General features: G+C 66.8%; 26 protein-coding genes and 1 pseudogene (1 of these 27 only partly in view). 18 read left to right on the top strand and 9 right to left on the bottom strand.

The window, feature by feature from the left end; genetic code table 11:
* From IQ458_RS02670 to IQ458_RS02660, 3 genes and pseudogenes are all read right to left on the bottom strand, one after another.
* The coding region (locus IQ458_RS02670; RefSeq protein WP_203321823.1) for a pseudouridine synthase at positions 1–1,538 on the bottom strand (1,538 nt) is incomplete at its 3' end.
* Positions 1,539–1,555: 17 nt separating this feature from the next.
* Positions 1,556–2,404: pseudogene (gene scpB, locus IQ458_RS02665) on the bottom strand (SMC-Scp complex subunit ScpB); the annotation flags it as partial.
* A gap of 46 nt (positions 2,405–2,450) precedes the next feature.
* On the bottom strand, positions 2,451–3,356 hold the full coding sequence (locus tag IQ458_RS02660; RefSeq protein ID WP_183641932.1) for a segregation and condensation protein A: 906 nt from the start codon (positions 3,354–3,356) through the stop codon (positions 2,451–2,453).
* Between the two features lie 385 nt (positions 3,357–3,741).
* On the opposite strand from IQ458_RS02660, the gene IQ458_RS02655 reads away from it, so the two are divergent.
* The 3 genes from IQ458_RS02655 to IQ458_RS02645 all read left to right on the top strand — a co-directional run bounded on the left by IQ458_RS02655 (position 3,742) and on the right by IQ458_RS02645 (position 6,710).
* The gene (locus tag IQ458_RS02655) at positions 3,742–4,041 is read left to right on the top strand and encodes a YciI family protein (protein WP_141453122.1); all 300 of its coding nucleotides are present in this window, start codon (positions 3,742–3,744) and stop codon (positions 4,039–4,041) included.
* Positions 4,038–4,313, top strand: coding sequence for a BolA family protein (locus IQ458_RS02650; RefSeq protein WP_203321822.1), 276 nt, complete (start codon positions 4,038–4,040; stop codon positions 4,311–4,313). Before IQ458_RS02655 ends, IQ458_RS02650 begins: the two co-directional genes overlap by 4 nt.
* A gap of 111 nt (positions 4,314–4,424) precedes the next feature.
* Positions 4,425–6,710 carry a glycoside hydrolase family 3 N-terminal domain-containing protein gene (locus IQ458_RS02645; protein WP_203321821.1) on the top strand — a complete coding sequence of 762 codons (2,286 nt, stop codon included), beginning with the start codon at positions 4,425–4,427 and terminating at the stop codon, positions 6,708–6,710.
* Positions 6,711–6,788: 78 nt separating this feature from the next.
* Here IQ458_RS02645 and IQ458_RS02640 read toward each other — a convergent pair whose 3' ends face one another.
* Positions 6,789–8,333 (bottom strand): sulfatase family protein, encoded by a 1,545-nt coding sequence (locus IQ458_RS02640; protein ID WP_203321820.1) that lies wholly within the window; start codon positions 8,331–8,333, stop codon positions 6,789–6,791.
* Between the two features lie 305 nt (positions 8,334–8,638).
* On the opposite strand from IQ458_RS02640, the gene IQ458_RS02635 reads away from it, so the two are divergent.
* From IQ458_RS02635 to IQ458_RS02595, 9 genes are all read left to right on the top strand, one after another.
* Positions 8,639–9,670 carry a LacI family DNA-binding transcriptional regulator gene (locus IQ458_RS02635; protein WP_203321819.1) on the top strand — a complete coding sequence of 344 codons (1,032 nt, stop codon included), beginning with the start codon at positions 8,639–8,641 and terminating at the stop codon, positions 9,668–9,670.
* An 88-nt stretch (positions 9,671–9,758) separates the two neighbouring features.
* A complete protein-coding gene (locus IQ458_RS02630; protein ID WP_203321818.1) occupies positions 9,759–12,737 on the top strand; it encodes a TonB-dependent receptor in 2,979 nt (992 codons plus the stop codon).
* A gap of 294 nt (positions 12,738–13,031) precedes the next feature.
* Entirely contained in the window at positions 13,032–16,097 is a 3,066-nt protein-coding gene (locus IQ458_RS02625) for a TonB-dependent receptor domain-containing protein (RefSeq protein ID WP_203321817.1), read from the top strand.
* A gap of 135 nt (positions 16,098–16,232) precedes the next feature.
* Positions 16,233–17,756 (top strand): tryptophan halogenase family protein, encoded by a 1,524-nt coding sequence (locus IQ458_RS02620; RefSeq protein ID WP_203321816.1) that lies wholly within the window; start codon positions 16,233–16,235, stop codon positions 17,754–17,756.
* 91 nt (positions 17,757–17,847) lie between these two features.
* Positions 17,848–19,473: a glucoamylase family protein gene (locus tag IQ458_RS02615; RefSeq protein ID WP_183641901.1), complete on the top strand. Its 1,626-nt coding sequence runs from the start codon at positions 17,848–17,850 to the stop codon at positions 19,471–19,473.
* A 13-nt stretch (positions 19,474–19,486) separates the two neighbouring features.
* Positions 19,487–20,830 (top strand): sugar ABC transporter substrate-binding protein, encoded by a 1,344-nt coding sequence (locus tag IQ458_RS02610; protein ID WP_203321815.1) that lies wholly within the window; start codon positions 19,487–19,489, stop codon positions 20,828–20,830.
* Positions 20,827–21,711, top strand: coding sequence for a carbohydrate ABC transporter permease (locus IQ458_RS02605; protein WP_203321814.1), 885 nt, complete (start codon positions 20,827–20,829; stop codon positions 21,709–21,711). Before IQ458_RS02610 ends, IQ458_RS02605 begins: the two co-directional genes overlap by 4 nt.
* Positions 21,708–22,559, top strand: coding sequence for a carbohydrate ABC transporter permease (locus IQ458_RS02600; protein WP_183641890.1), 852 nt, complete (start codon positions 21,708–21,710; stop codon positions 22,557–22,559). Before IQ458_RS02605 ends, IQ458_RS02600 begins: the two co-directional genes overlap by 4 nt.
* 560 nt (positions 22,560–23,119) lie before the next feature.
* The gene (locus tag IQ458_RS02595; protein WP_203321813.1) at positions 23,120–23,821 is read left to right on the top strand and encodes a hypothetical protein; all 702 of its coding nucleotides are present in this window, start codon (positions 23,120–23,122) and stop codon (positions 23,819–23,821) included.
* A gap of 125 nt (positions 23,822–23,946) precedes the next feature.
* Here the strand turns inward: IQ458_RS02595 and IQ458_RS02590 are convergent, their stop codons facing one another.
* The 4 genes from IQ458_RS02590 to IQ458_RS02575 all read right to left on the bottom strand — a co-directional run bounded on the left by IQ458_RS02590 (position 23,947) and on the right by IQ458_RS02575 (position 29,247).
* A complete protein-coding gene (locus IQ458_RS02590; RefSeq protein ID WP_192197705.1) occupies positions 23,947–24,603 on the bottom strand; it encodes a bifunctional 4-hydroxy-2-oxoglutarate aldolase/2-dehydro-3-deoxy-phosphogluconate aldolase in 657 nt (218 codons plus the stop codon).
* A gap of 45 nt (positions 24,604–24,648) precedes the next feature.
* Complete coding sequence (edd, locus tag IQ458_RS02585; RefSeq protein WP_203321812.1) at positions 24,649–26,559, bottom strand: phosphogluconate dehydratase; 1,911 nt, start codon at positions 26,557–26,559, stop codon at positions 24,649–24,651.
* Positions 26,560–26,816: 257 nt separating this feature from the next.
* Entirely contained in the window at positions 26,817–27,827 is a 1,011-nt protein-coding gene (gene glk / locus IQ458_RS02580) for a glucokinase (RefSeq protein WP_203321811.1), read from the bottom strand.
* Between the two features lie 58 nt (positions 27,828–27,885).
* Positions 27,886–29,247 (bottom strand): GH1 family beta-glucosidase, encoded by a 1,362-nt coding sequence (locus IQ458_RS02575; protein WP_203321810.1) that lies wholly within the window; start codon positions 29,245–29,247, stop codon positions 27,886–27,888.
* Between the two features lie 210 nt (positions 29,248–29,457).
* Between IQ458_RS02575 and IQ458_RS02570 the strand changes: the two genes are divergently transcribed.
* Both IQ458_RS02570 and IQ458_RS02565 read left to right on the top strand, forming a co-directional pair.
* Entirely contained in the window at positions 29,458–30,540 is a 1,083-nt protein-coding gene (locus IQ458_RS02570; protein ID WP_203321809.1) for an ABC transporter ATP-binding protein, read from the top strand.
* Positions 30,541–30,702: 162 nt separating this feature from the next.
* Positions 30,703–33,576: a ThuA domain-containing protein gene (locus IQ458_RS02565; RefSeq protein WP_203321808.1), complete on the top strand. Its 2,874-nt coding sequence runs from the start codon at positions 30,703–30,705 to the stop codon at positions 33,574–33,576.
* A 286-nt stretch (positions 33,577–33,862) separates the two neighbouring features.
* On the opposite strand, the gene IQ458_RS02560 is transcribed toward IQ458_RS02565, so the two are convergent.
* A complete protein-coding gene (locus IQ458_RS02560; protein ID WP_203321807.1) occupies positions 33,863–35,065 on the bottom strand; it encodes an amino acid aminotransferase in 1,203 nt (400 codons plus the stop codon).
* A gap of 220 nt (positions 35,066–35,285) precedes the next feature.
* Between IQ458_RS02560 and IQ458_RS02555 the strand changes: the two genes are divergently transcribed.
* From IQ458_RS02555 to ligA, 4 genes are all read left to right on the top strand, one after another.
* Positions 35,286–38,189: a DUF748 domain-containing protein gene (locus IQ458_RS02555; protein WP_203321806.1), complete on the top strand. Its 2,904-nt coding sequence runs from the start codon at positions 35,286–35,288 to the stop codon at positions 38,187–38,189.
* A 175-nt stretch (positions 38,190–38,364) separates the two neighbouring features.
* On the top strand, positions 38,365–41,868 hold the full coding sequence (gene smc / locus IQ458_RS02550; RefSeq protein ID WP_203321805.1) for a chromosome segregation protein SMC: 3,504 nt from the start codon (positions 38,365–38,367) through the stop codon (positions 41,866–41,868).
* A 32-nt stretch (positions 41,869–41,900) separates the two neighbouring features.
* A complete protein-coding gene (gene zipA, locus IQ458_RS02545; protein WP_183641858.1) occupies positions 41,901–42,635 on the top strand; it encodes a cell division protein ZipA in 735 nt (244 codons plus the stop codon).
* Between the two features lie 220 nt (positions 42,636–42,855).
* Positions 42,856–42,920: the 5' portion of an NAD-dependent DNA ligase LigA gene (gene ligA, locus IQ458_RS02540; RefSeq protein ID WP_183641855.1), read on the top strand. The gene runs 2,281 nt beyond the window's last position; only the first 65 of its 2,346 coding nucleotides appear in the window; the start codon lies at positions 42,856–42,858; its stop codon lies beyond the right edge, outside the window.

Genomic DNA, 42,920 nt, shown 5'->3' with positions numbered 1-42,920 from the left:
GGACGGCCACCCGGACGCGGGCCGGCGTTCTGAGGACGGTTGCCGCCGCCGCCGGGACGACCACCCTGCGGGCGCGGACCACGCGGCTGCCCGTACGGGCTGAAGCCACCGGGCGTGGCGTGATCGGAGGGGAAGCTCGGTGCGTTGCCGGGGTGGCCGTACGGACGTGCCGCACGCTGCGGCTTGCCGGCACCACCGCCCGCACCGCCGCCGCCGCCGGGACCACGCGGACCGCGCGGGCCACGCGATTCACCGCCGAAGCCGCCGTATTCATTGCCGAAGCCGGCACCGCCCTGCGGACGGTTGCCGCCACGCTTGCCGGCACCGCCGCCGCCCGGACCCTTGCGGCCGGGACCGGCGTTGCGGTGCCCGGTCGGACCGGTATCGACGCCTTCCGGCACGTACCAGCTGCGGAACGCGGCCGGATTGCCATCCGGCAACGGCTTGGGACCCTTCATCTTGCGCTGCTTGAACGGCTTCTGCGCCTGCTTGGCGGCGGCTTCGCCGCTGACCGTCAGGCCGCCGTGCGGCTTCTTGCCGCGACCACGGCCGCGATCCTCGCGCACGTGATCGAAGCGACGCAGCTCGCGGCCTTCGTCGGCGGTGTTGTGGCCGTTGACGTAACCCTGGCTGCGGCCTTCGCGCGAGACGTGCACGGTGGACTTGGCGGCGCGGCGCTGGCCGATCACCGGTTGCAGCGTCAGCGCGGCGGGGGCGCCGTCTTCCAGGCCCAGTTCCTTGCGCAGTGCTTCGACCTGGGCGTCGGACAGTTCCTGCGACTGGCCGCGCAGCAGCGGCTGCGGCAGCGAGATGCGGCCGTAGCGGGTGCGCTTGAGCCGGCTGACCTGGCAGCCCTGCGATTCCCACAGGCGACGCACTTCGCGGTTGCGGCCTTCCTTGACCACCACGCGGAACCAGTCGTGCGAGTCGGTGCCGCCGATGCGTTCGATTTCATCGAACTTGGCCGGACCGTCTTCCAGCGCGACGCCGCGATGCAGGCGATCGACGATGTTGTCCGGCACGGTTTCCTGGCCTTCCGGGGCGCGCACGCGCACCACGTATTCGCGCTCGACCTCGTAGGACGGATGCATCATCGCGTTGGCGAGTTCACCGTCGGTCGTCAGCAGCAGCAGGCCGGTGGTATTGATGTCCAGGCGGCCGATGGCGATCCAGCGCGCGCCCTTGAGGACCGGCAGCGCCTCGAACACGGTCGGACGGCCTTCGGGATCCTCGCGGGTGGTCACTTCGCCTTCGGGCTTGTTGTACATCAGCACGCGCGCCGGTTCGGTCAGCGCGCTGGCGACGAACTGGCGACCGTCGAGTTCGATCTTGTCGCCGCTCTTGACGCTCATGCCGACCTGGGCGGTCTCGCCGTTGACCTTGACCAGGCCGTCGGCGATGCGTTGCTCCAGCGCGCGGCGCGAGCCCAGTCCGGCCTGCGCCAGCACCTTGTGCAGGCGCTCTTCCAGCTTGTTGGCGGGGGCTTCGGCGGCGGCGTCGCGCTTGAGCGACAGTTTGTTGCGGGGGGTATTGCTCATGATTTCTGCTCCGACGAGGCTTCCGCGTCGTCATCCTGGGTTTCCGGGGAAATATCGGCGTCGCCTTCGTTTTCGTTTGCGGCGGCCGGTTCGTGTGTCTCCGCGTCGTCGTCCTGCGCGGTTTCGATGTCTGTGCGTGCGCCTTCCGTGGCGTCTTCCTGCGGCTGCGCCGGGGCGTCTTCGCCCGGGGCATCCGCTGTTGTCGGGTTGTCTTCGTTCTCGTCACCGGCCCCGGTGTCGAGCGGGGCGGCATCCGCGTCGTCGGCGCCGTCTTCCGCATCGAGGGCGACGCCGGCCGGAACCGGCGCGCCATCCAGCGGCAGCTGCGGTTCCAGTTCGCCGATGTCCTTCAGTTCCGACAGCGGCGGCAGTTCGTCCAGCCGCTTGAGGCCGAAGTAATCCAGGAAGCCCTTGGTGGTGCCGAACAGCGCCGGCCGGCCGGGCACGTCGCGGTGGCCGACCACGCGGATCCACTCGCGCTCTTCCAGCGCCTGGATGATGTTGCTGCTGACCGCCACGCCGCGGACCTGTTCGATCTCGCCGCGGGTGATCGGCTGGCGGTAGGCGATCAGCGCGAGGGTTTCCAGGGTGGCGCGGGTGTACTTGGTCTTGCGCTCGGTCCACAGGCGGGCGACCCAGGCATGCACGTCGGCCTTGACCTGGAAGCGGAAGCCGGAGGCCACCTCGACCAGTTCCACGCCGCGTTCGGCGCAGCCGTCGCGCAGTTCCTCCAGCGCGCGTTCGACGCTGCCGGCCGGCGCCGGTTCCTCTTCCGGGAACAGGCCGTGCAACTGGGCCAGCGCCAGCGGCTGGTTGGCCGCCAGCAGGGCGGCCTCGACGATGCGGTTGATGAGCGATTGATCCATTCGAGCGCTTGCGTGGGTTCGGGCGGATGGAAAGGGGACGCGCCGGTCAGGCGTCGTTGGCGGCAGCGTCGCTGTCGTCGAACTCGCTGGAGAACTGCAGCGGTTCGTTGGTGTTGTTCAGCGCCAGCGACTTGACGTAAATCGGCGCCAGCGGGGCTTCCTGCACGATGTCCAGCAACTGCTCCTTGGCCAGCTCCAGCATGGCCAGGAAGGTCACCAGCACGCCCAGCTTGCCTTCCTCGGCGGTGAACATGGACTCGAAGCGGTGGAACCTGCCGTCGTCCAGCCGCGCCAGCACGTCGCCCATGCGCTGGCGCACGCTCAGGGCTTCGCGCTTGATGGCATGACCGGTGAACAGCTCGGCGCGCTTGAGCACGTCGTGCAGCGCCAGCAGCATTTCCTTCAGCTCCACCGGCGGCGGCAGCTTGACCGCGGCGCGGTCCGGCACGTGCGCCTGCACCGGGGTGGTGTCGCGATCCTGGCGGGGCAGGGTGTCCAGATCCTCGGCGGCCTGCTTGAAGCGTTCGTACTCCTGCAGCCGGCGCACCAGCTCGGCGCGCGGGTCGGTTTCGTCGCCCTCCTCGTTGACCGGCCGCGGCAGCAGCATGCGCGACTTGATCTCGGCCAGGATGGCGGCCATCACCAGGTATTCCGCCGCCAGCTCGAAGCGCAGCTCCTGCATGACGTTGATGTAGTCCACGTACTGGCGGGTGATTTCCGCCACCGGGATGTCCAGGATGTCCAGGTTCTGCCGGCGGATCAGGTACAGCAGCAGATCCAGCGGACCCTCGAAGGCATCCAGGATGACTTCCAGCGCGTCCGGCGGGATGTACAGATCCTGGGGAATCTGCAGCACCGGCTGCCCATGCACGACGGCCAGCGGCATTTCCTGCTGCTGCGGGTGCGTGGACTGGCTTGTCGGGGTCGCGTCTTGCGCGAGTTCGGAGCTCATCAAGAAACAGCCGTAGTGCGGGTCACAATGCCTTCGATTGCACGCGCCGCCGCAGGGACGCCATGGTCTTCATTGCCGACCAGGGGCTTGCGGGCGAACGCTTCCGTACAGCAAACATGTCATCACGCCGTAGAGGAGCTCGCCGCGAAAGAGGCGGCGGCCGACAGCGAGGAGGTCGTCGGCGCGGGCGGGTGGTGGCAGCGAATCGATCGTCGTTGGGCGGCTGGCCGGCCGGTCCGGCGCAGTGCCTGGGAAATCCCCTGACGGGCCGCTGCTTCCGGCCGTGCAGTGGAGGCAAGAGTAAGCGCTGCGCCCGGCGCTGTCCAGCACCACCGGGCGGGTGGCCCGTACAATCCGTTCATTCCCGACCCGAGCGAGTGAACCCATGTGGTATGCCATAGAAGGCCATGACACCGAAGGCGCGCTGCCCCGGCGCATGGCCGCCCGTCCCGCCCACCTGGCCCGGCTGACCGCGCTGCGCGACGAAGGCCGCCTGCTGCTGGCCGGCCCGTGCCCGGCCATCGACGCCGAGGATCCGGGCGAGGCCGGCTTCAGCGGCAGCATCGTCATCGCCGAGTTCGAGTCGCTGGCAGCGGCCCAGGCCTGGGCGCAGGCCGATCCTTATATGGAGGCCGGGGTGTACGCGCGGGTCGACGTGCGCCCGTTCCGCAAGGTGCTGCCGTGACCACCGAGCGGGTCGAGCGCATCCGCCAGGCGCTGGAACAGGCGTTCCAGCCCGAGCGGCTGGAAGTGGCGGACGACAGCCATCGCCACGTCGGCCATGCCGGCGCCCGCGACGGGCGGGGGCACTTCGATGTCACCATCGTCAGCGCCGCCTTCGCCGGACGCGCGCCGCTGGCCCGCCACCGGGCGATCTACGCCGCGCTGGGGGAGATGATGACCACCGACATCCACGCCCTGTCCATCCACGCCTCGGCCCCCGGCGAAGCCCGCTGAGCCTCGCGAAGCATCCATCGCCGGTTCCCCGATCCGGGGCCGGCGGGCGGTTTTGCAGGGTGCGCTGAAAACGTTTACATTCCGCCCCTTGTCCATGGGAGGTGGAAACACATGAACAGTCGTATCCGCGCCGGCCAGTCCGCTAGCGCCCGACCGCGCGCGCGCCGCCACGGGTGGCTGGCGGCGGCGATCGCCACGGCGCTGATCGCCCCGGCCGTCGGTGCCCGCACCCCGCAGGCCCCCGCCGGCGAGGCGGCCTTCGTCGAGGCCCTGCTGGCGAAGATGACCGTGGAGGAGAAGCTGGGCCAGCTCAACCAGCCGCCCGGACTGGGCAACGACACCGGCCCGCAGGCGATGGCCGGCGGCGAGGACCAGATCCGCAACGGCGAGATCGGCACCTTCCTGGGTACCCAGGGCGCCGAGCTGACCTGCCGCCTGCAGCGCATCGCGGTCGAGGAATCGCGCCTGGGCATCCCGCTGATGTTCGGCTACGACGTCATCCACGGTTACCGCACCATCTTCCCGGTGCCGCTGGGCGAATCGGCCAGCTTCGATCCGGTCGAAGTCGAGAATGCCGCGCGCGTGGCCGCCTGGGAGGCCGCCGGTTACGGCATCCACTGGACCTACGCACCGATGGTGGACGTGGCGCGGGATCCGCGCTGGGGCCGCATCGTCGAGGGCGCGGGCGAGGATCCCTACCTGGGCTCGGTGCTGGCGGCGGCGCGCGTGCGCGGCTTCCAGGGCAAGCAACTGGGCAATGGCGACACCCTGCTGGCGACCGCCAAGCATTTCGTCGCCTACGGCGCGGCCGAGGGTGGCCGCGACTACAACATCGCCGACATCTCCGAACGCACCCTGCGCGAGGTGTACCTGCCGCCGTTCAAGGCCGCGGTGGACGCGGGCGCGGAGTCGGTAATGGCTTCGTTCAACGAAGTCGGCGGCGTGCCGATGCATGCCAACGGCGATCTGATCAACGACGTCCTGCGCAAGGAATGGGGCTGGGATGGTCTGCTGGTCAGTGATTACACCGGCGTCGAGGAACTGATCAAGCACGGCGTGGCCGGCAATCGCACCGACGCGGGCGTGCTGGGCCTGCGCGCGGGCGTGGACATCGACATGGTCAGCCGCATCTACGTGAAGGATCTGCCGGCGGCGGTGAAGGCCGGCAAGCTGCCGATCGCCACCGTGGACGAGTCGGTGCGCCGGGTGCTGCGCGCCAAGTACCGGATGGGCCTGTTCGAGGATCCGTACCGCTACTGCGATGTCGAGCGCGAGAAGGCGCGCACCCTGACCGCCGACAGCCGCAAGGCCGCGCGCGCGATGGCGCGCAAGTCGATGGTACTGCTGGACAACACCGGCGGCGTGTTGCCGCTGGACAAGCAGAAGGTGAAGACGCTGGCGGTCATCGGCCCGCTGGCGGACCTGCGCCGGGCGATGCTGGGCAACTGGGCCGGCGCCGGCCGCGACGAGGACGCGATCACACCGCTGGCGGGCATCCGCGCGGCGGTGGGGTCGGGCACCCAAGTCGTGTACGTCGAAGGCACCACGCTGGAAGGCGGCGAGACTACTGGCATTGCCGAGGCGGTGAAGGCGGCCCAACAGGCCGACGCGGTGCTGCTGTTCCTGGGCGAGCACCCGGACATGAGCGCCGAAGCGCGCAACCGCACCTCGCTGGATCTGCCGGGTGCCCAGCAGGCGCTGGCCGATGCGGTGGCCAAGGTCGGCAAGCCGACCGCGGCGGTGCTGCTCAACGGTCGTCCGCTGTCGATCGGTCCGCTGCGCGAACGCGTGCCGGCGATCCTGGAAGCGTGGTTCCCGGGCGTGGAGGGCGGCAACGCCATCGCCGACGTGGTGTTCGGCGACTTCAATCCGGCCGGCAAGCTGCCGGTGACCTTCCCGCGCACCGTCGGCCAGGTGCCGATCTACTACGCGCACAAGAACACCGGCCGCCCGCCGAGCGAGACCGAGCGCTACACCTCCAAGTACATCGACGTGCCGTGGACCCCGCTGTACGCCTTCGGCCATGGCCTGAGCTATACGACGTTCCAGTACGGCGGCCTGGCGGTGAAGCATCCGCGCATCGCCACCGACGGCAGCCAGGAAGTCAGCGTGACCGTGACCAACACCGGCAAGCGCGCCGGTGCCGAGGTGGTGCAACTGTACGTGCGCGACGATGTCGCCTCGGTGACCCGTCCGGTCAAGCTGCTGCGCGGTTTCGAGCGCGTCGAGCTGGCGCCGGGACAGTCGAAGACGCTGACCTTCAAGCTGGGCTTCGAGGATCTGGCGATGTACGACGCGGCGATGAAGCGGGTGGTGGAACCCGGCAGTTTCACCGTGTTCGCCGGCGGCAATTCGGTGGATACGCTGGAAGCGAAGTTCGAGGTGACCGCGAAGTAAGGTCGCCGCTACACGGACCCGGAGTGCAGAGGCCCGCCACTGGCGGGCCTCTCTTTTTTACGGGGAAGAACCGGCGGGTCAGGCCGGGCACTTGCCCGGCGCCAGCGTGGGCGCGACGTAGCCGGGCGGGTCGATGTCCCCGATCTGTGCGCGCAGGGCGGTGATGCGTTGCTTCAATACAGCGATCCGATCGGCATGTTCGGAGTGATCGATCAGATTGACCTGTTCGTCCGGATCCTCGCGCAGATCGTAGAGCGCCCATTCCTCCGGCTGCTCCCAGAAGTGGATGAGCTTCCAGCGCCCAGTGCGCACGCCGCGATGCTTGCGCGCGCAGTGCACCGCCGGGTACTCGTACCACTCGTACAGGAAGTCCTGGCGCCATTCGGTATGGCGTTCTTCCAGCAGCGGCTTCCAACTGCGTCCGTGCATCCATGCCGGCGGTGCGACGCCCGCCAGATCGAGCAGGGTAGGGGCCACATCGATGTTCAGCACCATGTGCCGGTCGTCGGTCCGGCCGGGACGGATGCGACCGGGCCAGCGCATGAGCGTGGGCACCCGGATCGAAGGCTCCAGCATCAGCCGCTTGTCGTAGAAATCGTGCTCGCCCAGGAACATGCCGTTGTCGGAGGTGTGGACGACGATGGTGTTTTCCGCCAAGCCCTCGCGATCCAGGAAATCCAGCACCCGTCCGACGTTCTCGTCCACGCCCAGCAGCACGCGGTAGTAGTTGCGGATGAACGCCTGCAGCACCGCGCGCTCGCGCTCGTCCACGGGCAGATCGCGAGCCACCTGTGCCTTGCGGCGTTCGGCGTCGCGGAAGAAATCGCCCATGTCGCCGATTTCCTGCGTGGTCCGCGAGAATGCAATCGGCGAGCCAGCGGGCTGCGGCTTGCCGAAACCGACCGGCAGTGGAATCTCGACATCCTGGTAGGCGTCATCGAAGCGCGGATGCGGCTCCCATGGGCCATGCGGTGCCTTGAACTGGTAGCACAGGCAGAACGGTCGATCCTTCGGGCGCTGTTGCAGATAGGCCAGCGCCTGATCACCGATCACGTCGTCGGTGTGGCCGCGGAAGCGGACCGGCGCGCCATTGACGATGAACGAAGGATCGAAATAGCTGCCCTGTCCCTTCAGGATGGGCCAGTGATCGAATCCGGTCGGCATCGACTTGATATGCCACTTGCCGACCACCGCGGTGTGATAGCCGGCCTGCTGGAGCAGCATCGGATAGGTGATCTGATCGTGGCGCAATCCCATCTGTTCGTACCAGCCCGGTTCCTCGCCGTTGCTGGTGACGCCGTGCGCGTGCGCGTACAGGCCGGTGAGATAGCTGGCCCGGCTGGGCGCGCATACGGACGTGGTGACGAAGGACTGATCGAAGCGGATGCCCTCGTGGCCGATCCGATCCATGTGTGGTGTCTTGAGGATCGGATTGCCGTAGATGCCCAGCGCCTTCTGCGCCTGGTCGTCGGTCATGATGAAAAGGATGTTGGGCGCGTCGCGTCGTGGTTCGGCCGCCTTCAGTCCGCCGCCGGCACCGGACAATTGGCGCAGCAGGGCAGCGCCGACGAGGCCGCCGCCCAGCAACTTGATGGCCTGCCTTCGATCCAGGGGAGTGCTCATTCGGGCACCTGCGCGAGGGACGTGCGGGTCAGCCTAGTGGAAGCTGGAAACGATTACATGCGGCGTCGCGAAACGTCTGCGCGAACGACGGTGCTCGGCAATGTCCGTGCGACAAGGCTCAAGTCCCCAAATGTCCCGCACCTGTCCTTTTTGCTGCGTCGCAGCACGTGTGGGCGTAAAAAATGCTCGACTAAGTGGTTGAAATGACTGCGCTGTCATGAGTATCTAACCTGGGCTTTACATCTCGTTTTGAAAACGTTTACAGTCCACTTCAAGTGCAGTCATGACCGCGGAGGGGCGGTGCAATGGCGCGAACGGCCGTCACCATCAAAGATGTGGCACGCGAGGCGAAGGTATCCGTCGCCACGGTGTCGCGCGCGCTGAACGGACACGACAACGTGGCCGAGACGGTGCGTCGCCACGTCGTGGAAACCGCCGACCGCCTGCGTTACCAGCCGCATGCCGCCGCCCGCAGCCTCAGCAGCCGCCGTACCCAGACCATCGGCGTGGTCCTGCCGGACCTGTACGGCGAATTCTTCTCCGAATTGATCCGCGGCATCGACCAGGTCGCCCGCGCACGCCGCCAGCATCTGCTGGTGTCCAGCTACCACGGCCATCCGGAAGAGCAGGGCGAGGCGCTGCGCGCGATGCGTGGCCGCGTCGACGGGCTGCTGGTGCTGTCGCCGTACGCGGATCGACCCGGCTTCCTCACCGACAACCTGCCTTCGGCGCTGCCGGTGGTGCTGATCAACACCCAGCTCGACGGCGCGCCGTATCCGGTGCTGAGCATCGACAACTACGGCGGCGCCCGCGCGATGACCGAACATCTGTTGCAGGCCGGACATCGCCGCATCGCCTTCATCGGCGGGCCCGACGACAATTTCGACGCGCGCGAACGCCTGCGTGGCTATCGCGATGCGATCGCCGGCAAGGGCGAGGCGTGGGAACTGCCTGGCGACTTCAGTGAAGCGACCGGTTACGAAGCCGGCAAGCAGATCGTTTCTTCGAAACAGCGCCCGGATGCGGTGTTCGCCGCCAACGACATGATGGCGCTGGGATGCCTGTACGCATTGAACGAAGCGGGCGTGAACGTGCCCGATGAAATCGCATTGGCCGGCTTCGACGACATTCCGCTCGCGCGCTTCGTTCACCCGCCCTTGACGACGATGCGGGTCAGCATTGCCGAACTGGGCGGTCACGCGATGACCCGCCTGCTGGATGGCATCGATGCGGAGAACAGCATGTCGAATGAAGCGCAGACCCTGGTGCCGGACCTGATTGTCCGGGAATCGAGTGGAGGACGTACCCAGGACGGGAGGCCCCAGGCGCAGCCATAGCCCGGTTTTTTTTAAGCCGATTTTGTAATCGATTTCAGAAGCAATCGAGTCAACTAACTGCAAGTCCACTGCCTTGGGAGGGAGAGTCATGAGGCACCCGGAAACTCGCAACCGCCGTTTCGCCCGCAGGATCCTGTCCTGCGCGCTCGCCAGTGGTCTGGCGATGAGCGCACCGGTGGTGTTCGCGCAATCGACCAGCGCCACCTTGCGCGGGTCGGTCCAAGCCGAGTCCACGGTCACCGTGACCAACCTGGGCACCGGCCTTACCCGCTCGGTGAAAGCATCCAATGGCAACTACAACATTGCCGGCCTGCCGCCGGGCAGCTATCGCATCGACGTGGTTTCCGGCGGGCAGAGCACCAGCCGCAACCTGACTCTGGCGGTGGGCCAGACCGCCACTCTCAACCTGGCGACCGCCGCCGCGACTCCGCCAATCGCGGGCGAGGCGACGACGTTGGACACGGTGAGCGTGACCGCGCCGCCGGTGATCGTCGAAACCAAGACCTCGGAAATCGCGACCTACGTGAGCAGCAAGCAGATCGAGGCGCTGCCGCAGAATTCGCGCAATTTCCTCGCCTTCGCCGATACCGTTCCCGGCATGCAGTTCATCAGCAGCCCGAATGGTTCGGAAAGCCAATTGCGCAGTGGTGCGCAGGGCTCGAGCAACATCAATGTCTTCATCGATGGCGTCGGCCAGAAGAACTACGTCACCCCGGGCGGCATCACCAGCCAGGACGACAGCCGCGGCAATCCGTTTCCGCAGTCGGCGATTGGCGAGTACAAGGTCATCACGTCCAACTACAAGGCCGAGTACGACCAGATCAGCAGCGCCGCGGTCACTGCAGTCACCAAGTCGGGTACCAACGAGTTCTCCGGGAGCTTCTTCTGGGACCGTACCTCGGACAGCTGGCGCAAGCCAAACGTGGTGGAAGAAAAGCGCGGCTACAAATCGCCGGAGGTTACCGAACAGTACGGCGTGACCTTTGGTGGGCCGATCATCAAGGACATGCTGCACTTCTTCCTGTCCTACGAGGCCAAGGAGTTCATCGTCCCGCGCAACGTGACGCCGCCGGCCGTGTTCGATCCCAGCGTGCTGCCTCCGGAGCTTGCCTCGATATACGGCGGATACAGTGTTCCCTTTAACCAGGATCTGTACTTCGGCAAGCTGAGCTTCCAGCCCAGTGACGCGCACCTGTTCGAATTGACCTTGCGCTACCGCAAGGAAGACTCCATCAGCCCGGGCAGCGACATCAGCGCGCCCTCGTTCTCGACCAACTTCGTCAACGACGAGAAGCGTGGCGACCTGCGCTACCAGTTCAGCTCGACCAACTGGCTCAATGACGCCCACATCACCTTCGAGGAAGCCGCGTACAACCCCAGTCCGGTGACCGCGGGGCCGGGCTTCCGCTACACGATCGTGGATCCCAACAATCCGACCGGCAATCCGCGGCTGGGCGTACTCAACCTTGGAGGCGGAGCCACGTTCCAGGACAAGGGCCAAAAGGGTTTCGGATTCCAGGATGATCTGACCTATTTCGGCTTCGAAGGCCACACCCTGAAAATGGGCGTGAAGTACAAGGACGTCGAGCTCAACGCATTCCAGCAGAACCCGCCATATCCGCAGTACTACTTCGACGTCAACGAAAGCCTGACCCAGCCCTATCGCGTCGAGTTCACCGCTCCGTTCGCGGATCGCGCACCGTTCGTCGAATCCAAGAACAAGCAGTTCGGCATCTACATCCAGGACGACTGGGAGGTCAACGACAAGCTGACCCTCAATATCGGCCTGCGCTGGGATTATGAAAAGAATCCGAGCTATACCGACTACAGGATTTCCGATGATCTGCTAGCCGCCCTGCGGGGGTGGACTCGTATCCAGAACACGGACTACAACATCGAGGATTTCATTCCCAACGGCCGGCGCAAGGATTTCAAGGATGCGTGGCAGCCGCGGCTGGGATTCTCCTATGACCTGTTCGGCGATCAGCGGCATGTGATTTTCGGCGGCGCTGGGCGCGCCTATGATCGCAATCTGTTCGATCTGATGGCGCGCGAGTACTACGCGGGCGCGTTCATGTCGTACGCGGTCAGTTTCCCCACGCCGTTGCATCCCTGCACGCCCTCGGCAACCTGTATCCCGTTCGATCCGGCCATCTTGACGCCGGCCGGGATCGCGGCCTACGTCGCTGGCAATCCGGAGCAGGGCGGAGAGGTCAATCTTCTCAACAATGATCTGAAGACGCCGTACTCGGATCAGTTCAGCTTGGGCATGCGCAATCTGTTCCAACTGTGGGGCCACGAGTGGAACTCTTCCGTCACCCTGTCGCATATCGTCAGCAAGGACGGGATCTACTTCCGATTGGGCAATCGCTGGGAGGATGGTTCCTTCCATCAGGTCCCCGGTGCGACCTGGGGCGGGCAGCCATGGGATGAGCGTATTCCGGGCTATGGATCCCTGATCCTGGGTGACAACGGTATCGAGTACAAACTGAATTCCCTGCTGATTTCGCTCGACAAGCCCTATACCGCAGAGTCGGGGTGGGGTTTCAACCTGGCCTATACCTACAGCGACGCCAAGGAAAATCGCACCAACGCGTCCAACGGCGAGACCTTCTATGGCGACGGGCCACGCCTGACCAGTCGTTACTACATGTCCACCGGCGTGCCCAAGCATCGGTTGGTGCTGTCCGGCATTTACGATCTGGGCTGGGACACCATGCTCAGTGGCAAGCTGGTGCTGTCGACGCCGACACCGCGTGATGCGACCAACTGCAACGACGCTCCTTCGGACAGTTTCTGTTTCTACGATCCGTTCGAGCCGGAAGGGACGATCGGCTACAAGCAGTTCGATATGGCGCTGGAAAAGCGCTGGGACACCGGGACGGATCTGCGTTTCAAGATTCGCGCGGACCTGCTGAATGTCTTCAACTGGCGCAACTGGAACCAGTTCGAAGGCTGGCGCGGTGGCCCCAACGAGGCACGCAACCCGAAGTTCGGAAAACGCAACGGCGACGAGATCCTGTGGCCGACGCGCACGTTCAAGCTTTCGTTTGGACTCGACTGGTAGCCCGAACGCGAGGTCGGCATCTCCGGATGCCGACCTCCAAAAAAAATTTGCCCTGACATGTAAACGATTTCAAACGAGGCCCACCCACACGAATGCCCCGCAACTCCGAGATTTTCGAATGACAGCGCTGTCCGTCGCGCCGTGCGCACCACCGCATGGCGACGGAGGCGAACCGCGGTTCCGGCTTCGCGTCCGGGGCAGCGGTTGACGGCTAGACGAGTACGCATACGCAACACCTGACACTGTTCCAAAACAACACGCCGTGAAACACGTCCACACATCTGGAAACATGACATGACACATCGCAATCGAAGCGCTTCCCGACCCAATCGCACGCTCCTGGCGTGTGCGTTGGCGAGCTGCCTGGTGATGAGCACGCCCGTATTCGCCCAGTCGACCGGCGCCACGCTACGCGGCCAGGTGGCCGGTGCGGCGGCGAACACCGAAGTCGTCGCCACCAACGTTGCCACGGGCGCGGTTCGCCGTACCCAGACTACCGCAAGCGGCACCTATACCTTGGTTGGCCTGCCGCCAGGCACCTACACCGTGCAGGCCGGTGGCGCTTCCCAGACCGTGACCCTGGCGGTGGCCGCCAGCTCAACCCTGAACCTGGACTCCGGCGCGCCGGTGGCGGCGCCGTCCGGCGAAGCCACCAACCTGGACACGGTGACGGTGTCGGCACCGCTACTGCGCGACGTGCGTACCTCTGAAGTCGGCAACACCATTTCCCAACGCCAGATCGAAACGCTGCCGCAGGCGACCCGCAACTTCCTGGAGTTCGCCGACACCATCCCGGGCATGCAGTTCAAGATCAACAACCAGGGTGTGGCCGAACTGCGCAGCGGCGTGACCAACACCAGCTCGACCAACCTGTACATCGACGGCGTCAGCCAGAAGAGCTATGTCGAGCGCGGCGGCATCGCCGGTCAGCAGCAGAGCGCGGGCAACCCGTTCCCGCAGCTGGCAATCGGCGAATACAAGGTCATCACCTCCAACTACAAGGCCGAGTACGGCCAGATCAGCGGCGCGGCGATCACCGCTGCGACCCGTTCGGGTACCAATGAGTTCGAAGGCGAGTTGTTCTATCACTACACCGACGAAGGCATGCGTGAGAAGCTGCCCAATGAGTGGAACAAGAAGAAGGGTTCGTCGCAGATCAAGGAATGGGGCCTGGCGGTGGGCGGCCCGATCCTGAAGGACCGGATGCACTTCTTCTTCGCGTACGAGAACAAGGAGAACATCTACGCACAGACGGTCCAGCCGTCGGCCGAGTCCGGCAATGTCGGCGATCTTCTGCCTGCGGATCTGCGATCCCAATTCGGTGCCGCCTATGTTCCGCTGGACGAGGATCTGTACTTCGCGAAGCTGAGCTGGGATCTCAACGAACGCGACCGCCTGGAACTGAGCGCCCAGTACCGCGACGAAACCCAGGCCGGCAATATCGGTGGCCAGGACACGCCGGAGCACGGCCAGCAACGCATCAACAAGGACGAGCGTTCCAACCTGCGCTGGCAGCACAGCGGTGATCGCTTCTTCAACGAGTTGATCGTCACTACCGAGCGGACCGAGAACAACCCGAATCCGTTCGGCTTCGGCAATGGTCGCAAGATCGCCTGGCTGCAGGATACCGGCCAACCGGAGCCGGCAGAGCGCGCGTTGATAAACCTGGGGCCCGCCGACGGCTTCAGCGTCAAGAGTGCCATCCAGAAGGGCTGGTCGATCCAGGACGACCTGACCTTCAACAGCTTCCAGTGGCATGGTGATCACACCATCAAGATGGGCGTCAGCTTCAAGTCCATCGACCTGACGTCAAGTGATGGCCAGCCGTACAACCCGCAGTTCACCTACGCCTTCGATCCCGTCACCGGCGTGGTGTCGGACATCCCGTACCGGGTGGAATTCCTGGCGCCGTTCGACGAGCCGGGACAGTCGGCGCTGATCAAGACCGATGCCAAGCAGTACGGCTTCTACATCCAGGACGACTGGCAGGTGAATGAGCACCTGATGCTGAACTTGGGTATCCGCTGGGATTACGAGGACGTGCCGGCCTATACCGACCACGTGACTTCGCCGACGTACCTGGCGGCGTTGTACGGCCCCGATCCGGACAACCCTGGCGAGCCGTGGATCAATCGCTGGCTGAAGGGTGGCAAGGACGCGTTGAATCCGGCCGACTACATCAGCAATGGCCACAACCGCAAGGGCTTCAAGGACGCCTGGGCGCCGCGCTTCGGCTTCTCCTATGACATCTTCGGTGACGAGCGCCACGTGATCCACGGCGGCGCGGGCCGTTCCTACGACCGCAACCTGTTCAAGGATCTGGCGCTGGAGAAGACCAAGTCGGCGGTGTCGCTGGTGCGCTTCGAATTCCAGGACCCGCTTACTGGCCAGTGCGTGCGCGAGCCCGCCAGTACAGGGCGCTGCCTGCCGTGGGATCCCGCTTATCTGGGCGGCATCGACGTGCTCGGCGAGGCCATCGCCGGCCGCGGCGGCGCGGAAGTCTTCATGCTCAACAACAAGCTGAAGACCCCGTACTCCGACCAGTTCAGCCTGGGCATCACCAACCAGATCGGCGAGTGGCTGTCGGACGTGACCATCCAGCGCATCATGTCGCGCGATGCGTTCGGCTTCACCCTGGCCAACCGCCATCCGGATGGTTCGTTCTTCAGCAACGGCGGCGCGCCATGGGGCGGCACCGTGCCGGGCTATGGCGGCACGATCGTTGGCGACAATGGTGTGGAGAGCAACAACACCCAGATCCTGCTGTCGCTGGAGAAGCCGTACACCAAGGCTTCGGGCTGGGGCGTGAACTTCGGCTACACCCACACCCAAGGTCGCCAGAACAGCACCAACGCGGAAGATCCGTTCGCTTATTTCGACAAGTCGCGCCTGGGCTACGTGCCGTTCGTGAAGTCGGGCAACGCGCCCAAGCATCGCTTCACCGCGTCCGGTTCGATCGATGGTCCGTGGGGCATCACTTTCGGCGCCAAGATCGTCCTGGAGACACCGACCCCGCGTAACACCATCGCCTGTTTCGGCTACACGGCGTGGGACGGCTCGAACTGCCAGTTGGTGGGTTTCACCCCGCCGGCCAATGGCAAGTTCCTGATTGGCGGAAAGATCTTCAGCTACCGCACGGTGGACTTCCAGGCGACCAAGGAGTTCGCGATGCCGGGTGACACCAAGCTGACCATCCGGGCGAATCTGTTGAATGCGTTCAACTTCAAGAACTACATGGATTACTCGTACAACAGCTTCGGCAGCGGCGGAAACTACGATCCGGATATCTCGATCAACACGCGCGGCAACATCTACTACTTCCCGCGCACGGTGAACGTCGAAATCGGATACAAGTTCTGACGGCCGCGCCGCGGCATCCTCTCTCCGGGTGTCGCGGCAACGCCTTGCAATGGTCTTCCCGCGTTACGCCTGCCGCTCCCGGGAAACCGGAGCGGCGGGACACGCAGGCTCCTCCCGTTTCCCCGAACCCGCAACATGAATCCACAGTCCCTGCGCAACATCGTGATTGTCGGCGGCGGTACCGCCGGCTGGATGGCCGCCGCCGCGTTCGGCCGCGTGCTGGGACCGGATTACGCCATCACCCTGGTGGAATCCGAACAGATCGGCATCGTCGGGGTGGGCGAGGCGACCGTCCCGCACATCAAGGCGTTCAACCAGTTGCTGCGCATCGACGAGGCCGACTTCGTCCGCAGTACCCAGGGAACGTTCAAGCTCGGCATCGAGTTCGTCGACTGGTACCGGAACGGCCACACCTATATCCATGGCTTCGGCCAGGAAATCGGCCATCCCTACGGTCTGCTGCCGTTCCAGCAGTACTGGTTCAAGGCACACAAGGCCGGCATGGCCCAGTCGCTGGATGCCTATACGCTCAACAGCCTGGCCGCGCGACGTGGCCGGTTCATGACCGGCGCCAGCGACGTGCCGGCAGATTCGCCGCTGGCCAACATCGCGTACGCCTATCACTTCGACGCCGGTCTCTACGCGAAATACCTGCGCGCCTATTCCGAGCGCCTCGGCGTAAAGCGGGTCGAAGGCATTGTCGATCAGGTCATCCTGGATCCCGGGAACGGACACGTCCGTTCGCTGCGCCTGCGTTCGGGCGAGGAAGTGGCCGGCGATCTGTTCATCGACTGCTCCGGTTTTCGTGGCCTGTTGATCGAGGAAGCGCTGCAGACCGGCTACATTGATTACACCCATTGGCTGCCCTGCGATCGCGCGCTCGCGGTGCCGTGCGAGAAGGTGGGACCGCCGACGCCGTTCACCCGTTCGACCGCGCGCAGCGCGGGCTGGCAGTGGCGCATCCCGTTACAGCACCGCACCGGCAACGGTTACGTCTATTCCAGCGCGCACATCAGCGACGACGAGGCGGCAGCCACGTTGCTGGCCAACCTGGACGGACGGGCACTGGCGGACCCGCGCCCGCTGCGTTTCACCACCGGCCGCCGCAAGAAATGCTGGAATCGCAACGTGGTCGCGCTTGGCCTGGCCAGCGGTTTCATGGAGCCGCTGGAGTCGACCAGCATCCACCTGATCCAGTCCGGCATTTCCAAACTGCTGGAGCTGTTCCCGCGCGAAGGTTTCAACGAAGTGCTGGCGCAGCGCTACAACGACCAGCTGGCGTTCGAGTTCGAGCGCATCCGCGACTTCCTGGTGCTCCATTACAACGCCACCGAGCGCGACGATTCGCCGTTCTGGCGCCAGTGTCGCGACATGTCGATACCGGAAAGCCTGACCGCCAATCTGGACCTGTTCCGCGACAGCGGGCGGTTCTTCCGCAACGCCAGCGAGATGTTCGCCGAGATCAGCTGGGTGCAGGTGATGATCGGGCAAGGCATCGAACCGCGCGGATGGCACCCCTTGGTGGACCGCGTCCCGGACGCGGATCTCAAGCGGCTGATGGAAAGCGTGGCCGGCACGATCAGTGCCTGCGTCGATGCCATGCCGGAACACCAGCGGTTCATCGACCGCCATTGCAAGGCCGAACCGGTGTCGTTCTGATGCGCCGGTTTTCCCATTCCCACGACTGAGCCGCGAATGCGGCATCCTGAAGGGCAAGCACCGATTCGAAATGAAAACGTTTACAGGCAAAATGGGCCACACCGGGGCCAGGGAAAACCGGAACTGGACGTGGCTGGCCGGGCTGCTGGTGGTCCTGCTGGCGGCCTGCAACCGCGCACCCGCGCCGGCCGAAGCGCCCAAGGCGACGGCCGCGAAACCGGCGCCGGCGGCGGTGAAGAAACCGGAGAAACCGGAGCTGCCGCCGCTGTTCCGCGACATCGAGCGGCGCACGTTCCAGTTCTTCTGGGACACCACCAATGAACTCAATGGGCTGACGCCGGATCGTTTTCCATCGCGCCCGTTCGCGAGCATCGCCTCGGTCGGCTTCGCCCTGACCGCCTACCCGATCGGCATCGAGAACGGCTGGGTCAGCCGCACCCAGGCGGTGGATCGCACCCTGACCACGCTGAAGTTCTTCCGCGAGCTGCCGCAGGGACCGCAGCCGGAAGGCAAGGGTGGGTACAAGGGCTTCTACTATCACTTCCTGGACATGCAGACCGGCCATCGCTACGCCAGTTGGGTGGAGCTGTCGAGCGTGGACACCACGCTGCTGATGATGGGCGTGCTGTTCGCGCAGTCGTATTACGACCGCGATGATCCGCGCGAGAAGGAAATCCGCGATTTGGCCGACGCGCTGTACAAGCGGGTGGACTGGACCTGGCTGCAGAAGAACAAGCCGCTGGTGTCGATGGGCTGGTTTCCCGAGAGCGGGACGATCCCGCACGACTGGAAGGGCTACAACGAGGCCATGATGCTGTACGTGCTGGCGCTGGGTTCGCCGACCCATCCGGTTGGTCCGGAAGCCTGGGAAGTGTGGACACGTACCTACGGCGAGTCGTGGGGCGTCTACCAGGGACAGGAATACCTGACCTTCGGTCCGCATTTCGGCCACCAGTACAGCCACGTCTGGATCGATTTCCGTGGTATCCAGGACGCCTACATGCGCGAGCGCGGCATCGACTATTTCGAGAACAGCCGCCGCGCCACCTACGCCCAGCGCAGCTACGCCATGGAAAACCCGATGAAGTGGCGCGACTATGGCGAGAACGTGTGGGGCCTGACCGCCAGCGATGGTCCGCAGCAGACCCTGCAGGAGTACCGCGGCGAACAGCGCCAGTTCCGCCACTACTCCGCGCGCGGCGTCGGTTTCCGCGAGAACTTCGACGACGGCACCATCGCGCCGACCGCGGCGATCGCCTCGCTGCCGTTCGCTCCCGAGATCGTGATCCCGGCGACCGAGCAGATGCACAAGCGCTACGGCGAGCACCTGTATTCCAGCTATGGCTTCCTGGACGCGTTCAATCCCAGCTTCGACTTCGACATCCCGCTGAAGGCCGGGCGCATCGTGCCGGGACAGGGTTGGGTGGCCAGCGACTACATCGGCATCGACCAGGGACCGATCCTGACCATGATCGCCAACTACCGGAATGGTTTCGTCTGGGAAGTGATGAAGAAGAATCCGTACATCCGCAAGGGACTGGAGCGCGCCGGATTCGAAGGGGGCTGGATGACGCCCGAGGGCGCGCCCATCCAGGTGCCGGCCAATGCCGACCCGGAAGCCGCCGCCGCGCGCGCCCTGGGCACGGCCGAATCGCGGGCGGCGCAGGCCGCCGAGCAGCAATCCGAGGCGCCGGCGCGCAACCAGACCCCGCAATAAGTAAGCTGTCCGCATGGCAAGGTTCTCTCCGGCAGGCATCAGGCATCCCTCGGGTGGTGGGGGCTGCCTGGTGCGCTGCTGTCTTTTCCTGCTGGCGCTGGCGGGCGTCCTGCTGTCCGCCGGCTGCGCGCGCGAGGACAGCCGCGAGAAAGTGACCTTCTGGGCGATGGGCCGCGAGGCCGAAGTGGTCGCCGAACTGGTGACCGAGTTCGAACGCGAGAACCCCGGCATCGACGTGGAGGTGCAGAACATCCCGTGGACGGCCGCGCACGAAAAATTGCTGACCGCATTCGCCGCCGACGGCTTGCCGGATTTGTGCCAGCTGGGCAATACCTGGCTGCCGGAGTTCGCCGCGCTGGGCACGCTGGAGCCGCTGCAAGCCTACGTCGACGGCTCGAAGGTGGTGGAGCAGGCCGACTACTTTCCCGGCATCTGGGACACCGCCGTGGTGGACCGGCAATTGCTGGGCGTGCCTTGGTACGTGGACACCCGCCTGCTGTACTACCGCAAGGATCTGTTGCGCCAAGCCGGTTTCGACAAGCCGCCGGTCACCTGGGCCGAATGGGAACGGGCGATGGCGGCAATCAAGCGCAACGCCGGCCCGGATCGTTACGCCATCCTGATGCCGGTCAACGAATTCGAGCAGCAGGTTTCGCTGGCCTTGCAGATGCCGGACCCGTTGTTGCGCGATCACGACAACCGCGGCAATTTCCGCAGTCCCGGTTTCCGCCGTGCGCTGGGTTTCTACGCCAACATGTTCGAGCAGGGCTGGGCGCCGAAGATGTCCGAGACCCAGATTTCCAACGTCTGGGACGAATTCTTCAATGGCTTCTATGCCTTCTACCTGTCCGGTCCCTGGAACATCCGCGAATTCAGGAAGCGCCAGCCCGCCCATCTGCGCGATCAGTGGGGCACGATGCCGCTGCCCGGTCCGGACGGCCTTGGCGCGGGCATTGCCGGTGGCACCAGCCTGGTGATCTTCCGCGGTTCCGAGCGCAAGGCGGCGGCGTGGAAACTGATCGAATTCCTGTCGCGGCCGGAGATCCAGCAGCGTTTCCACGCGCTGATCGGCGATCTGCCGCCGCGACGCAGCACCTGGGCGCATCCGGCGCTCGCCAATGACGAATATGCGCGCGCGTTCCGGGATCAACTGGAGCGGGTCGAACCCACGCCGAAAGTGCTGGAGTGGGAACGCATCGCCCAGGAAATGCGGGTGGTGACCGAACAGGTGGTGCGCGGCGGGCAGAGCCAGGAGCGGGCGGTGGAGGATCTGGACGCGCGCGTGGATGCAATCCTGGAGAAGCGCCGCTGGATGTACGAGCGCGACCATCCCGCCACGCAAGGGGCACAGCCATGATGCGGCGGACTTCGGTGGCCGGCTGGGTGTTCGCCGGGCCGGCCCTCATCGTGTTGGCGGTGTTCTTCGGCCTGCCGGTGTTCTCGGCGCTGCTGCTGAGCCTGACCGATTTCGATCTGTACGCGCTGGCCGATGCCGACAACCTGCGTTTCGTCGGCCTGGGCAACTACGGGGAACTGCTGCGTTCGCCGATGTTCTGGAAGTCGCTGTGGAATACGACGTACTTCGTGGTTGTCGGCGTGCCGTTGTCGATCGCGGTTTCGCTGGGCGCGGCGGTGCTGCTCAACGCGCCGATCGCGCGCTTCAAGGCGCTGTTCCGCACTGCGCTGTTCGCGCCGGTGGTGACCACGCTGGTGGCGGTCGCGGTGATCTGGCGTTACCTGTTCCACACCAGCTACGGGCTGGTGAACTGGGCACTGGGCCACTTGGGCATCGCGCCGATTGACTGGCTGGGCGATCCGCGCTGGGCGATGCCGACCATCATGCTGTTCGCGGTGTGGAAGAACTTCGGCTACAACATGGTCATCTTCCTGGCCGGGCTGCAGGCGATCCCGCAGGATCTCTACGAGGCCGCGCGCATCGACGGCGCCTCCAAGTGGCGACAGTTCCTGCATATCACCCTGCCGATGCTGGGACCGGTGTTGCTGGTGGTCGGCGTGATCACGGTGTCCGGCTACTTCCAACTGTTCGCCGAACCCTACGTGATGACCCGCGGCGATCCGCTGCAGAGCACGGTGAGCGTCCTGTACTTCATGTTCGAGGAAGGCTTCAAGTGGTGGCGGCTGGGCCGCGCCTCGGCGGTGGCCTTCCTGTTGTTCCTGATCATCCTGGCGGTGACCACCGTGATGCTGCGCCTGGGGCGCAGGAAGGATCTGGTATGAGTCGTCATGCCGTTGCGCGCGAGGTCGGCGCGTCCCGCTGGCAAGGCTGGTTGGTCAACGGCGCGCTGCTGGCGCTGGCGCTGATCAGCCTGGCGCCGCTGCTGTGGATGGTGTCGGTCTCGTTCATGCCGGCCGGCGAAGCCAGCCGGTTCCCGCCGCCGTTGCTGCCCTCGGGGGCGACCCTGGCGAACTACCACGAACTGTTCGCGCGCACCGGCATGGCGCACAACTTCGCCAACAGCCTGCTGGTGTCGGGCGCCATCACGGTGGGCTCGCTGCTGGTCAACACCATGGCCGGCTATGCGTTCGCCAAGCTGCGCTTCACCGGCCGTGACCGGATTTTCCAACTGCTGCTGGCCGCGCTGGTGATTCCGGCGCAGGTGGCGATGCTGCCGCTGTTCCTGCTGATGAAGCAGTTGGGGTTGGTCAACAGTTTCGGTGGCGTGATCGTGCCGGCGCTGGCGACGGTATTTGGCATCTTCCTGGTGCGCCAGTATGCGCGCAGCATCCCGGACGAACTGCTGGAAGCCGCGCGCATCGATGGCGCCAGCGAATTGCGGATTTTTTTCCAGGTCGTGCTGCCGATGCTCAAGCCGGTGCTGGTGACGCTGGCCATCTTCACCTTCATGGCGGCCTGGAACGACTTCATGTGGCCGCTGATCGTGCTGACCGACCAGGCGCATTACACCTTGCCGGTGGCGCTGGCCTCGCTCTCGCGCGAACACATCATGGACGTGGAAATGATGATGGCCGGCGCGGTCATCACCGTGCTGCCGGTGCTGCTGCTGTTCCTGCTGCTGCAGCGCTATTACATCCAGGGCCTGTTGCTGGGCAGCGTGAAGGGCTGACGGATTCATTGCCCGCAATCCGGNGCGCTATTACATCCAGGGCCTGTTGCTGGGCAGCGTGAAGGGCTGACGGATTCATTGCCCGCAATCCGGTGTAGGAGCGACGTCAGTCGCGACCGGGATGTCCGTCATGTCGGATGGCTGCCTGGTTCGGAAGGCATCGCGACTTACGTCGCTCCCACAAAGGCAAGTGGGCGATCGTTTCGACTGTGGGAGCGACGTGAGTCGCGATTCGGGATGTCTGGCCTGCTTCTTTCCGGCCTGTCCTTGAGCAAGGCGGTCGCGACTGACGTCGCTCCCACAAAGGCAAGTGGGCGATCGTTTCGACTGTGGGAGCGACGTGAGTCGCGATTCGGGATGTCTGGCCTTCTTTCCGGCCTGCCCTTGAACAAGGCGGTCGCGACTGACGTCGCTCCCACAAAGGCAAGTGAGCGATCGTTTCGACTGTGGGAGCGACGTAAGTCGCGATTCGGGATGTCTGGCCTGCTTCTTTCCGGCCTGAAGCAAGACGGTCGCGACTGACGTCGCTCCTACAAGGGGCCAGGCGGTAGAGTATCGGCATGTCGATGGGCGAACGCGGTTTCATCCCGATCTGGCCGCTGCCGCTGGCAGCGGCGCTGCTCTTGCTGGTGGCCACGCATCTGGCGTTGTGGCTGTCGATCCAGGCCGGACATGTGCCGGCCTGCGTGCCTTACTGGGAGGGATGCACGTCGATCAGCCGGGCGGCGCGGCACGGGCTCGGCAATCACCTGTTCCGCCTGTTGGTGATTCCGTGCGCGGTCCTGCATGGCGCGACCTGGTGGGTGGCCGGACATTGGTTGCGGGATGATGGAGGCAAGGCAGCCAGGCGGTGGATGCTGGCGCTGGGACTGTTTTCCGCGTCCGCGCTGGCGATCTACGCGACCTTCCTCGGCACCGAAGGCGAGGTCTACGGATTCCTGCGGCGCTACGGCGTGACCGTGTATTTCGGTTTCGGGTTCCTCGCCCAATTGCTGCTGATGCGGCGGGCGAGGGTGCTGCGTCTAATGCCGCCAGCGACGCTGAAGGCGATGGCCGTGCTGTGCCTGGCCATGCTCGGTCTGGGTGTGGGCAATGTCGTGGCCGGTGCGCTGGTCGCCGACGATGCATTGCGCGACCGCGTCGAGAACGCGCTGGAGTGGCAATTGGGCCTGCTGCTGGTCGGCTGGCACCTGCTGCTCGCGCGTGGCTGGTGGCGCGCGCGATTCGGCCTTCGGCTGTATCGGGAAGGGGAGCCGTTGTAGGACTGATGTGTGTGGGAGCGACGTAAGTCGCGACTGCCGTTCCGAGGGGCGTGCTGACGATCCCCTGGCATTCGAGGTTCCGGTCGCGACTTACGTCGCTCCCACAGGGAAAGGGAAGCGGGGAATCAGCCGCGCACGCGGCGGACGATGGCGGCGGCCTTGGCCGAGCTTTCGCGGACCTTGTCCCATTCGCCGGCTTCCAGCCAGTTCTTGGGCACCATCCAGGAGCCGCCGATGCAGACCACGTTCGGCTGCGACAGGTAGTCGGCGGCGGTGTCCTCGCCGATGCCGCCGGTAGGGCACAGCTTCAGTTCCGACAGCGGGCCGGCCAGGCCCTTGAGCATTGCCAGGCCGCCGACAGCGGAGGCGGGGAACAGCTTGCATACCCGGAAGCCGCGCGCCATCAGCGACAGCAGTTCGGTCGGCGTGGCCGCGCCCGGTACCACCGGTACGTCCGCATCGGCCAGCGCGTCGGCCATCTCGGTCGTGGTGCCCGGCGTGACCAGGAAGTCCGCGCCCGCGTCGATGGAGCGCTGCATCTGCTCGACGGTCAGCACCGTGCCGGCGCCGATCACGATGTCCGGCAGTTCGCGCTTGAGCATCGCCAGCGCTTCCATCGCCACCGGCGTGCGCAGGGTCAGTTCGATGGCCGGCAGACCGCCGGCCAGCAGTGCCTCGGAAACCCGGCGTGCCTCGTCCAGCGTGTGCACGGTGACGACCGGCAGGATGCCGGCGGCGCGGAGGAGTTGTTCGGCTTTCTGTTGGCGGGCTTCGATGGTCATGGCGTATTCGGGTGGAGGCGTTGTCGCGGGAATGCGGAGTGACGCTCAGGCGTCCTTGGCTTCGTGCGGGGCTTCGGCGGCGTGCTCGACGTCGCCGAGTTCGTATTCCGAATCGTATTCCCAGGTGCCGTTGTGGTACGGCGGCCCGCAGGAAATCGACAGCGCGCCCTGGTCGGCGGGCGTCACCACGTCGCGGCTGACCGCGAACAGGTTGCGGCCGATGTCCAGCGCGGCGGGCGAGGTGTTCGGCGCCAGTTCGCGTGCGTTCCATTCCTCCGCCGGCACCAGTGCCTCCAGCACGCCGGCTTCGGCGTCGAGGCGGACGAGATCGCCTTCGCGCAGCTTTGCCAACGGGCCGCCGCGGGCGGCTTCCGGGGTCAGGTGGATGGCGGCGGGAATCTTGCCGGAGGCGCCGGACAGGCGGCCGTCGGTGACCAGCGCCACGCGCCGGCCCTGGTTCTGCAGCAGGCCCAGCAGCGGCGCCAGCGAGTGCAGTTCCGGCATGCCATTGGCGCGCGGTCCCTGGTAGCGCACCACCGCGACGAAGTCGTGCGGCAGCACGCCGGCGGCGTGCAGCTTGTTGAGCGCGCGCGGATCATCGACCACCACCGCCGGCGCTTCGATGAAGCGGTACTCGGGCTTGACCGCCGAGGTCTTGATCAGCGAACGGCCGAGGTTGCCGCGCAGCAGGCGCAGGCCGCCCTGCGATTCGAAGGCGCTGGCGACCGGGCGCACCACTTCGGGGTCGGCGCTTTCGGCGATGCCGGGCGCATAGGCCAGCCGGCCGTCCTGCAGGCGCGGTTCCTCGCAGAAAGCGCGCATGCCGCCGGGGACGATGGTCGGCAGGTCGTGCATCATCCCGGCGTCGAGCAATTCGCGGAACACGAACTGGGTGCCGCCGGCGGCGGCGAAGCGGTTCACGTCGGCCTCGCCGTTGGGATACACGCGGGCAAGCAATGGCACGGTGCGCGAGATCAGATCGATGTCGTCCCAGGTGAGGACGATGCCGGCCGCGCGCGCCACCGCGACCCAGTGGATGGTGTGGTTGGTGGAGCCGCCGGTGGCCATCAGCGCGGCCATCGCGTTGACGATGGCGCGTTCGTCGATCAGGTGGCCGATCGGACGATAGTCGTCGCCGAGCGCGGTGATGCGCAGGGCGTGCTCGGCGGCGGCGCGGGTCAGCACGTCGCGCAACGGCTGGTCCGGATTGACGAACGAGGTGCCGGGCAACTGCATGCCCATCGCTTCCAGCAGCACCTGGTTGGAATTGGCGGTGCCGTAGAAGGTGCAGGTGCCCGGCGCGTGGTAGCTGGCCGACTCGGCTTCCAGCAGTTCCTCGCGACTGGCCTCGCCGGCGGCGTAGCGTTCGCGCACCTCGGCCTTCTTCTTGTTGGGAATGCCCGGCGTCATCGGCCCGGCCGGCACGAACACCGCCGGCAGGTGGCCGAACGCGAGCGCGCCGATCAGCAGGCCCGGCACGATCTTGTCGCACACGCCCAGGTACAGCGCGGCGTCGAACATGTCGTGGCTCAGCGATATCGCGGTGGCCTGCGCGATCACGTCGCGCGAGAACAGCGACAGCTCCATGCCGGGGCGACCCTGGGTGACGCCGTCGCACATCGCCGGCACGCCGCCGGCGACCTGCGCGGTGGCGCCGAGCGAACGCGCGACGTCACGGATCAATTCCGGATAGGTCTCGAACGGCTGGTGCGCCGACAGCATGTCGTTGTAGGCGTTGACGATGCCCAGGTTCGGGGTGGCGTCGGCACGCAGGCGATCCTTGTCGGTGGGTCCGCAGGCGGCGAAGGCATGCGCCAGGTTGCCGCAGCTCAGGCGGCTGCGGTGCGGCCCGGCGGCGTTGGCCGCGTCGATGCCGGCCAGGTACGCGCGCCGCAAGGGCAGGCTGCGTTGGCGGATGCGTTCGGTGACTTCTTGGATGCGCGGATGCAGGCTCATTGGCGTCGGCTGGACTGCGAAAGGACGAGTGTGCGCCGCTGGCCGTGGGCAGGGCGTCGTCGGTGTCCACGCAGCGGCGCGTGCCGGACTGCGCCTTGCCGGGGCAGGGCAAGCATGTGTCCGGCCTGCACGCGGGTTCCAGGCCGACGTCGCCGCCGATGCGTGGCGGACAACGGAGAACCCCTCAACTTTCTACCTTTTGCGCCGGCAAAGAAAGTGACCAAAGCCAGACCAGCCCGCCATGCGGGCGGTCGGCGTTATCGGCGCGAGGCGCCGTAGGCTTCCACCGCGATCGCCGCCGCGCCGAGCAGGCCCGGACGCGGATGGACGATGGCCAGGGTCGGCACGCGCGCCATGTTGGCGGAGAAACGTCCCTTGTGCTCGAAGCGCTGGCGGAAGCCGGAGTGCTGCAGCGAGGTCAGCAGTTTCGGCACCAGCCCGCCGGTCAGGAACACGCCGTCCCACGCGCCGAGGGTCAGCACCAGATCGCCGGCGACCGCGCCGAACACGGCGCAGAACACGTCGATGGTGTTGTTGCTGCGCGCGTCGCCGGTGGCCGCGCGCGCGGTCACGTCGGCAGGCTGCAGGTTGCCCGGATCCTCGCCCGCGATCTCGCTGAGCGCGCGATGCAGGTTGACCAGGCCGGGGCCGCAGATCAGGCGCTCGATCGAGACGCGGCCGAACTGCGCCGACAGGCGTTGCAGGACTTCGATTTCCTGCGGCGTACCCGGCGCGAAGCTGACGTGGCCACCTTCGGTTTCGAGCGGGAAATTGCGGCCGTCGCGGATGATCAGGCCGCCCACGCCCAGTCCGGTACCGGGGCCGATCACCGCGTAGTTGCGGTTGACCGGCTGCGGATCCGGCGTCCAGTCGGGAATACCAATCGCGACCACGTCCTGGCTGCCCAGCAGCGGCAGCGCCATCGCCTGGGCGGCGAAATCGTTGACCAGGCGCAGGTCGTCGAAGCCCAGCGCTTCGCGGGTGCGCGACAGCGAAATGACCCACGGATGGTTGGTGATGCGCGCCTCGTCGCCGTCGACGCGGCCGGCCACGGCGAACACGCCGTTGCGGATTTCCAGACCGGACTGTTCGGCACCGACCTCGTCCAGATAGTGCTGGGCGGCATCGGCCAGCGACGGGAAATCCGCCACCGCGAAGCCGCGCACGCTGTCTTCCAGCAGCGGCGCGGCGGCGCTGGCGTCGGCCAGCGCGAAGCGTGCATTGGTGCCGCCGATATCGGCGAGCAGGACCCGGTTATCGGTGCTCATGCGGGGTGATTACTCTTGAAGGGGTCGTGGCCGCAAAAAGTAGTCCGCCGCATTCGCCTCAGTCGTCCTCGTTGGTCAGTGCGTCGCCATGGCTGGCCACGACCTTCGCATAATAGCGTGCACTGTCCTTCGGTGTACGGGTCTGGCTGTCGAAGTCCACGTGGATGATGCCGAAGCGCTTGGAGTAGCCCAGCGACCATTCCAGGTTGTCCAGCAGCGACCAGACGTAATAGCCGCCGATGTCGCAGCCGGCCTCGATGGCCGCGTGCACCGCGCGCAGGTGCTGGCGCAGGTAGCTCAGGCGCAGCGGATCGCGCACGCGGCCGCGCTCGGCCTTGGGCGGATCGAAGAAGGCGGCGCCGTTCTCGGTGATGAACACCTTGGGATTCCCGTAGCGGTCCTTGACCCAGGTGAGTGTATCGATCAGGCCCTGCGGGAAGACCTCCCAGCCGGTCTCCGTATACGTATGCTGCGTCTGCCGGACCGGCGAGACCTTGAGCGGCCAGTTCGACTCGTCGTGGCGGGACACGTTGCGGGTGTAGTAGTTGACGCCGATGAAGTCCAGCGGCTGGCGGATCAGGTCCATGTCCGCCTGCGGCCATTCCGGCCAGGCCTCGCCGAAGATTTCGCGCAGTTCTTCCGGATAGGTGCCGAAGAACACCGGGTCCAGGTACTGGCGGTTCATGTACGCCTCGGCGCGGCGGGTCGCGGCCAGGTCCTCGGGGCTGTCGCTGGCCGGGTACTTGGGCTCGATGTTCACCACCAGGCCGATCTCGTGCTTGCCGATGGCGCGGTAGGCCTGCACCGACTTGCCGTGCGAGCGCAGCAGGTGGTGCGAGGCGATCGGCGCCTCGAAGCGGTTGCGGTGGCCGGGCGCCAGCGCGCCGTGCAGATAGCCGCCGTCGGTGACCACCCAGGGTTCGTTGAGCGTGGCCCAGCGCTTGATGCGGCCGTCCAGGCGCTTGAACATCACTTCGCTGTATTCGGCGAACCAGTCGGCGATGTCCGGGTTCAGCCAGCCGCCGCGGTCGTCCAGCGCCGCCGGCAGATCCCAGTGGAACAGCGTCGCGGTGGGCTGGATGCCGTTCTCCAGGAGCGTGTCGACCAGCCGCTCGTAGAAGTCCAGGCCCTTCTGGTTGATGCGGCCGCGACCCTCGGGCATCACCCGGCTCCAGGACACGCTGAAGCGGTAGGCCTGCATGCCCAGTTCCTTCATCAGGCCGATGTCCTCGCGCCAGCGGTTGTAGTGGTCGCAGGCCACGTCGCCGGTGTCGTTGTTGAGCATGCGGCCCGGGGTGTGGGCGAAGCGCTGCCAGATGCTGGGACCGGCGCCGTCGGCCAACGGGGAACCCTCGATCTGGTAGGCGGCGGTGGCGCTGCCCCAGATGAAGTTCTCGGGGAAACGATAAGACTTCGACATGGCCCCTCCGGCGGTGTCGGCAAATTTGAGAAAAGTGGGGGTGATTGCGTTGTGAAAACGATTACATGGCAGAATAACCCAACTTCCCGGGTTGGGAAATGGGAAGGTGGTCATTGAGTGACGGCGTGCATTCGTATGCAGGCCGCTGCACCGGGAGGGGCCCGGCGGCAGGTCCGACAACACGGTGGCGCAGGCCGCCCGGGAGAGCAGATGGCGAGTGTGCGGCTGGACAATGTCCGCAAGGTCTACGGCAACGGCCAGGTGGCCGTGCACGGGGCGAGTTTCGAGGTCGCCGACGGCGAACTGATGGTGTTGGTCGGCCCGTCCGGCTGCGGCAAGTCGACCCTGCTGCGGATGATCGCCGGGCTGGAGGAAATCTCCGGTGGCACGTTGTCGATCGGTGACCGGGTGGTCAACGAGGTCGCGCCCAAGGATCGCGACATCGCCATGGTGTTCCAGAACTACGCGTTGTATCCGCACATGACGGTGGCCGAGAACCTGGCCTTCGGATTGAAGCTGCGCGGGCATCCGCACGCGGTGATCGAACAACGGGTCAATGCCGCTGCCGACACGCTGGGCCTGGGCCAGATGCTGGACAAGCTGCCGCGCGAGATGTCCGGCGGCCAGCGCCAGCGGGTCGCGCTGGGACGGGCACTGGTGCGCGAGCCGGCGGTGTTCCTGCTCGACGAACCGCTGTCGAACCTGGACGCCAAGCTGCGCCATTCGATGCGCACCGAAATCGCGCGGCTGCATCGCCAGTTGGGCGCGACCATGATCTACGTGACCCACGATCAGGTCGAGGCGATGACCCTCGGCCAGCGCATCGTGGTGCTCAAGGACGGCCAGATCCAGCAGATCGACACGCCGATGGCGCTGTATGAGCATCCGGCCAACCTGTTCGTCGCCGGCTTTCTCGGCAGCCCGGCGATGAACGTGCTGCACGGGCGCCTGGAGCACGCGGGAGGGCTGCGGCTGGTGCTCGACGCGGGCCTGTCGATTCCGCTCGGCGATGCGCGGGTAGGCGAGGACTGGCTGGGCAGGACGGTGGCGATGGGCGTGCGCCCGGAACATCTGCGACCGGTCGCACCGGACGAGGCCGGTTTCGACACGCTGGTGGAAGTGGTGGAGCCGGTCGGCAGCGAGGTGTTCGTGAACATGACCCTCGGTCCCCATGCGCTGGTCTCGCGGTTGCCGCCACGACAGCTCCCGCGCGCGGGCGCCGGCCTGCGCCTGGCGGTGGATCCGGCGCATCTGCATTTCTTCGAGCCGGAAAGCGGTCGCCGCCTGCGGTGAACCCGCGAGGCGGGCCCTGGCCCGGCTTCGCCGTCGCTTGCCTGTCCGCCGCAGGCAACAAAATCTAGCCTCAGAACGTAGCGGCAGCGGATTCCATCCGCCTCGTGCCCGTCCTAGCCTCGTGAGCAAGGTTTGCGAACGTCCGTCACGGGAGAGGGGCCAGTGCGGAAGAGGGACAGGAGATGGGCGCGTGCGCGATTCCGCGCCGCGCTGCGCGTCGGCCTTGCGCTGCTGGTGTTGCTGGCCGGCGCCTGTGACGGACCGGGCGCGGGCCGCAGGATAGTGCTGATCGGCGGGGTCGGCAGCGAGGGCCCGGGGCGGCATGCCTATGCCGAGGGCGTGCAGCGGCTGGCGTCGATGCTGGGCGAATCGCCGCAGGGGCGTGGCGCCGAGATCGTCGTGTACGAACGGGGCTGGCCGGCGGATCCCGCCGCGTTGCGGGGCGCTTCGACCCTGGTGCTGTATTTCGATGGACTGGACCGGCACCCGCTGCGTGATGCCGCGCATCGCGAACAGTTGCGCGAACTGGTCCGGCAGGGCGTCGGGCTGGTCGCATTGCACCAGGCCTCCACCGTGCCGGCCGACGATGCGTCGCTGGATCTGCGTGCCTGGCTGGGCGCCGAACGCGTGGGCATGTTCGATCGCACCACCGAGACCGCAACGGTGTCGCCCGCCGATGCTGCGCACCCGATCATCCGTGGGGTGGATGCGTTCACCTATCGCGACGAGTTCTATCCGACCCTGCGCTTTGCCGCGAGAGGCGTGCGGCCGGTGCTGCGCAGCACCCTGCACGCGCAGTACCGCGATGGCGCGGCCGTGGTGGAGGACCGCGCCGAAGCGGTCACCGTGGGCTGGGCCTACAAACGCCCGGACGGCGGCCGTTCGTTCGGTTACAGCGGCGCGCATTTCCTGGCCGCGCTGGAGCAGCCGATGTTGCGGCGGGTGTTGTTGAACGCGATCCTGTGGACCGCCGGCATCGAGGTTCCCGACGACTGCGCGCAGTCGCCGGCTCCCGCCACGCCGGCGCCGCCTGCGGCCACCGGCACTTCCCGTGCGGTCACCGCGTCGGTGCGTGACGTCACCACGTTCCATGCGGATCGTCAGCGCAGTGGCTGGCATCGCCATGGAACCGCGCCAACGCGGGCCCAACTGGAAGATCCCTCGTTCGGCCTGCTGTGGGAATCGCCGCCGCTGGACGCCTACGAAGGCCAGGCGCCACGCCTGTACGCCTCGCCGTTGTACCTGGAACAGGTCCGCATGAGCGAAGGCCAGCACCGCGGCCAGACCTTCAAGGTCGTGTTCGCCGCCAGCAATCATGGCTACGTGTATGCGATCAACGCCGGCAAGGCCGGCGACGTGGCGCCCGGGCGCATCCTCTGGCGCACGCGGCTGGCGCCACCCTGTCACCTGCAACCCGCGCCGCTGGATGCGGTGCCGACCGGCGTGTTGAGCACACCGGTGATCGACACGGCACGGGGGCGGATCTATGTCACCAGTTGCGATCCGAAGGAGCGCTGGCAGGCGTATGCGCTGGACATCGGCAGCGGCAAGGTCATCGAGGGCTGGCCGGTACGACTGGACGAGGCGCGCTTCAACGCGGTCAACGCCAATGCCGGCCCGTCGCCGGTGCCACCGAAACGACGCTTCGATTTCCGCGTGCAGCGTGGCGCGCTCAACCTGAGCCCGGATGGTTCACGGTTGTACGTGACTTTCGGCGAGACCGAAACCGGCTGGTTGGTCGCGGTCGATACGCGGCGTCCGCGGGTGGCCAGCGCGTTCGCCGCGGCGGCGATGCCGCATCGTGGCAGCGGCGGCATCTGGGGCGCGGGGGGACCGGCGATCGACGCGGCAGGCGACGTGTTCGTGGTCACCGGCAGCGGGTTCGACGGCTACCGCGACCAGTCGCATGACTGGACCCAATCGGTCCTGAAACTGTCCGACTCCGCCGATGCCGGCCTGCGACTGCGGGGCACCTACACGCCGTTCAATCATTGCGGCAGCGCGAAGATGGATATCGATCTGGGATCCGGCGGCGCCAGCCTGCTGGGTGATCTGGAGCCGGCGCAGACCGCCACGACGCGCCTGATGGTGGTCGGCGGCAAGCAGGGCAACGCGTACCTGCTGGACCGCGATCATCTGCCCGGAAAACTGGACCAACGCCCGGCCTGCGGCGGAAGCGCGGCCAGCGACGGTTCGTTGCTGCCGCCGCAGCGGCAACCGCAGTTCGCCGGGCGCGGACCGCTGAGCGTGTTTGGCCCGTACTCGGAGCAGGACGCGGCGATGGATCAGGCGCGCGGCCGTTCGGTGCCCGCGTATCACCGGGACGATAGCGGCGCGATCCATGTCTACATGACTGGCAACACCCGGCGTGCCGAAGGTTCGGCGGACGCGGTCCCGCCGTCGCTGGTCAAGCTGCGCGTGGTGACCGCGCCCGGACAGCCCGCGCACCTGGCGATCGCGCGCCGGCAGATGGAACTGGTCTTCATCAATCCCGGGTCGCCGGTGATCAGCAGCGACGGCGTGCGGGATCCGATCGTCTGGGTCCTCGACGAGAACGCCCGCCGCTCCGCGCCGCTGGCCGGCCCCGGCGCGCCCGCACCGGTCCTGTACGCGCTGGAAGGCCACACGCTGGATCTGTTGTGGAAGAGCGCGCCGGGCCAGTTGCACACCTCGGGCAAGTACAACGAACCGGTGTTCGCCCATGGCGCGGTGGTGGTGGGGACGGATCGGATCCAGGCATTCGGTCCCGGCGCGCCCGCACGCGTGCCGCCGAAGGTCGTCGCCGATGCGATGGCGGGTGCTTCGCAAGTCCCAGCGGTGGCCGATTCGGGACTGGATGGGGAGGCCCTGTTCAAGCAACGCTGCGCGGCCTGCCACGATCATCCTCAGGGCAACATCCCCCCGCGCACGCTGCTGGAAAGCCGCAGCCGCGCCTACATCGTCGACACGCTTACCCACGGCGTGATGCGCGCGCAGGCGGCGGGACTCAGCGCGAACGATATCGATGCGATCGCGGGGTATCTGGACAAGCGTTGAGGGCTCCGGACAAAGCAAAGGCAATCCCCCTCGGCCCCCCTTTTGACCAGCCATTCGGCTGTTGGGAAGCGCTGCAAAGGGGGAGGAACGGCGAGGTCGCAGGCGGCGGGCCTCGGTGCGGATGATAGGGATGCGATGGGTGTGGCGGAGTGTGGGATGCCCCCTTTGCAAAAGGGGGCGGCCACCCGCGTGAGCGGGTGGCGGGGGATTTGCTTTTCGCACGGAGCCCAAAAGAAAACCCCCGGCAATGCCGGGGGTTCCAGACAGACCGCGGAGGAACGCAGACTCAGCCGCGGCTCACCGCATAGACCGCTTCGGCCACCTTGTCGATGTTCTGGCTGTTGAGCGCGGCCACGCAGATGCGGCCGGTGCCGATGGCGTAGATCGCGTATTCCTCGCGCAGGCGGTCGACCTGGGCCTTGCTCAGGCCGGAGTACGAGAACATGCCGGCCTGCTGCTGGATGAAGCCGAACTCCGGCGCGCCCAGCGCCGCCAGCTTGGACACCAGCCCGGCGCGCAGGGTGTGGATGCGCTCGCGCATGCCGCCCAGTTCCTTCTCCCAGCGCGCGCGCAGTTCGTCGCTGCCGAGCACGCCGGACACCAGCGCGCCACCGTGGGTGGCGGGACTGGAGTAGTTGGAACGGATGGTGCGCTTGATGTGCGACTGCACGCGCTTGGCCTCGTCGCGGTCGGCCGAGACGATCGACAGCGCGCCCACGCGCTCGCCATACAGCGAGAACGATTTGGAATACGAACTGGCGACCACGAACGCCGGGATGCCGGAATCGGCGAACAGGCGGATCGCGGTGGCGTCGGCGTCGGTGCCCTGGTCGAAACCCTGGTAAGCGATGTCGATGAAGGGCAGCAGGCCGCGTTCCTTCACCAGTTCCACCACCTGCGCCCACTGCGTGGCGGTCAGGTCGACGCCGGTCGGGTTGTGGCAGCAGGCGTGCAGCAGGACCACCGTGCCCGGTTCCAGCGCGCCGAGGTCGGCCAGCATGCCGGCGAAATCCAGGCCATGGGTGGCCGGGTCGTAGTAGCGGTAATCGCTGACCTCGAAACCGGCGGTGCCGAACACCACGCGATGGTTTTCCCAACTCGGGTTGCTGATGGCGATCTTCGCCTGCGGCAGCGCGCGCTTCAGGAAGTCGGCGCCGATGCGCAGGGCGCCGCTGCCGCCGATGGTCTGCGCGGTGACCACGCGGCCGGCTTCCAGCGCGGTGGAACCGGCGCCGAACAGCAGTTTCTGGGTCGCCAGGTTGTAGCCCGGCAGGCCGTCGATGGGGAGGTAGCCGCGCGGTTTGGCGTCCGCGGCCAGGGCCTGTTCGATCTCGCGGACGGAATCGAGCAGGGGAATGCGGCCCTGTTCGTCGTAGTAGATGCCAACGCCCAGATTGACCTTGCCGGGGCGGGAATCGGCGTTGTAGGCCTCGGTCATGCCCAGGATCGGATCGCCCGGAACCAGTTCGACGGATGCAAAAAGAGACACGGCGGTGTGACCAGTTGGTGAGGGGGAAAGGGTGTCGCAAACAAACTCCCCGATCCTAACAGGCCATCGGCGGACGTGCGCCCGCGTGGCGCTGGCGCGCCGGCCGGCGGGCAGGCTAAGGTGATTGTTCCGACCATCGGGCGGTCCTCCGGGCCCCATTCGTTCCGCTCCGACCGGCAAAGGGCCGGTGCGGAGGCGGGCGCCTTCCAAGGAGCAGGTCATGCTGGGCTGGATCCGTCGTCGACTGCTTTGGGTCATCGTCCTGCCGTTGCTGGTGGTGGGGCTGTATGCGCTGGCGGGCTTCTGGTGGCTGCCGCGCTTCGCCCGCGCCGAGGCCACCGACTATGTCCGCGAGGAACTGGGCAAGTCGCTGAGCCTGGGCGACCTGCGATTCAACCCCTTCACCTTCCGCGCCGAGGCCACCGCGCTGGCGATACAAGAGCCTGCGGCGACGGCGGGGCAGAAGCCGCTGGTCGCGCTGCGCCGGGCGGTCATCGATTTCCAGGTCTCGTCCCTGTGGAAGGGGGCCTGGACCTTCCGCGAAGTGACCCTGGACGGGCCCTACGCGCAGGCGCTGGTGCGCGCCGATGGTTCGCTCAACCTGGCCGACCTGGTTCCTCCTTCGAAGGACGACGGTCCGCCGCCGGACGTGCTGATCGCGCATCTCGTGGTGGCCGACGGGGCAATCGATTTCGCCGATCACAGCCGGCGCCTGCAGCCCAGCAAGCGGCTGGCGCCGATCCAGTTCGAACTGCGCGATTTCCGCACCGCGCAGGGCAACGGCAAGGGCGGTGGATTCCAACTGGCCGCCACTGGCGATCAGGGCGAACGCTTCGACTGGCGCGGGCAACTCTCGTTGCGGCCGTTCGCCTCAGACGGCGAACTGGGCGCGGCCAATCTCCAGGTCGACACCGCCTACGCCTTCCTCAGCGAGGCGCTGCCGTTCGAAGTCCATGGCGGCCGCTTCGATGTGGCCGGCCGCTACCGCTTCGCCGCCGGCACCTCGGCGGGCACGTTGCTGGAAGCGGCGCTGTCCCGCGCGCAGGCCAGCGGAGTGGGCGTGCGCGTGCGCGGCGAAACCAGGAACGCGGCCACCCTGGGCGAGATCGCGCTGGCCGGCGCCCGTTTCTCGCTCGGCAAGCGCGAGGTCGCCGCCGATCGCCTGCGGGTGGGCGGCTTGCGGACCGCGCTGACCCGCGAGGCCAACGGCGCGATCAGCCTGATGCGCTTGTTCCCGTCGACGCCGGAAGCCGCTTCCGCGCCCGCCGCCACGACGCCGGGCCCGGCCTGGCGGTTCAATCTGGGCGAAGTGGCGCTGGAGGACGCCGAGGTCGATGTGCAGGACCGCGCCGTCCGGCCGGCCAGCCGCTTCCACCTGCAGGCGCTGACCGCCAGCACCCGCGGGGTCAGCCTGGATCTGGACAAGCCATTGCCGATAGCGGCGTCGGCCACCGTCAACGGCAAGACCCGGCTGGCCGTGCAGGGCGAAGTGGTACCCGCCACCGTGGCCGGGCGCCTGCAACTGGATCTGACCGGCCTGCCGCTGCGCGACGTGCTGGCCTACCTGCCGGATTTCCCCGCCGTGGAATTGCGCTCGGGCACCCTCGGCGCGAACGGCGAACTGACCCTGCCGGGGGACGGAAAGCGCGGCGCGGCCCTGGCCTTCAATGGCGAAGGCCGCATCGACGGCTTCTCGCTGCTGGAGCGGGCAAGCAAGCGGCAGGTGGTGGCCTGGGAGCGGATGGATATCGGCGGCCTGCGCTATGCGCAGGCGCCGGATCGCCTGCAGATCGCCCGGGTCGTCATGCGCAAGCCGTTCGCCATCGTGGCGGTGGAGCCGGATCGCACCGTCAACCTCAGCCGGCTGTTCGCCAGCCGGGCGCCGGCGTCATCGTCGGGACCGGCGATGGCGGTCAAGCTGGACGATCTGCAATTGGAAAACGGCACCATGGCGTTCGCCGATGCCTCCATGGATCCCGGCTTCCGCGCCGACATCGCCGCCCTGCGCGGCCATATCCGCGGGCTGTCCACCGCGCCCTCGGCGCAGGCCCGCGTGGATCTGCACGGGCAGGTGGTCAACCGCTACTCGCCGGTGGAGATCTCCGGCACGCTCAACCCGTTCGCCTACGACGAGCGCACCGATTTGAAGATGAGCTTCCGCAACATCGATCTGCCCATCTTCAATCCGTACTCCGGACGCTTCGCCGGCTACGCCATCGCCAAGGGCAAGCTCAGCACCGAACTGCATTACCAGATCGACCATCGCAAATTGCAGGCGGCCCACCATGTCGTGCTGGATCAGCTGGAGTGGGGCGAGGCGACCGACAGCCAGGAAAAGGTCTCGCTGCCCATCCGGTTGGCGACCTCGCTGCTGAAGAACCGCCAGGGCGTGATCGACCTGGATTTGCCGGTGAACGGCTCGCTGGACGATCCCAGCTTCCGGGTGTGGCCGATCGTCTGGCAGATCCTGAAGAACATCCTGGTCAAGGCGGTGACCGCGCCGTTCGATTTCATCGGCTCGCTGTTCAAGGGCGCGGAACAGGCACGCTACGTCGATTTCGCCGCCGGCTCCAGCGAACTGGGCGAACCCGCGCGCACCAGCCTGGGCGCGTTGGCCAAGGCGTTGGTGGAACGCCCGGCGCTGCGGCTGGACATTCCGGCCGGCACCGCCCTGGAGGGCGAGGCCGAGGCGATTGCCGGGCAGCGGCTGGACGCGGCGATGCTGGGCCGGCGCGAGGGCGAGCCGGTCGCGGTCGCGGCGCTGGAGGCCGGGGAGCAGCGGGATCTGCTGGAGGCGCTGTACCGGCAGCAACTGGGACGCAAGCCGGACATCCCGGAGGCGGCCGAGGAGGCCGGGCGGGAGGCTGACCAGGACGAACTGGATCGCAAGGCACGCAAGGCCGCGCGCCAGACGGCCGAGGTGGCCTGGCTGCGCCAGGCGCTGCTGCCCCGGTACCGGCCCGGCGACGACGAACTGGCCGCGCTGGGACGCGCCCGCGCCAACGCCGTCCAGGATGCGTTGCTGGCCGGCGGCGAGGTGGATCCCACCCGGGTGTTCATCGATGGCGCCAAGGGACCGGCGGCGCACGAGGGCGGCGCGCGGCTGGAGCTGGGCCTGGAGTAGCCGGGGGCGGGCGGTCCCGCGCCGGGCCGGCGCCCGTTATACTCATCGGTCAATGCCGCAAGAGCAGTATTGGATTGCCATATAAATCAATTATTTGGCGATTCAACCTCATCCAGTCCAACAATTTGGCAGCGCACCGGCCGGCCGGTCGCGATGCCCGGAAAACCATCGCCGCATGCGCCTTTCGACCATCAAGCTGTCCGGTTTCAAGTCCTTCGTCGATCCGACCACGTTGCACCTGCCCACCAACATGACCGGCGTGGTCGGTCCCAACGGTTGCGGCAAATCCAACATCATCGATGCGGTCCGCTGGGTGATGGGCGAGAGTTCCGCCAGCCGCCTGCGCGGCGACTCGCTGACTGACGTGATCTTTTCCGGCAGCTCGGCGCGCAAGCCGGTGTCGCAGGCGACCGTCGAACTGATCTTCGACAATAGCGATCACACCATCGCCGGCGAATTCGCCGCGTTCAACGAAATATCGGTCAAGCGCCAGGTCAGCCGCGACGGCCAGAGCAACTACTACCTCAACGGCACCAAGTGCCGCCGCCGCGACATCACCGACCTGTTCCTCGGCACCGGCCTGGGGCCGCGCAGCTACTCGATCATCGAGCAGGGCATGATCAGCCAGATCATCGAGGCCCGGCCCGAGGATCTGCGCGTCTACCTGGAGGAAGCCGCCGGCATCTCCAAGTACAAGGAACGCCGCAAGGAAACCGAGACCCGCATCCGCCATACCCGCGAAAACCTGGATCGCCTGAACGATCTGCGCGAGGAAATCGGCAAGCAGCTGGAACACCTCAAGCGCCAGGCCAGGCAGGCCGAGCAGTACCAGGCCCTGCAGGAAGAGCGCCGGGTGAAGGACGCCGAGTGGAAGGCGCTGGAGTTCCGCGGACTCGACGTGCAGTTGCAGGGCCTGCGCGAGAAGCTGTCGCAGGAAGAAACCCGCCTGCAGCAGTTGATCGCCGAGCAGCGCGAGGCCGAGCGCAACATCGAAACCGATCGCCTGCGCCGCGAGGAAGCCGCCGAGAGCCTCAACAAGGCCCAGGGCGAGGTCTACCAGGTCGGCAGCACGCTGGCCCGGCTGGAACAGCAGATGCAGCACCAGCATGATCTGGCCGAACGCCTGAAGAAGGCGCGCGACGAAGCCCACAACGCGTTGCTGGAATTGGGCCAGCACATCAGCGGTGACGAGACCAAGCTCAACGTCCTGCGCGAGAGCGTGGACGAGGCCGAACCCCGGCTGGCGCAGTTGCAGGAAGAAGACCTGTTCAAGCAGGACGCCCTGCGCGACGCCGAAGCGCGCCTGTCGGACTGGCAGCAGCGCTGGGAAACCCATTCGCGCGAATCGGCCGAGGCCGCGCGCGCCGGCGAGGTCGAGCGCACCCGCGTCGATTATCTGGATCGCCAGGCGCTGGAAACCGAACGCCGCCGCGAGAACCTGGCCGCCGAGCGCGCCGGACTGGATCTGGACGCGCTGGCCGAAGCCTTCGAGCAATTGCAGATCCAGCACGACACCCAGAAGGAATCGCTGGAGTCGCTGACCGAGCAGGTCGAGTCGCGCAAGCAGTCGGCGGCGGGCGTGCAGGAGCAGCAGCGTGCTTCGCAGACCGAACTGTCGGAAGTGCGCAAGCGCGCGCAGGAAGCCCGTGGCCGGCTGTCCTCGCTGGAGACATTGCAGCATGCCGCGCTGGGCCAGGAGCAGGGCGCGGCGATGAGCTGGCTCAAGGCACGCGGGCTGGATTCGGCGGCGCGCGTGGGCGAGCGCCTGACCGTCGAGCCGGGCTGGGAAAACGCCGTCGAGGGCGCGCTCGGACAACTCATCGAAGGCGTGCTGGTGGATGCGCCGGAATCGCTGGTGGACGCCCTGGGCGAACTCGGCGAAGGCCGCATCGCGCTAGTGTCCGACGAACAGGCCGACTTCAACGTCGCGCCGACCTCGCTGGCGGCGCGGGTGCAGGGACCGGCGGCGGTGCGCCGTCTGCTGGCGCGCCTGCACGTGGCCGAGGATCTGGCCGAAGCGCGCCGCCTGCAGTCGCAGCTGGGCGACGGCGATTCGGTGATCACCCGCAGCGGCGAGCGCCTCGGCGCCGGCTGGGTGCGGGTGCTGCGTTCCGGCGCGGCCAAGCAGGGTGCATTGTTGCGCGAGCGGGAAATCCAGGGTCTGCGCGCCGAGATCGAAACGCTGCAGACCCGCGAGGCCGAACTCGAAGAACGCCTGGCCAACCTGCGCGACCAGTTGCTGGCCGCCGAGCAGCAGCGCGAGGACGCGCAGCGCGCCCTGTACCTGGCGCATCGTGGCGTGTCCGAACTGGCCGGCCAGTTGCAGAGCCAACAGGGACGGGTGGAATCCACCCGCCACCGCATCGACAAGATCGACCAGGAAATCGCCCAGTTGGTGGAAACCCTGGACGGCAGCCGCGAGCAGGCCCGCGAGGCGCGCCTGCGGCTGGAGGAAGCGGTCACCGCGATGGGCGATCTGGAATCGGCCCGGCAGGGCCTGGAATCCGAGCGCCGGCAACTGGTCGAGGCGCGCGATCTGGCCCGCGAGGCGGCGCGCGCATCGCGCGACGCCACCCATGCGCTGGCGCTGACCCTGGAATCGCAGCGCACCCAGATCATCTCCCTGAGCCAGGCGCTGGATCGGATGGGCGGCCAGCGCGGCCAGCTCGATTCGCGGCTGGAGGAACTGACCCTGCAGCTGAGCGAGGGCGACTCGCCGGTGCAGGAACTGGACGCCCAGCGCCAGGCGGCGCTGGAAGAGCGTGTCAACGCCGATCGCCGGCTGGCCGAGGCGCGCTCGGTGCTGGAAGGCATCGACAACGAACTGCGCCAGTACGAGCAGACCCGCCACCAGCGCGACGAGGCGGCACTGGCCCAGCGCGAACGGATCTCCCAGCGCAAGCTGGACCAGCAGGCGCTGGCGCTGAAGTCCGAGCAGCTGTCGCAGGGGATTGTCGCCGCCGGCTTCGTCGTCGAGGACGTCATCAACACCCTGCCGGAAGTGGCCGACGCGCGCGAATGGGAGCAGGCCGTCACCCAGATCGACTCGCGCATGCGCCGGCTGGAACCGGTCAACCTGGCCGCCATCCACGAGTACGGCGAGGCCTCCCAGCGCGCCGAGTACCTGGAAGCGCAGCACGTCGACCTGACCACCGCGCTGGAAACGCTGGAGGACGCCATCCGCAAGATCGACCGCGAAACCCGCGGCCGCTTCAAGGACACCTTCGACCGGGTCAATGCCGGCGTGCAGGCGCTGTATCCGCGCCTGTTCGGTGGTGGCCACGCCTACCTTGAACTGACCGGCGAGGATCTGCTGGACACCGGCGTGGCGATCATGGCGCGGCCGCCAGGCAAGCGCGTGTCCAACATCTCGCTGCTGTCCGGTGGCGAGAAGGCGATGACCGCGGTGGCGTTGGTGTTCGCGATCTTCCAGCTCAATCCGGCGCCATTCTGCCTGCTGGACGAAGTGGACGCGCCGCTGGACGAGGCCAACGTCGGCCGCTTCACCAACATGGTGAAGGAGATGAGCGAGAAGGTGCAGTTCCTGTTCGTCAGCCACAACAAGGCGACCATGGAAGCCGCGCACCAGCTCAGTGGCGTTACCATGCGCGAGCCCGGTGTGAGCCGACTGGTGTCGGTGGACCTGGAAGAAGCCGCGCGCCTGGCCGGCGCGGCCTGAACCCCTGATCAAACCCTGGCGGAGAATCCGACGTGTCCGACATGGCAATGCTTCGAATCGGCATCCTGATCGCCGGCGCAATCCTGATTGCGGCGATCATCTTCTTCGGCCGCCCCAAGAAGCCCAGCCAGGGCCGGCGGCTGGAACCGACGGAACGCGACAACGCCCGCGTCGAGCCCAGCCTGGCCACCGACGACACGGCCTACGAGACCGATCGCGACTACTCCGGCGACGAGGTCAGCCAGCCCGAACTCGGCCTGGCCGGCGGCACCCCGACCGCCGCCGACAGCCACCTGGGCAAACGCGCCAACCAGGACTTCGACAAGATCGTCTCGCTGTACGTGGCGGCACGCGCCGGGCAGGTGCTGCGCGGCGAGGACATCGTGGTGGCGGCGGAGAAGACCGGCCTGATCTTCGGCCACATGAACGTGTTCCACCGGCTGATCGAAGGCCATCCCGAACGCGGTCCGATCTTCAGCATGGCCAACATCATGCAGCCGGGCAGTTTCGACATGGCCAACATCCGCGAGATGGAAACCCCGGCCATCGCCTTCTTCCTGACCCTGCCGGCGCCGGTGAGCGCGCTGGAAGCCTGGGAGAAGCTGCTGCCCAACGTCGAGCGCATGGCCGAACTGCTCAACGGCGTGGTCCTGGACGACAGCCGCAACACCTTGGGCCGCCAGCGCATCCAGCACATCCGCGAAGAGCTGCGCGCCTACGACCGCCAGCACGAAGCGCCGCCGCTGACCAAGCCGCCGCGCTGGTAAGCCGGGGCGCCCGGGACCTGTGACGGGGCCGCCCTGGCCGGGTCCTGCATCCGCCCGCCAGGCTGCTTCCGCCGCGCCGCCCCAACGCGGCGGTCATATCTCCCGAATCGCCCGGATCAGAGCACACCGGATCAGAGCACGCCTGATAAGAACGCGCCCGATAAGAACACGCCGGATAAGAACACGCCGGCTTTGCGGCCCTCCGTCCTACAATCCCGCCATGACCGCACCCACACCCGCCGACCGCGCCATCGAGCTGCGTCGCCTGCTCGACGATGCCAACTA

The sequence above is a fragment of the Pseudoxanthomonas beigongshangi genome (assembly GCF_016820515.1).
Lineage (GTDB): Bacteria > Pseudomonadota > Gammaproteobacteria > Xanthomonadales > Xanthomonadaceae > Pseudoxanthomonas_A > Pseudoxanthomonas_A beigongshangi.
The sequence above is the reverse complement of the archived record's forward strand: the minus strand, read 5'-3'. Positions and strand labels throughout refer to the sequence as shown.

Coding starts and splice junctions, on each gene's coding strand:
- IQ458_RS02660 (WP_183641932.1), bottom strand. CDS start 3,356: ATGAGCTCCGAACTCGCGCAAGACGCGACCCCGACAAGCCAGTCCACG.
- IQ458_RS02655 (WP_141453122.1), top strand. CDS start 3,742: ATGTGGTATGCCATAGAAGGCCATGACACCGAAGGCGCGCTGCCCCGG.
- IQ458_RS02645 (WP_203321821.1), top strand. CDS start 4,425: ATGAACAGTCGTATCCGCGCCGGCCAGTCCGCTAGCGCCCGACCGCGC.
- IQ458_RS02640 (WP_203321820.1), bottom strand. CDS start 8,333: ATGAGCACTCCCCTGGATCGAAGGCAGGCCATCAAGTTGCTGGGCGGC.
- IQ458_RS02635 (WP_203321819.1), top strand. CDS start 8,639: ATGGCGCGAACGGCCGTCACCATCAAAGATGTGGCACGCGAGGCGAAG.
- IQ458_RS02630 (WP_203321818.1), top strand. CDS start 9,759: ATGAGGCACCCGGAAACTCGCAACCGCCGTTTCGCCCGCAGGATCCTG.
- IQ458_RS02625 (WP_203321817.1), top strand. CDS start 13,032: ATGACACATCGCAATCGAAGCGCTTCCCGACCCAATCGCACGCTCCTG.
- IQ458_RS02620 (WP_203321816.1), top strand. CDS start 16,233: ATGAATCCACAGTCCCTGCGCAACATCGTGATTGTCGGCGGCGGTACC.
- IQ458_RS02615 (WP_183641901.1), top strand. CDS start 17,848: ATGGGCCACACCGGGGCCAGGGAAAACCGGAACTGGACGTGGCTGGCC.
- IQ458_RS02610 (WP_203321815.1), top strand. CDS start 19,487: ATGGCAAGGTTCTCTCCGGCAGGCATCAGGCATCCCTCGGGTGGTGGG.
- IQ458_RS02605 (WP_203321814.1), top strand. CDS start 20,827: ATGATGCGGCGGACTTCGGTGGCCGGCTGGGTGTTCGCCGGGCCGGCC.
- IQ458_RS02600 (WP_183641890.1), top strand. CDS start 21,708: ATGAGTCGTCATGCCGTTGCGCGCGAGGTCGGCGCGTCCCGCTGGCAA.
- IQ458_RS02595 (WP_203321813.1), top strand. CDS start 23,120: ATGTCGATGGGCGAACGCGGTTTCATCCCGATCTGGCCGCTGCCGCTG.
- IQ458_RS02590 (WP_192197705.1), bottom strand. CDS start 24,603: ATGACCATCGAAGCCCGCCAACAGAAAGCCGAACAACTCCTCCGCGCC.
- edd (WP_203321812.1), bottom strand. CDS start 26,559: ATGAGCCTGCATCCGCGCATCCAAGAAGTCACCGAACGCATCCGCCAA.
- glk (WP_203321811.1), bottom strand. CDS start 27,827: ATGAGCACCGATAACCGGGTCCTGCTCGCCGATATCGGCGGCACCAAT.
- IQ458_RS02575 (WP_203321810.1), bottom strand. CDS start 29,247: ATGTCGAAGTCTTATCGTTTCCCCGAGAACTTCATCTGGGGCAGCGCC.
- IQ458_RS02570 (WP_203321809.1), top strand. CDS start 29,458: ATGGCGAGTGTGCGGCTGGACAATGTCCGCAAGGTCTACGGCAACGGC.
- IQ458_RS02555 (WP_203321806.1), top strand. CDS start 35,286: ATGCTGGGCTGGATCCGTCGTCGACTGCTTTGGGTCATCGTCCTGCCG.
- smc (WP_203321805.1), top strand. CDS start 38,365: ATGCGCCTTTCGACCATCAAGCTGTCCGGTTTCAAGTCCTTCGTCGAT.